Below are 47,175 nucleotides of genomic sequence, written 5' to 3' on the forward strand. Positions count from 1 at the left end.
GGAGGAGCAGTACGAGCAGGCGTCCACTGCGCAGCGCCCGCAGCTCCGTGAGCGCGCGGGGCCGGTGCTTCTCCTCGTCCTCGCGGTCTTCGGGGACGGAGCGCAGGATGGCGAGGAGGACCGGGGCCGAGACCAGCGCGACGGCCCAGAACGCCGCGCGCCAGCCCCAGAGTTCGCCGAGCAGCGCCCCGCCGGGTACGCCCGCGACGCAGGCGACGGTGGTGCCCCCGAGCAGGACGGACGTGGCCCTGCCCTTGGCCTCGGGCCCGGCCATCCGGCCCGCCGTGGCGAGGGCGACGGCCAGGAACCCGGCGTTGGCGAGGGCCGCGACGATCCGGGTGGCCAGCAGCACCGCGTAACTGGTGGTGAGCGCGCCGGCGACGTGCACCAGGAGGAACGCGGTCAGGAGGGCGAGCAGGGAGCGCCGGGGCGGCCAGCGCAGGCTGAGGATCGCCATCAGCGGGGCGCCGATGACCATCCCGACGGCGAAGGCCGAGGTGAGCGAGCCCGCTGCCGCGACGGACACGCCCAGTTCACGGGCGATGTCCGGGACGAGTCCGGACAGCATGAATTCGGAGGTCCCTTGTGCGAACACCGCGAGACCGAGCATGTAGATGGCGAATGGCATGACAACACTCCGCAACCGCAAGGCGGTTCGTCGAGGGAGCGGCAGGCGCGACGGCACACGGCGTCACCCCGCCCGAAGGGGCGCGGTGGCGCGGGAGGACGTACGGGTTCGGTGCACTGTCCGGCGGGGCGCGCGGCTGCCGCGGGGAAAGCCGGCCCGCGCGCAGGCGGGCCGTCAGCAACCCGGGTCACGGTGTCGCGGCAGCGGCGGAGAAGCGCAGCACACACCGGTTGCTCACCGCGTGCGGCGGTGGGCACCTGTGGTGTGGAGAGAGTCGCGCCTTCGCAGGCTCGCCACCGGACGACCGGTGGCTAGCGTCTCGACGCCTCGGGGCTGGACATGGAGCACACCCTAGGAAGCTCCCACCGCACCCGTCCAAGGGTTTTCGGCCCACTGTCCGCGGGGGTCAGCCGCCCGGTGTCTCGCGGACGACGTCCCGCGCGTCCTTGTCGTCGCGGAGGCCCAGGTAGCGGGGGTGGCGCAGCATGCCGTCGCGCGTCCATTCCGTGAAGCCGATCTGGGCCACCAGGCGGGGCTCCGCCCAGTGCGCTCCCTGTTCACGCACCGGGTCGGCGAACGGGGAGGAGGTGACCTCCAGTTCGTCGAGGCGGGAGCGGAGGTCGAGCAGGGTCGCCCGGTCGTAGCCGGTGCCGGCCTTTCCCGCGTAGCGCAGCCGGTCGCCCTCGTAGTAGCCGAGCAGCAGGGCGCCGAAACCGGTCCTGCTGCCCGCCGGTTCGGTGAAGCCGGCGACGACGAGTTCCTGCCCGTGGCCGCACTTGAGCTTCAGCCAGTCCGGTGAACGGCGGGGCAGATAGCGGCTGTTGGCGCGTTTGGCGATGAGGCCTTCCCAGCCGCGTGCGCAGGCGGCGTCCAGTTCCGCCTGTCCGCCGGTGTTGCGGTGGGGGGTGAAGCGCAGCGGGGCTTCGTAGTCGAGCGCGCGGCGGAGGAGGGATTTGCGGGTCCGCAGCGGGAGCCGGGTGAGGTCCGTCCCGTCGAGCCGCAGCAGGTCGAAGACGTAGTACGTGACGGCGACGTCGCTGGCCCGCGCCTTGCGGACGTCGGTGATGCCGAGGCGCTGCTGGAGGCGGGAGAAGTCGGTCCGGCCGTGGGAGAAGGCGACGATCTCGCCGTCGACGGTGAAGTCCGTGCAACTCTGCGCGGCGAGCGCGTCGGCCAGTTCGGGGTAGGTCGGGTTCAGGCCGCGCCCGCTGCGGGAGAGCAGGCGTTCCTCGCCGTTCTCCCGTACGGCGAGGGCACGTACTCCGTCGAGCTTGCGCTCGAACATCCAGCCATCGTGGAACTCGCGCCGGTCGCTGAGCTGGGCCCGCATGGGCTCCCGGGCGAGGGCCGCGCCGGGTCTGGCCTCGCGCAGCAGGGCGCGTTCGTGCTCGGGGAGCGCGTCGAGGAGCCCGTTCACCGTGCCGCCTTTCCGCCGGGCCCTGCCGCGTCCTCCTCCGCGAGGACCTGGCCGAGGGTGCGCCTGCTGCGGGCCGAGCGGGCGCGGGCGGGGTCGGGGGCGTCGTCCAGTGCGGCGCGGTCGTCCTTCTTCTTCACCAGGAGCCATGCCTCACGCCGGCCGTCGTCGTCGCCGCGGAACCGGGTGAGGGCGTAGCTGCCGCGCAGTTTGGTGCCCCGCAGCCGGAAGGAGAGGTGGCCCTTGGCCAGGGCCCGGGTGACGTCCTCGAAGCCGGGCAGCGGCTCGTAGGTCCCCTCGTCCCAGACGATCACGGGGCCGCCGCCGTACTCCCCGGCGGGGATGACGCCCTCGAAGGTGCGGTAGTCGAGCGGGTGGTCCTCGGTGGGCATGGCCAGGCGTTTCTCGTGCGGGTCGCCGGACGGGCCCTTCGGCACGGACCAGGACTTGAGCACGCCGTCGGCCTCCAGCCGGAAGTCGAAGTGGGTGGTGGTGGCGTCGTGGATCTGGACGACGAACCGGAGCCGGTCCCCGGGCTCCGGTTCGGTCCCGCTGGGCTCGGACGTCCGGTCGAAGTGCCGCTTGCCGCGGTACGCCGTGAGCGCGTCCCGCGCGGAGTCCTGTGCGGCCACGGCGCCTCCCTCCGCGTGCGGTGCGTACGTTCACACTGTCCCGCGCGGGGCCGCGCGCCGCAGCGGAGAGGGACGTTTGGCGGGCCGGGAGCGTGCTACCCGAGGGCCATGACCTCTTCCGCGCAACCGTGGCCGCACAACCGGTCCCCGTCCTCACCGCCGGCCGGGCAGGTGGCTCAGCCACCTGACCAGTCGGACCGGTCGGAGCGCCCCGAACACCTGGTGCCGCCCGAGGAGACCCCTCCCGGGGAGGGCGTGCTGTCGGGTGCCGGTCCTGACGAGCGTCACAACCCGGCCAAGGGCTGGGCGGCCGGGCCGCTGATCCTGCTCGCCGTGGTGACGGCCATGTTCGCCGTCCTGTTCCTGGCCTGGGCCTTCCACGTCTGGTGACACCGGAACGTCTGGTGACACCGGAACGACCGGTGACGCCGGGTGACGGTCGCCCCTGCCGCGGCCCGGCACACACCCGCCCCCGCGGCTCAAGTCCCCTGCCGCGCGGGGCTCTTGTGAGGCCGGACACGTCGAGGAGGCGGGCGGCGGCCGCGACGGTGCGCGGTCCGCGCCCCCAGCACGGCAGCAACCGTGCGAAAGGGAACAGAAAGCGGTCCGGAGGGCCGGAGCACGCCGCCAAACCGGGTTACCGGGGAGTTCAAGGTCACAGCGCGCACGTCTGCTGCGGCGCCTGCCCGCTGTCCTAATCTGCCTCCATGACGGTCCCGCCTGACGACGGGCTTCCCCTGACCGCCGACTTCCCGGACGCCACGTACGAACAGTGGCAGCAGCTTGTCGCCGGGGTGCTGCAGAAAACGGGGGCCCGGTCCATCGACGACAAACGGCCCGAGGCCGCCCTTGCCACTTCGCTGCCGGACGGGATCCGTGTGAACCCGCTCTACACGGCGGCAGACGGGCGGGCCGCCGAGGACAGGCCGGGCTTCGCCCCGTTCACACGGGGTGCGAAGCCGGAAGGAAACGCGGCCGGCGGATGGGACATCCGCCAGGCACACCGCCGCGCCGACGCGCAGGGCACCCGCGAGGCGGTCCTCGCCGACCTGGAGAACGGCGTCAGCTCCGTGTGGCTGACCGTCGGCTCCGGCGGCCTGCCCGTGCAGGACCTGGGCATGGCCCTGGACGGCGTGTACCTGGAGCTGGCCCCCGTCGTGCTCGACGCGGGCGCCGAGACCGGCGCAGCCGCGCGTGAACTCCTGCGCCTGTACGGCGAGTACGGAGCGACACTGCCGGAGAGCACCCCGGGCAACCTCGGCGCCGACCCGCTCGGGTACGCGGCCCGCACCGGCGAGCACGGCGCGGTCGACGGACTCCTGCGCGAGGCCGCCGAGTTGGCGGTGCTGTGCCACGACGGGCAGCCGGGCCTGCGGGCCCTCACCGTCGACGCGCTGCCGTACCACGAGGCGGGCGGCTCCCCGGCGCAGGAACTGGGCGCCTCACTGGCTGTCGGGGTCGCGTACCTGCGGCGGCTGACGGAGGCCGGCCTGTCGCCGGAAGCGGCCTGCGCACAGCTGGAGTTCCGGTACGCGGCGACCGCCGACCAGTTCACCACCATCGCCACACTGCGGGCCGCGCGCCGGCTCTGGGCGCGGGTGGCGCAGGTGTGCGGAGTGGAGGGCGGCAGCGCGGCCCAGCGGCAGCACGCCGTCACCTCCCCGGTGATGATGACGCGCCGCGACCCGTGGGTGAACATGCTGCGCACCACCGTCGCCTGCCTCGGCGCGGGCGTCGGCGGCGCGGACGCGGTGACGGTGCTGCCGTTCGACGAGGCGCTCGGCCTGCCGGACGCGTTCGCCCGGCGCATCGCCCGCAACACCTCCAGCATCCTGGTGGAGGAGTCGCACCTGGCGGGCGTCATCGACCCCGCGGGCGGCTCCTGGTACGTCGAGACGCTGACCGACGAACTGGCGCGGGCCGCCTGGGCCTGGTTCCAGGAGATCGAGCGGGCCGGAGGCATGGCACAGGCCCTGCGCGACGGCCTGGTCGGCGACCGGCTGGCCGCCGAGTGGGCCCGCCGCGGCGAGGCGCTCGCGCACCGCAGGGAGCCGGTCACGGGAGTGAGCGAGTTCCCGCTGCTGGCGGAGACCCCGCTGGAGCGCGAGAGCGCACCCGAGGCACCGCGCGGCGGCGGCCTGCCGCGCGTCCGCAGGGACGACGCCTTCGAGGCGCTGCGCTCCCGTTCGGACGCGCATCTCGCCGCCACGGGCAGCAGGCCGCGGCTGTTCCTCGCCGCGCTCGGCCCCGCCGCCGCGCACACGGCGCGGGTGTCGTTCGTGTCCAACCTGCTCCAGGCGGGCGGCATCGAGCCGGTGCACGACCCCGTCACCGTCGACGCCGAGTCCGCCGCCGGGGCCCTCGCCCGCAGCGGCGCCACCGTCGCCTGCCTCTGCTCCGACGACACCCGGTACGCCGAGGAGGCCGCCGGGGTCACGGCGGCGCTGAAGGCGGCGGGTGCCGCGTCCGTCCTGCTCGCCGGCCGCCCGAAGGGCGAGCAGCGGGAGGAGTACGAGCGGGCGGGTGTCGACGAGTTCGTCTTCGCGGGCGGCGACGCGGTCGCCGTCCTCTCGTCCCTTCTCGACCGCATGGGGGTGGCATGACACAGCACGAGGGTTCGCGGCCGCGTCCCGTGCCGGACTTCTCGGGCATCGCCCTGGAGCCCGAGGACGCCGCCGCTACCGCACAGCGGCCCGCGGACGCCGAGGCGGACGCGTTGTGGGCGAGCGCGGTGAAGGAGCGCACCGGCCGGAGCACGGACGACCTGTCCTGGCACACGCCGGAGGGCATCACCGTCAAGCCGCTGTACACGGCGGACGACGTGAACGGTCTGGACTTCCTGGGCACCTACCCGGGCATCGCCCCGTACCTGCGGGGCCCGTACCCGACCATGTACGTCAACCAGCCGTGGACCGTGCGGCAGTACGCGGGTTTCTCCACGGCCGAGGAGTCGAACGCCTTCTACCGGCGGAACCTCGCGGCGGGCCAGAAGGGCCTGTCCGTCGCCTTCGACCTGCCCACGCACCGGGGTTACGACAGCGACCATCCGCGGGTGACGGGTGACGTCGGCATGGCGGGCGTCGCCATCGACTCCATCTACGACATGCGGCAGTTGTTCGACGGCATCCCGCTGGACCGCATGACGGTGTCGATGACGATGAACGGTGCGGTGCTGCCCGTGCTGGCGCTCTACATCGTCGCCGCCGAGGAACAGGGCGTGCCGCCGGAGAAGCTTGCGGGGACCATTCAGAACGACATCCTCAAGGAGTTCATGGTCCGCAACACCTACATCTATCCGCCGCAGCCCTCGATGCGGATCATCTCCGACATCTTCGCGTACACCTCGCAGAAGATGCCGCGCTACAACTCCATCTCCATTTCCGGGTATCACATCCAGGAGGCCGGTGCGACGGCCGATCTAGAGCTGGCCTACACGCTGGCCGACGGTGTGGAGTACCTGCGCGCCGGCATGGACGCGGGCATGGACGTGGACGCTTTCGCGCCACGCCTCTCGTTCTTCTGGGCGATCGGCATGAACTTCTTCATGGAGGTCGCCAAGCTGCGCGCCGCGCGGCTGCTGTGGGCGAAGCTGGTGAAGCAGTTCGACCCGAAGAACCCCAAGTCGCTCTCGCTGCGCACCCATTCGCAGACCTCCGGCTGGTCGCTCACCGCGCAGGACGTGTTCAACAACGTGACGCGCACCTGTGTGGAGGCGATGGCGGCGACCCAGGGGCACACCCAGTCGCTGCACACCAACGCCCTCGACGAGGCGCTGGCCCTGCCGACGGACTTCTCCGCGCGGATCGCCCGCAACACGCAGCTGCTCCTCCAGCAGGAGTCGGGCACCTGCCGCGTCATCGACCCGTGGGGCGGCAGCGCCTACGTGGAGCGCCTGACGTACGACCTGGCGCGGCGGGCCTGGCAGCACATCGAGGAGGTGGAGGCCGCGGGCGGCATGGCGAAGGCCATCGACGCGGGCATCCCGAAGCTGCGCGTCGAGGAGGCGGCGGCCCGCACGCAGGCCCGGATCGACTCGGGGCGGCAGCCCGTCATCGGTGTCAACAAGTACCGGTCGGACAGCGACGAGCAGATCGAGGTCCTCAAGGTCGACAACTCCTCCGTGCGCGCCCAGCAGATCGAGAAGCTGCGGCGGCTGCGCGAGGAGCGCGACGAGGGCGCGTGCCGGGCGGCGCTGGACGCGCTCACGGCGGCCGCCGAGTCAGGCCCCGGGCCCGGCCTGGAGGGCAACCTGCTGGCGCTGGCGGTCGACGCGGCGAGAGCGAAGGCGACGGTGGGCGAGATCTCGGACGCTCTGGAGAAGACGTACGGCCGGCACGCGGGCCAGATCCGTACGATCTCGGGTGTGTACAGGAACGAGGCCGGGGAGTCGGCGGGCGTGGAGCGCACCCGCGCTCTGGTCGACGACTTCGAGCGCGACGAGGGCCGCCGGCCGCGGCTGCTGGTCGCCAAAATGGGCCAGGACGGGCACGACCGGGGCCAGAAGGTCATCGCGACGGCCTTCGCGGACCTGGGCTTCGACGTGGACGTCGGCCCGCTGTTCCAGACGCCGGCCGAGGTGGCCAGGCAGGCCGTCGAGGCGGACGTGCACATCGTCGGCGTCTCCTCGCTGGCGGCCGGACACCTCACGCTGGTCCCCGCGCTGCGGGAGCAGCTGGCGGAGGCGGGACGGGACGACATCATGATCGTCGTCGGCGGGGTGATCCCGCCGCAGGACGTCGAGGCGCTGCACGAGGCGGGCGCCACGGCCGTCTTCCCGCCCGGCACGGTCATCCCGGACGCGGCGTACGACCTGGTCACGAAGCTCGCCGCGAGCCTCGGCCACGAGTGGTGAGCGCGTGCCGCAGAAGATCGACATCGACAGTTACGCGGAGGGTGTCCTGGGCGGCAGGCGTGCCCAGGTGGCCCGCGCCATCACCCTCGTCGAGTCCACCCGCGCCGACCACCGCGAGCTGGCGCAGCAGCTGCTGACGCGGCTGCTGCCGCACGCGGGCAGGGCCGCGCGGGTCGGGATCAGCGGGGTGCCGGGCGTCGGCAAGTCGACGTTCATCGACTCGCTGGGCACGATGCTGACCGAGCAGGGGCACCGGGTCGCGGTGCTGGCCGTCGACCCGTCCTCCAGCCGGACGGGGGGCTCCATCCTGGGCGACAAGACGCGCATGGAGCGTCTGTCGGTCAACCCGGAGGCGTTCGTGCGCCCTTCGCCGACCTCGGGCACGCTCGGCGGGGTCGCGAAGGCCACCCGCGAGACCATGATCGTGATGGAGGCGGCGGGTTACGACGTCGTCCTGGTGGAGACGGTCGGTGTCGGGCAGAGCGAGACCACCGTGGCCGACATGGTGGACACCTTTCTGCTGCTCACCCTGGCCCGCACGGGCGACCAGCTGCAGGGCATCAAGAAGGGCGTCCTGGAGCTCGCCGACGTCATCACCGTCAACAAGGCCGACGGCCCGCACGAGCGCGACGCCCGCTCCGCGGCCCGCGAACTGGCGGGCGCGCTGCGGCTGATGCAGCCCGCTGACGCCGCGTGGACGCCCCCGGTGCTGCACTGCAGCGCCCGTGAGAACACCGGTCTGGACGCGGTGTGGGAGCGGGTGCAGCAGCACCGTTCGGTGCTCGACGCGAGCGGGAGGCTGACCTCCAAACGGCGCGACCAGCAGGTCGACTGGGCGTGGTCGATGGTGCGTGACCATCTCCTCAACAGCCTGGAGCGGCACCCCGAGGTGCGCCGGCTGGCCCCCGTGCTGGAGGAGCAGGTGCGGGACGGGACGCTGACGGCGACGCTCGCGGCCGAGCGTCTCATCGAGGCGTTCGGCACGGCCCGCACGGACTGAGCGGCGCGGAGCACGCGGGGCGGGGCGTACTGGCTCAGTGGCTTGCTGGCTCAGTGGCTCAGCCACTCGCCCAGGCCCGCCCCGTCCCCGCAGGTGAGCGGTGCGGTTCAGTGGTGCGGAATGGCCGGTTCACGTCGCTGTGGCGCCGGTGCACCCTGGACTTACTTGGACGTCCAACTATATGTTCGTGACCGAGCCCGCGGTGCAGGGAAGTCTGGTGCGAATCCAGCACGGTCCCGCCACTGTGACCGGGAGTGCGCCTCCCCGGGCCCAACAGGCAAGCCACTGGCGGCAGTCGGAGACGGCCCGCCGGGACGGCTCGGAGGCGCGCGCTGAACCGGGAGTCAGATACCGGCCGCGGGACGGCTCGTGTTGTCCACGCGGATGGAGCAGACACGCATGACCACGCCACAGGCATGCTCAGGCGGCCCCGCAGCACCGGGGCGTTCCGGCGATCCCGCCACCCCGCCGCCCCAGGGGCCCTGACGCCCCGGGGCGCCGCGCACCCGTACGCGCACCGCTCTCCGTACCGGAGCCCCCGTACGAGAACCGCACCGTCACCACGGTGCGGGCGCCGAGCGCGCGCGGCTGTCCGCCCTCCGTCCCGCCTCCGGGGCCCACCGGCCCCACCCGACGAGAGCAGGTCTTCCATGGTCCGTGAGCTGACGCACTTCGTCGGCGGCAAGCATGTCCCGGGAAACTCGGGCGAGTTCGCCGACGTCCACGACCCGAACACCGGACGCGTACAGGCACGCGTACCGATGGCGCACCGCGCCGACACCGAGACGGCCATCGCCGACGCGGAACGCGCCCAGGAGGAATGGGCCCGCTGGAACCCGCAGCGGCGCGCCCGCGTCCTGCTGCGCTTCCTCACACTGGCCGAACGCGAACGCGACGCGCTGGCCCGCCTGTTGTCCGCCGAGCACGGCAAGACCGTCGCCGACGCGCACGGGGACGTGCAGCGGGGACTGGAGGTGGTGGAGTTCGCCGCCGGCATCCCCCACCTGCTGAAGGGCGAGTTCACCGACAACGCCGGCACCGGCATCGACGTGCACTCGCTGCGCCAGCCCCTGGGCGTCACGGCGGGCATCACCCCGTTCAACTTCCCCGCCATGATCCCCCTGTGGAAGGCGGCACCCGCCCTGGCCTGCGGCAACGCCTTCGTCCTCAAGCCCTCCGAACGCGCCCCCTCGGTACCCCTGCGGCTCGCCGAACTGTTCCTGGAGGCGGGGCTGCCGCCCGGTGTCCTCAACGTCGTCAACGGCGGGCCCGAGGCGGCCGGCACGCTCGTGGAGGACCCGCGCGTCCAGGCCGTCGGCTTCGTCGGCTCCACTCCCACCGCGGCCCACGTGTACGCGCGGGCCGCCGCGCACGGAAAGCGCGCACAGTGCTTCGGCGGCGCCAAGAACCACCTGATCGTCATGCCCGACGCGGACCTCGGGCAGGCCGCCGACGCCCTCATCGGCGCCGCGTACGGCTCGGCCGGCGAACGGTGCATGGCCGCGTCCGTCGCCGTCCCCGTCGGCCAGGAGACCGCGCACGCGCTGGTCGCCGAACTCACCGAACGGGTACGCGCGCTCCGCATCGGACGGAGCGACGACCCCGAGGCCGATTTCGGGCCGCTCATCGGCCGGGAGGCCGTCGACCGCGTCCACGGCTACGTGGCGAGCGGAGTGCGCGAAGGCGCCGAACTCCTCGCCGACGGACGGGACTTCCGGCTCCCCGGGCACGAGGGCGGATTCTTCACCGGCCCCAGCCTCTTCGACCATGTCACCCCCGGGATGCGGATCTACCGCGAGGAGATCTTCGGCCCCGTGCTGTGCGTCGTCCGGGCCGCCGACTACGAGGAAGCGCTGCGGCTGCCGAGTGAGCACCCCTTCGGCAACGGCGTCTCCCTCTTCACCCGCGACGGCGACACCGCGCGGGACTTCACCCGCCGCGTGCGGACCGGAATGGTCGGCGTGAACGTGCCCATTCCGGTGCCCGTCGCGTACCACACCTTCGGTGGCTGGAAGCAGTCCGGATTCGGGGACTTGAACCAGCACGGGCCGGACGCCGTCCGCTTCTTCACCCGCACCAAAACGGTCACCTCCCGCTGGCCGTCCGGCGTCAAGGAGGGTGCCAGCTTCACCCTCCCCACGATGAGGTGAGCGCCGTGCACGCACTGACCGACGACCAGCGCGCACTGGTGGACACCACCCGCGACTTCGCCCGCGAACACCTCGCACCGCACGCCGTGACCTGGGACCGCGAGAAGCACTTCCCCCTCGACGTCCTCCGCAAGGCCGCCGCCCTCGGCCTCGGCGGCGTCTACGTCCCGGAGGAGGACGGCGGCTCCGGACTCGGCCGCACCGACGGCGCCCTGGTCTTCGAGGCCCTGGCGACCGGCTGCCCGTCCCTCGCCGGCTACCTGTCCATCCACAACATGGTCGGCTGGATGGTGGCCCGGTACGGAGACGCCCACCAGCGCGGGCGGCTGCTTCCCGCCCTGTGCTCCATGGACGCGCCCGCCAGCTACTGCCTCACCGAACCCGGCGCCGGCTCCGACGCCGCGGCCCTGCGCACCCGCGCGGTGCGCGACGGCGACGGCTACGTACTGGACGGGGTCAAACAGTTCATCTCCGGAGCGGGCGCCTCCGAGCTGTACCTCGTGATGGCCCGCACCGGCTCGGTGGGCCCCTCCGGCATCAGCGCCTTCCTCGTCGAACGCGACGACCCCGGCCTCTCCTTCGGGCCGAACGAACAGAAGATGGGCTGGAACGCGCAGCCCACCCGGCAGGTCGTCCTCGACGGGGTGCGGCTGCCCGCCGGACGGCGGCTCGGCGCCGAGGGCGACGGCTTCCGGATCGCCATGAACGGGCTCAACGGCGGCCGGCTCGGCATCGCCGCCTGCTCCCTCGGCGGGGCACAGTCCGCGCTGGAGCGCAGCCTCTCCCACCTGCGCGACCGGGAGGCGTTCGGCGCACCCCTGGTGCAGGCACAGGCCCTCCAGTTCCAACTGGCCGACATGGCCACGGAACTGCGCGCGGCTCGCGCCCTGGTGCACGAGGCGGCCGCCGCCCTCGACGCCGGAGCCGCCGACGCCGCCCAACTGTGCGCCATGGCCAAACGGTTCGCGACCGACACCGGCTCGTCCGTCGCCGACACCGCGCTCCAGCTGCACGGCGGATACGGCTACCTGTCCGAGTACGGCATGGAGAAGATCGTCCGGGACCTGAGGGTCCACCGGATCCTGGAAGGAACAAACGAGATCATGCGGCTGATCGTCGCCCGCGGACTGACTGGAGCAGCCTGATGCACGCGAACCCCGGAACACCCTCCGCCCCCGGCCACGGGACGGCGGAGGACCCCGTACTGGTGCGCAGGGAGGGCCGCGCCGGGCACATCGTCCTGAACCGGCCACGCGCCCTGAACTCGCTCACCCTCGACATGGTGCGCCGCATCGACGCCGCACTGACCGCGTGGGAGCACGACGAGAGGGTCACCACCGTCGTCGTGTCCGGCGCGGGCGGGCGCGGCCTGTGCGCGGGCGGCGACATCCGCGGCATCCACGACGACGCCAAGTACGGGGACGGCAGCGCCTCCCGCACCTTCTGGCGCGAGGAGTACCACCTCAACGCCCGCATCGCCCGCTACCCGAAGCCCTATGTGGCACTGATGGACGGCGTGGTGATGGGCGGCGGCGTCGGCGTCTCCGCGCACGGCAGCGTCCGCGTCGTCACCGAACGCTCGAAGGTCGCCATGCCGGAGACCGGCATCGGCTTCGTGCCCGACGTCGGCGGCACCTACCTGCTCTCCCTCGCCCCCGGCGCCCTGGGCACCTACCTCGCCCTGACCGCCGCACCCGTCGGCGCCGACGACGCCCTGCTGTGCGGCCTCGCCGACCACCGCATGGACTCCTCCCGGCTGGACGCCTTCGTCCTCTCGCTGGCCGAGATGGACGCTGCCGACGCGGTACGCCTGCACGTCACCGGCACGGACAGCGCTTCGGCGGACACGGAGGACCAGGGCCTCGCCGCGCACCGGGAGTGGATCGACTCCTGCTTCTCCGCCGACAGCGTCGAGGAGATCGTGGAACGGCTCCGGGCACACGGCAGCCCGGCGGCCAAGGAAGCCGCGGAGACGGTCTGCGCCAAATCCCCCACGGCACTGAAGGTCACCCTCGCCGCACTGCGCCGCGCACGGGAGCTGGGCCCGCTGGAGCGCGTCCTCGACCAGGAGTACCGCGTCTCCTGCGCGGCACTGTCCTCGCACGACCTGGTGGAGGGCGTACGCGCCCAGATCGTCGACAAGGACCGGAAGCCGCAGTGGTCCCCCGCCCGGCTGGAGGACGTCCAACAGGCCGATGTGGAGCGCCACTTCGCGCCGCTCGGCGCAGCGGAACTCGGCCTCGGCGCCGGGCTGGACGGCACGGAGTCCCCGTGGTGACCGCGGGCGCCGGCACCACCGTGGCGTTCCTCGGCCTCGGCGCCATGGGCGGCCCGATGGCCGCGAACCTGGCCGGCGCCGGATTCCGGGTGCGCGGCTTCGACGTCTCCGCCGAGGCCGTCGCCCGCACCGAGCGGTCCGGGGTCACGGCGGCGGGCTCCGCGGCGGAGGCCGCGGCGGGCGCGGAGGTGGTGGTCACCATGCTGCCCAGCGGCCGCCACGTCCTCGACGCCTACCGGCGCGACGGGCTGCTCGCCGCAGCGCCCGCCGGGGCCCTGTTCGTGGACTGCTCCACCATCGACGTCGCCGACGCCCGCGCGGCCCACGAGGCGGCCCGGGCGGCGGGCCACCGGGCCCTCGACGCGCCCGTCTCCGGCGGCGTCGTCGGCGCCACGGACGGGACGCTCACCTTCATGGCGGGCGGGACGGAACCGGAGTTCACCGCCGCCGGCCCCCTTCTCGACGCCATGGGACGCCGAGCCGTGCACTGCGGGCCACCGGGCGCCGGGCAGGCGGCCAAGATCTGCAACAACATGGTGCTGGCCACCTCGACACTCGCCGTGAGCGAGGCGTTCGTGCTCGGCGAGCGGCTCGGGCTGGACCACCAGGCGCTGTACGACGTGATGTCGACCGCGTCCGCGCAGTGCTGGTCCCTCACCACCAACTGCCCCGTCCCCGGGCCCGTCCCGGCCAGCCCCGCCAACCACGACTACCGTCCCGGATTCTCCGCGCCCCTCATGGCGAAGGACCTCCGGCTGGCCGTCAGCGCCGCCCGACAGGCCGGTGTAGTGGCCGACTTCGGGGCACGAGCGGCCGCACTGTACGCCGATTTCGCCGAACACGAGGGCGCGGGCCGGGACTTCAGCGCCGTCATCGACCGCGTCCGGCGCCTCGGCACCGAGGTGCCGGCGGCCCGGCGGTGAGAGGAGCGAGCATGACCGGCACCACCGAAGGGACGGACAGCACGCCCGGACCGTACGAGACCATCCGTGTGGAGCGGCACGGGCGTACCGCGGTGATCACGCTGGACCGGCCGAAGGCCCTGAACGCGCTCAGTGTCCGGCTGATGCACGAGGTCGTCGACGCCGCCGGCTCGCTGGACCGGGACCCGGAGATCGGCTGTCTCGTGCTCACCGGCTCGCGCAAGGCGTTCGCGGCCGGAGCCGACATCAAGGAGATGCGGCCGCACTCCTACATGGACGTCTATCTCGGCGACTGGTTCGGCCTGTGGGACAGGTTCGCCGAGGTCCGCACACCCACCGTGGCGGCCGTCTCCGGGCACGCCCTGGGCGGCGGCTGCGAACTGGCCATGATGTGCGACGTCCTGATCGCCTCCGACACCGCCCGGTTCGGCCAGCCGGAGATCACCCTGGGTGTCATCCCCGGCATCGGCGGCTCCCAGCGCCTGACCCGGGCCGTGGGCAAGGCGAAGGCCATGGACCTGTGCCTCACCGGCAGGACGATGGACGCCGAGGAGGCGGAACGCGCCGGGCTCGTCTCCCGCGTCGTCCCCGCCGACGACCTGCTGCCCGAGGCCCTCGCCACCGCCGGGACCATCGCGGGCATGTCGGCGCCGGTCGCCATGATGGCCAAGGAGAGCGTCAACCGCGCCTTCGAGACCACCCTCACCGAGGGCGTGCGCTTCGAACGCCGCCTGTTCCACGCCACGTTCGCCACCGACGACCAGAAGGAGGGCATGACCGCCTTCGTCGAGAAGCGCACCCCGCGCTTCACCCACCGCTGAGCCCTCCCGGGAGGGAGCCCTGGTCCCCGGGACGCAGGACCGTGGCCCGGCCCGGCCTCCGCCCCGGGGCCACAGGTCGTACGCCGAAAGACCGAATCCGTGGCGAAATACCCCACGGTGTCAGCGGAGTTGGACATGAGTGACACGCACGGAACCGCGTGCGGGACACGCGTGAGAGCGCGACGGTGCGCGTACGGGACAGCGCACCGCGTGCTCCGCCGGGCCGCGACGAACACAAGGAGACCACCATGTCCGTCCAGCTCAACCACACCATCGTCCACTCCGCCGACAAGAAGGCCTCGGCCGACTTCCTGGCCTCCCTGCTGGGCCTCGAAGTGCAGCCCCAGTTCGGCCCGTTCCTCCCCGTCGTCACCGTGAACGAGGTGGCACTCGACTTCGCGGACGCCGACGGGCCGATCACACCCCAGCACTACGCGTTCCTCGTCTCCGAGGAGGAGTTCGACGGAATCTTCGGCCGCATCCAGGACGCCGGACTGACCTACTACGCCGACCCGTACCGGACCCGCCCCGGCGAGATCAACCACAACGACGGCGGCCGCGGCGTGTACTGGCTCGACCCGGACGGCCACGTCCTGGAGATCCTCACCCGCCCCTACGGCAGCGGCAGCTGACCCCGGCCCGACGTCCGGCGGCACACGCACCGGAGCCCCGGCGCCTCCCCTCAGGGGACGAGCGCCGGGGCTCCGGTGTGCGGACAGTGACCCCGTCCGGGGCCGGCCGAGCCGGTCAGAGGATGCGCGTCAGCTTGGAGCCGAAGTCCGGCTCCGTCGCGTCCTCCTGGAGTGCGACGGGCACCTTCACCTGGCCCGGACCGTCACCCACCGTCAGTGTGCCGACCTTCGTGCCCTTCGGCGCCTCGCTGGGGATGGTCTTGCCGTTGTCCGTGAGCCCCAGCTTCACCTTCAGCCCGGACCAGCCGACAGCGGTGACGTCCTCCGTCGCGACGACGGGCGTCTTCCCGCCCATCTTGTCGTCGACGTAGCCCACCACATCGCCCTTCTTGACGACCTTCTTCGCCTCCAGCTCGTCCTGCGCGGTGTCCATGAGCTTCTTGCTCTCCTGCAGGACGGTGTCGAGGATGGAGGGACGGTACTGGCCCAGCACGGCGCCCACGATCAGCTGCTTGGTGCCGCCGATCTCCTTCTCGGCCGCGAAGAGCAGGTTGCCGCCCGCCTTCGTGGTCGTACCGGTCTTGATGCCGACCACGCCGTCCAGGGGCACCAGCCGGTTCCAGTTGCCGTGCTTGTCGCCCTTGGCGTCCGTGTAGTGCGGCATCCGCACCGTGTCGCGGAACATCGGGATGTCCATGGCCTTCTTCGCCAGCTTCACCTGGTCGGCCGCGGTGCTGACGGTGGAGGCGTTGAGTCCGCTCGGGTCGGTGTACTCGGTGTTCTTCATGCCCAGGTCGGCGGCGGCGTCGTTCATCTTCTTCGTGAACGCCTTCTCGGAACCCGCGTCCCAACGGGCAAGCAGGCGGGCGACGTTGTTCGCGGACGCGATCATGATGGCCTCCACGGCCTCACGCTGCGTCAGCTTGTCACCCTCCTTCACCTTCACCGTCGACTCGTTCTGCGCACTCAGCCCGGCCTCTTCCTCGGCCTTCTTGTCGACCGGGATCGTCTTGCCGTCCTCACCCGGCTTCACCGGGTGGTCGCGGAGTATGACGTACGCCGTCATCACCTTCGCGACACTCGCGATCGGCACCGGCTTCTCCCCGCCCGACGAACCGAACGAGCCCAGGCCCTCGACGTCCAGCACCGCCTGGCCCTCCGACGGCCACGGCACGTCGGGCTTGCCGCCCGCGAACGTGTACGTCGGCGAAGCCGTCAGCGTCAGCCCCGGCTCCGGAAGCGGACGGACGGACTGCGCGATCACGAAGACGATCGCCAGCAGCACGACCAGCGGCGTCCAGATCTTGACCCGCCGCACGGCGGTCCGCAGCGGAGTCTCCGGCGGGGGCGGCGTGTTGGTCAGCTGCGCCAGCAGGTCCAACGGGGCCTGGTCCGGGCGCGGCTGCTGACGCGTCAGCTCCGCCTCGCTCATCTCCGGCGGCAGCTCACCCCCGCCGACGGCACCCGCACCGGCCGCCTTGCCCGTCCCGGCAGCCGCGTCCTCCCGGGTACTGCCCGTACGCGGCTTGCCCTCGGCCTTGGCCGGAACGGCCGACTTCGGCTTCCCGGCACCCGGCCGCTCGTCCGTGGACTTCAGCGGGACGAACTGGCTGGTGCGCTCGGACTCGGATTCGGAGTCGGACCTGGGGCTGGCCTTGGAGGTGGAAGTGGTCGGCTTTGCCTCGGACTTGGGGGTGGCCTTGGCGTCCTTGGGCTTGGGCTCCTCGGACTTGGAGGCCGCCTTGTCGTCCGCCTTGGAGGCCGCCTTCGCGTCCTCGGCGGCCGTGGCGTCCTTCGCGGCAGGGCTCGTGGCGTCGGCCTTGTCGGCGTCCTCGGGCTCGCTTCCGCTGACCGGGTCGGCGGCGGACTTCGCCTCTGCTCCGGGCTTCTTCGCGGCGGCCGCCGGGGACTCGGAGACCACCTTCAGGACCGTGGTGCGGTCGGCCGGCCCGTCGGCGGCCCCGTCCTCGGCGTCCTTCTTCGCGGCCGGCTCGTCGGCGTCCTTCGCCGCGGCCTCGGCGGCGGCGTCGGCTTCCGGCTCCGTCTTGGCCGCTTTGTCCTCAACGTCCGCCGGAGCGGCGGGAGTTGCCGAGCTGTCGGCGTCCTTGGCGTCCCCGGTGAGCGACGGGGTCACCTTCAGCTGCGTGGTCCGGTCGGCCTCGCCGTCCGCGGCCGCGCCCTTTGCTTCCGCGTCCTTCGCAGGCGCGTCTGCGGCGGTCTTGGCCTCCGGCTCCTGGGCGTCCGCGTCCTCGGCGCTCTTGTCCGCGGACTTCGCGGCGCCGACCGTGGAGAGCACCGTCGTCGCGTCCGGAGCGGAGCTCAGGCCGTGGCCGAGGCGCGGGTCCTCGGCGGCACCCGTCGCCTGCGTGCTCCCGGACTTCGCGGCCTCCGTTTTGGCGCCCTCGCCCTTCCGGTCCGCCGGCTTCGCGTCCTTCGCCGCGGCGGTGTCGGTCGCGGGCGTCTCGTCGGACGTCGCGGCAGCGGACGCCGTCGTCTTCTTCGCGGCCGCCTTCTTGGCCGCGGGGGCCTCGGCCGCGGTCTTCTTGGCCGCTGTCTTCTTCGCCGGGGCCTTCTTCGCGGTGCTCTTCTTGGCCGTCGTCTTCTTGGCGGCGGTCTTCTTCTCCGCCGGCTCGTCCGACGCGGTCTTCTTGGCGGCCGTCTTCTTCGCCGTGGTCTTCTTCGCGGCGGTCTTCTTGGCCGTCGCCTTCTTGGCGGCGGCCTTCTTCGCGGGAGCCTTCTTGGCCGCGGCCTTCGCCGGCTGTGCCTTCTCCTCGGCGTCCCCGGCCTTTCCGGCGTCCTCGGACGTCGCCGGTTCCGCGTCCGCGCCGCCGTCCTCGCCCGGCTTCTTGGACGCGCCGAAGAAGGCCGCCGTCATGCGCTCGGCACGGCGCGCGGCCGCCTCCTCGGAGTTCTCCGAGGTGTCGGACGGAGCGCTCGACGCCGCACCGTCTTCGCCGTCGCGAACGGTACGGAACATGGCGGTCGGCTGGTCCGCCCCGGCGCTGCCGGACTCGGCGGACGCGTCCTTGCCGCCGCGCGGGCGCCTGGGAAGTCCGCTCGCGGCGGATTGGCCGGAATTCGCTTCGGACCCAGCTTCGCGTGCTGTCTCGTCGCCGCCGGAGGGGCTCTCGCCGGACGGGGCACGCTCGTCCTCCGAGCCCGCGACCCAGGCCGCCACAGCGGCCTTCAGGCGCTCGTCACGGCCCTTGCCCGCCGCCTCGGCGGAACCGGAGTCCCCGGATTCGGCATCGCGATCCGGACCGTCACCCGACGACGACTGCGTGTCACCGTCGCTCTTCGTACGAGAGGTTCCGGCGTCCTGCGCGCTCTCCTCGCCCCCACCGGGGCTCACCGCGTCGCGTTCCTCCGCCGTCTCCGTCGCCTCCCCCGACGACTTTCCACGCTCCACCTTGCCGGGGGACTCGCCCGCCACCGATGCCTCCTGATGCTGATGCTCGCCGCTCGCCCTACCAGTTAACAGTGTCCGTCCACCGCTTCCGCCCCATCGCACAGCGGCCCTGTCCACCGGTCGGCTATCAGCCTTCCCGAACAGCAGACGAGAACGACATACCTACTGGTTCCCGATCAAAGCGTCCACGCACTCTCGACAGACCATTGTGAGAGGAGTCACCCTGTCATTCATCCACGCGGGGAGGCATGGATGGGCAGGAGCCGCAGAACAATTCCGGAGGAGCTTCTGTTGCTCGCCCTGGACCCGGCAACGGGCACCACGGCGCAGCCACAGTCGCTTGACCTCGGCCTGGCCGGGGCCCAGCTAGTGGAGCTGGCTCTGGCAGGACGGATAGCCCCTGATGGGGATCGTATCGCCGTGGTGCTACCACGGCCGACTGGAGATCCAACTCTGGACTCCGCGCTCGAGTTGCTGCGAAGGCGCGGCAGTCCGGTGCGCGCCGTCCACTGGATCGGCGGGCCCCGGTTGGGGCTGCGCCAAACCTATCTCACACACCTGGAACGCTGCGGCATGGTGCATGCCGTATCCGGCCAGATGTGCGGGGTGCTGCCGACGACGCGCTACCAGGCGACGGAGACGGCCATCAGCCGGGAAATCAGGGCCCGGCTGGACTCGGCGATCCGCACCGGTGTACCGCCGGACCCGCGGACCGCGGCGCTCGCCGCGCTGGCCCACGCGGTCGGTCTCGGCAAGCACCTCTATCCCGGGAACGAGGGGCGTTCGTGCCGCTCGCGGCTCCGGGATCTGATCAGGCACGACCCGATGGGCGGTCTCGTCGCGCACGCCGTGATGGACGTGCAGAACGGTGTCGGGGCGCAGCAGCGCCGCGCACCGGGCGGCGGTGGCGGCCGGAGGGAAGGCCAGGGCAGCCACGGTGGCGGCGCGAGTGACCGCACACCGCAGGTTCCCGATCAGGCACGCCGTACAGCGGGAGGCATGGTCCGCGCCGGAGCCCGTTGAGCCGGACCGGACCACCACGCCGCGGGCGGCGCGAAGTGCCGCGCCGCCCCTGGCGACCGCCGTCCCACGAACGCCGCACCGCGCACCCCCGGCGGTGCTCCGTTCCATCGCGCACCATCACGCACAGCACGACCACGCACAGCACCACCGCACGGCAGCTCCACGGGAGCCGCACAGGCATGCGGGGTGGCGGTCCGGCAGCCGTGGACGACGGCGGGACGGCCACCCCGCACGCGCGTGCGGGGGCCGGTTCCGGTCGCCCGCCGCCGGATTCGGGTAGGTGTTCCTGCACCCTCTGTTGCCATTCGCCAGCGCTGGCGGTCACGTTGGTGGCAACCTGCTGGAAAGTAGTCGTACTTAAAGCGGAGGTGCAGTTCCCGTGGCGCCCAACGTCAATCCCACCGTCCGGCGGCGCCGGCTCGGCCAGGAGCTGCGCCGGCTGCGCGAGCTGAAGGGCATGACGGCAGAGGAGGTCGCGGACCGGCTGCTGGTCTCCCAGTCGAAGATCAGCCGTCTGGAGAACGGCCGCCGCAGCATCAGCCAGCGCGACGTCCGTGATCTGTGCGGTGTCTACGAGGTGGACGACCACCGCATCGTCGATTCGCTGATGCAGATGGCCAAGGAGTCCCGCCAGCAGGGCTGGTGGCACGCTTTCGGCGACATCCCGTACAGCGTCTACATCGGGCTGGAAACCGATGCCGCCTCGCTCCGGGTGTACGAACCGCAGGTCGTTCCCGGCCTGTTGCAGACCCGCGCGTACGCGGAGGCGGTGTGCGTCGGCGCGCTGCCGGAGGCGTCGGCGGGCGACATCGAGAAGCGGGTGCAGGTGCGGATGCGCCGCCAGGAGAGGGTGAACGACCCGCGGAATCCGCTGCGCCTGTGGGCGGTGCTGGACGAGTCCGCGCTGCGCCGGGAGATCGGCGGCCGGCAGGTGATGATCGAGCAGCTGGAGCGGCTGAACGAGGTCGCCCGGATGCCCCATGTGACCGTCCAGGTCATGCCGTTCAAGATGGGCGCGCACCCGGGCGTGAACGGGCAGTACGCGATCCTGGAGTTCCCGGACGCCTCGGACTCGTCGGTGGTCTATCTGGAGGGCGTGACGAGCGACCTCTATCTGGAGAAGGCCCACGACGTGCAGAGCTACAGCGTGATGTACGAGCATCTGCGGGCCGAGGCGCTGAACCCGGACCAGACGCGGGAGTTCATCGAGGACGTGGCGAAGGAGTATGCCCGGGGCTGAGGACGGCGGAGGTTACACCGGGCCGATCAACAGTGTGAAGAGCAGCCTGGAATATGCCATCCGGTCGAGTGAACGGCCGCTTCATGCCCGGGAATCGGGGCGTAGCGTCGATGACTCAACCCGAACAACCGGAGCAGACATGGCAATCAGGCAAGGAACCACCCATACCTGGATCAAGTCCAGCCATTCCGCCAACGGCGCCTGTGTGGAGGTGCGTTCGCCCGCGGTGTCCACCGTGGACGTGCGGGACTCGAAGGACCCGCAGGGGCCCGCGCTCAGCTTCCGCCCCGCGGCCTGGACCGGCTTCGTCGCGACGGTGACCGGAGCCCCGGAGCCGAGGGCCGCGCGACGCCGGTCCTGAGGCCCCCGCAGGCCGGAAGCTGACCCGAGCAGCCCTCTCGACTGGCCCGCCGTCCCGGCCGAGGGGGCTTCGCCCTCCTTCCCGGCTCCCGCCTGCCGCCGGCCCGCTCCGCTTCCGTCGCCGCGCGCCGTTCCGGCCCGCACAGCGTCCGGCTGGACGGCCGGCTCAGCGCAGCTGGTCCACGTAGGTGTCCGTCCCCGGGATCGTCGGGACGAACGGTGCCGCAAGTTCCAGCCTCCCCAGATCTGTTGCGGCGATCTCCTCCTCCAGGCCCGAGAACCATGCCTCCCAGCACTCCTCCGGGCCCGTTTCGAGGAAGTACAGCACCGTCAGCCGCGTGCCGACGCCCTCCACCTGCCGGACGTACGACATGCGGTCGGCGGGCAGCGGGGTGGGGCGGAAGGCCACCGCCATGGCCGCCGGGGAGCCCGCGAGCCGTCGCGGCAGGAGCGTGCCGCGCAGCTCGGCCAGCAGGCGGTCGCGCTGCTCCTCCGTGTCCGTGTCGACGACCTGGAGGACGAGTCCCGCGTAGGGATGGTCGAGGGCGTGGAAGTCCCGCGGCCCGGCTTCGCCGTCGCGGTACACCGTCGCCGCGTGGTCCTGGAAGCTGGTGAAGACGTGCGTGCGGTCGTGGTGGACGCGGTCGTCGGCGTTGAGCCGCTTGTTGATGGCGACCGTCCAGCGCATGTGGTCGTCGTAGCGTCCCTCGGTGATCCAGTACGTCGACAGGTAGCAGCCCGCCGTGACGGGCCGGGCGACGGCCGACTCCTTCGGGCGGCGCAGTGACTGGAGCGCGCGGGTGGCGACCCAGCGGCGCCCCGCGAAGATCCACGGCATGGCCATGGCTCCCGCGATGTAGTGGTCGTCCTCGTACCAGCGGTTGTAGGCGCGTTCCCGGCCCGGATGGGGTTCGACCATGGTGATCAGCGCGTGCCCCGGCCGCACCCCGTAGGGCCCGACCGCGGCCAACTCGGCGTAACCGGCGCTCTGTCCGTGCGCTTCCTCGCTCCGCAAGAGGCTGTCCCCTTCTCTTCTCGGGGGCCGCCGGTGTGCTGCTCTCCGTCCGGCGGTCTCGTCGCCGTACAGCAGTAGCCGACGCGGCCTCAGATGGGGAGAGCCGTGCCGCCTCTCTGTGCTTCTCCGTCCGGACGCCCTACCGTGACGGGCCGTCAGTCAACTGCCCCGGAGGGAGACCGTGTTGCTACTCGGAGGCAAGACAGTGGTGGTGTCCGGCGTCGGCCCGGGACTGGGTCACCAGGTGGCGGCCGCCTGCGTGCGGGACGGGGCGAACGTCGTGCTCGGGGCCCGCACCGAGAAGCGGCTCGTGTCGGCCGCGGCGAGCCTCGACCCCGGCGGGGAGGTGACCGCCCAGCTGGCGACCGACATCACGGACGAGGCACAGTGCGAGGCCCTGGCCGCGCTCGCGGTCAGCCGGTTCGGCGGCATCGACGCGGTCGTCCATGTCGCGGCGCTGGACCACTACATGGGCGGCCTGGAGGACGCCGACTTCACGCAGTGGCAGCAGGTCGTGGACGTCAACCTGCTCGGCACGCTGCGCATGACCCGCGCCTGCCTGCCCGCGCTGAAGGAGCACGGCGGATCGGTCGTCATGATCGGCACCCAGTCGTCCGTCGCCGCCCCCTCCCAGGTCCAACAGGCGGCCTACGGGGCCTCCAAGGGGGCGCTCGTCTCCGCGATGTACGCCCTGGCGCGCGAGCTCGGGCCGCACCGGATACGGGTCAACACCGTGCAGCCCGGCTGGATGTGGGGCCCGCCCGTGCAGGGGTACGTCCAGTACGCGGCACAGACGGAGGGCGTCGGCGAGGACACCGTCCTGGAACGGCTCACCTCCCGCATGGCGCTGCCCGAGATGGCCACCGACGCCGACGTCGCCGACACGGCCGCCTTCCTCGCCTCCGACCGGGCACGTGCGATCACCGGCCAGTCGCTGCTCGTCAACGCGGGCGAGATCATGCGCTGAGCCGGCGGCCCCGGTCAGACGCGCGGGTAGCGGGCCAGCCAGGCCGGCGCCGAAGCGCCGGGGGCGTGCAGTGCGGGGCCCTGCGTCATCTCCATCGCGAAGTCGTCGGCGAGTTCGAGAATGGTGGCCCGCCCCTCGACCTCCGCGACCCAGGCCGGCGGCAGCGCCGTCTCACCGTGCAGCGCGCCCAGCAGGTTGCCGCAGATGGAACCGGTGGAGTCGCTGTCCCCGCCGTGGTTCACCGACAGCAGCAGACCGTGCCGCAGATCCTCCGCGACCAGGGCGCAGTACACGCCGATGGCGAGCGCCTCCTCCGCCGTCCAGCCCTCCCCGAGGGACTCCACCCGCTCCGCCGTGGGCATGCCCTGGCGCACCGCGCCCAGGGCCCGCTTCAGCGCGTCCGTCGTCTCCTCGTGGCCGGGCCGGGTGGCGAGCTGCGCGAGCGACTTCTGCACCGCGTGGTCGAGGGAGTCGCCGCGCGTGAGGGAGTGCACGATCGCGGCGAACGCGCCCGCCGCGAGGTAGCCCGTGGGATGCCCGTGGGTCTGCGCCGCGCACTCCACGGCCAGCTGGAAGACCAACTGCGGCTCCCAGCCGACGAGAAGACCGAACGGCGCCGACCGCATGACCGTGCCGCAGCCCTTGGACTGCGGATTCTTCGGGCTGTCGACGGTGCCCATGCGGCTGTCGGCGAGACCGCTGAGGCAGGCGTTCCCGGGGGCGCGGCGGGCGTAGAGCCACTCGGTGCGGGCGAGCCAGCCGTCCTCCTCCTTGCGCTCGTCCGGGCCCCAGTCCCGCTGCGTGGCGGCCCAGCGCAGGTACGCGGAGTGCACGTCGGTGGGCGGGTGCCAGGCGCCGGTGTCACGCCGGACGTGGGCGCGTATCAGGCCGTCGACGGTGAAGAGGGTCATCTGGGTGTCGTCGGTGACGGCGCCGCGCCTGCCGTAGGCGGGGACGAAGTCCGTCACCCCGTCCTCGCCGTGCGCCTCACGGATGGCGCTGAGCGAGTCGAACTCGATGCCCGCGCCGAGTGCGTCACCGATCGCGCCGCCCAGCAGGGCGCCGCGCACGCGGCCGCGGAAGCTCTGCTGTTCGGTGCGGCCCCATATGGCGTCACTGCCCGAAGCGGCCACAGTGCCCCCTCCCGTTGCTTCTACCGGGGCTGCACTCTAATAGACGGAAGTCCGCGCGGTTGTGGTCGCTGTGCGGACTGTCCGTGGTGCCCCGATGGGCACCACGGTGGGCCGTCCGCGGCCTTCCCGCCCCCGCGTCCGCTAGCTCCCGCGACGCCCTGCCGGAGAGCGCCGCGGGACCCGCCGTACCGCCTCGGTCACTCCTGCACCAGGGGCAGCAGCTGCGGAAGATGGCCGTCCGAATCGTGCGCGGCCCGCTGCCGCTCCTCGCTCACCGGGCCGTACGTCGTCGTGCGCGCGCGGGCAGGACGGCCCGCGAGATCCGCGATGGCGACGAGGTCCTGGATGGAGCGGTACGAACCGTAGGAGGAGCCCGCCATCCGGGAGATGGTCTCCTCCATCAGCGTCCCCCCGAGATCGTTCGCACCCGAACGCAGCATCTCGGCCGCGCCCTCCGTGCCGAGCTTCACCCAACTCGTCTGGATGTTGGTGATGTACGGGTGCAGCAGCAGCCGCGCCATCGCCGTCACCGCGCGGTTGTCCCGCATGCTCGGGCCCGGGCGCGCGATCCCCGCCAGATAGACCGGCGCGTTGGTGTGGATGAACGGCAGCGTCACGAACTCCGTGAAGCCCTCGACGCCCTTCTCCAGCGCCGACTTCTGCATCCGTGCCAGCAGCCGCAAGTGGCTCAGCCAGTGCCGGGGCTGGTCGACGTGCCCGTACATCATCGTCGAACTGGACCGCACCCCCAGCTCGTGCGCCGTCTCGATGACCTCCACCCACGTCGCCGCGGGCAGCTTGCCCTTCGTCAGGATCCACCGGACCTCGTCGTCCAGGATCTCCGCCGCCGTCCCCGGAATGGTGTCCAGCCCCGCGTCCCGCGCCGCCGTCAGCCAGTCCCGCACCGACATGCCCGTACGCGTCGCACCGTTCACCACCTCCATCGGTGAGAAGGCGTGCACATGCATGCCCGGCACCCGGGACTTCACCGCGCGCGCGATGTCGAAGTAGGCACTCCCCGGCAGATCCGGATGGATACCGCCCTGCATGCACACCTCGACGGCGCCGACGTCCCACGCCTGCTGCGCACGGTCGGCGACCTGGTCCAGGGACAGCGTGTACGCGTCCGCATCCGTCCGGCGCTGCGCGAAGGCACAGAAACGGCAGCCCGTGTAACAGACGTTCGTGAAGTTGATGTTGCGCGTGACGATGTACGTCACGTCGTCGCCCGACACGTCACGGCGCAGGTCGTCCGCGATACGGCACAGCTCGTCCAGCGCCGGACCGTCCGCGTGCAGCAGCGCCAGCGCCTGCTCGTCCGTGAGCTTCGTCGGATCGTCCGCCGCCGTGGACAGCGCGGACCGGACGTCCGCGTCGGCACGCTCCGGCGCCATCCCGGGACGCGCCTGCTCACGCAGGGTGTCCCAGTCGCCGTACACGTCGTCGAAATCGTCCCTCCGGTCCGCGGACCGGCCCTCCGTGTCGATGGTGTGGTGCAGATCGGTGCGGCCCGAAGCGGCGAGGAACCCGTCCTCCGGCTCCTGCCACGGCAGCCCCCGCACCGTCGCGCCCTCGTCCGCCAGACCCGTCTGAGGATCGGCCAGCGCCCGCACGTGCGGCAGCACCCGCGGATCCAGCCACGGCTCGCCGCGCTGCAGGAACTCCGGGTACACCGGCAGGCGTTCGCGCAGCTCGAAACCGGAGGCGGCGGTGCGCTCGGCGAGTTCGTCGATCTGCGGCCAGGGACGCTCCGGATTGACGTGGTCCCGGGTGAGCGGGGAGACGCCGCCCCAGTCGTCGATGCCCGCGTCGATCAGCATCGCGTACTCGCCGTCCACCAGATTCGGCGGCGCCTGGAGACGCACCGACGGGCCCATGATGTGCCGCGCGACGGCGATCGTGGCCGCCAGCTCCTCCAGCTCCGCGTCCGGCATGCCGCGCATCGCCGTGTCCGGCTTGGCGCGGAAGTTCTGCATGATGAGTTCCTGGATGCTGTGATAAGCGCGCTGCACCCGGCGCAGCGCGAACAGGGACTCCGCACGCTCCTCGTACGTCTCCCCGATCCCGATCAACAGCCCCGTGGTGAACGGCACGTTGGACCGGCCGGCGTCCTCCAGCACCCGCAGCCGGACCGCGGGCTCCTTGTCCGGCGAGCCGTGGTGCGGGCCGCCCGGCTCGCTCCACAGCCGCTCGGCCGTGGTCTCCAGCATCATCCCCATCGAGGCCGAAACCGGCTTCAGCCGCTGGAAGTCCGTCCAGGACAGGACACCCGGATTGAGATGCGGCAGCAGCCCCGTCTCCTCCAGCACCCGGATCGCCATCGCACGGACATAACTGAGCGTGTCGTCGTACCCGTGCGCCTCCAGCCACTCCTGGGCCTCGGGCCAGCGGTCCTCCGGCTTGTCGCCCAGCGTGAACAGGGCCTCCTTGCAGCCCATTTCGGCACCGCGGCGCGCGATGTCCAGCACCTCGTCGGGCGACATGAACATCCCGTGGCCCTCGCGGCGCAGCTTGCCCGGCACGGTGACGAACGTGCAGTAGTGGCACCTGTCCCGGCAGAGCCGGGTGAGCGGGATGAAAACCCCACGTGAGTACGTCATCACCCCCGGGCGGCCCGCCGCCTCGAGACCCGCGTCGCGGACCCGGCTCGCGGACTCGGACAGCGCGGTGAGGTCGTCACCCCGCGCTTGGAGCAGAACCGCGGCTTCGGCGGTGTCGAGTGCGACTCCGTCGCGCGCCCTCTTCAGCGCGCGGCGCATGGCGTTGGCGGTGGGAACCTGCGCATCGGTGGTCATCAGACGAGGATACGAGCAAGCTCCGCACGTGTTCCGGCCGGTGAGGCACACGAGAGCGCACGCGGACCGCGCACGGAGGCAGACCGGCGGACACACCCTCCGCCCCCCTCCGCGCGACGGGTCACAGGTACTGGCTGTACTCGTCCAGCGTGCGCAGCACCGCGCCCTCGTCCCCGGACGGCAGCTGGAGCACTGCCTCCTCGATGCCCAAGTCCCGGAAGTGCGCCAGCTTTCCCTGCGAGGGCACCACGAAGCTCGGCACCACCGCGGGCCCCTCCGGGCCGCGCCCGGCACGCTCCCACTCCGCACGCAGCCGGGGCAGCGCCTCCGTCAGCCCGCTGCCGCCCACCGGGATCCAGCCGTCCGCCCATTCCGCGATGTGCGCGAACAGTTTCGGCCCGGCGGCACCGCCCAGCAGCACCCGCGGGCCACCGTCCCGCACCGGCTTCGGATACGCCCAACTCGCCCGCACCGAACCGAACTCGCCCTCGTACTCCGTCGGTTCGGACGCCCACAGGGCGCGCATCAGGGCCACCCGGTCACGCACCAGCTCCCGGCGCCGCGGCCAGTCGACACCGTGGTCCGCCGCCTCCTCCCGGTTCCAGCCGAAACCGGCCCCCAGTGTGATCCGGCCACCGGACAGCGCGTCCAGCGAGGCCAACTGCTTGGCCAGGACGATCGGATCGTGCTGCGCGACGAGCGCCACCCCCGTACCGAGAGCGATCCGCTCGGTGACCGTCGCGGCCGCCGCCAGGGCCACCATCGGGTCGAACGTCCGGCCGTACGGGCGGGGCAGCGGCTCCCCCATCGGCGCCGGCGTCTCCCGGCTGACCGGAATGTGCGTGTGCTCGGGCAGATAGAGACCGTGAAAACCGCGCTGCTCCACCTCACGGGCCAGGCGGTCGGGACGGACGGTCTCGTCGGTGAGGATGATCGTGGTCGCGATCCGCATCCGGGGCTCCTGTCACAACGGCATCGGGCAGTCGGTCGGCCCCGGCGCGAACAGCCGTTCCCACTCGACGGCAACCGCTCCGAGGGTTTTCCACAGGGGTTTCCCTCCTCGTCCCCTCCCCGTACAACGGTGTCCGGCACCGGAAAGTGCGGCCCGAGAGCCGCCCGGCCGGAAACCGACGAGGGGGGCTGACGATGGGCGGAACCAGCACGGCACAGGGCGGGCCGGGACGGCGCGGCGTCCTCAGGATGTCCGCGGTTGCGGGCGCCGCGGGCGTCCTTACGCTCGGGGACATGAGCTTCGCCCGCGCCGCGAGCGGCGAGGAACGCACCGAGACGGTGCGCGGCCATCTCCCCACCGGCGCACCCGATTTCGTGACACTCCCCGTCGACGTCCCCGAAGGCGTCCGCGAAATCGCCGTCACGTACACCTACGACACCCCGGACGTCCCCGAAGGCACCCCGGGCAACGCCCTCGACATCGGCATCTTCGACGAACGCGGCACCGGGCCCGGCGGCGAGGGCTTCCGCGGCTGGTCCGGCGGCTTCCGCGACCGGTTCACGATCAGCGCCGAAGAGGCCACACCCGGCTACCTGCCCGGCCCCGTACGCCCCGGCACCTGGCACCTCGTCCTCGGCCCGTACACCGTCGCACCGCAGGGCATGGACTACGAGATCACCGTCACCCTCCGGTTCGGCGCCCCCGGGGAGACCCCGCGCCCCGTCCACCCGCCCGAACGGGCACGCGGCCGAGGCCGCGCCTGGTACCGCGGCGACGGCCACCTGCACACCGTGCACTCCGACGGCGAACGCACCCCCGCGCAGGTCGCGGCCGCCGCCCGGGAAGCCGGACTGGACTTCATCGTCACCACGGAACACAACACCACCTCGGGACACGGCGCCTGGCAGGGCCTGTGGGGCGAGGACCTGCTCATCCTCTGCGGCGAGGAGATCACCACCCGGAACGGACACTGCCTGGCCTACGGAACCGACCCCGGCACCTTCTTCGACTGGCGCTACCGCGCCCGCGACGACGCGTTCCCCCGCGTCGCCCGCCGCATCCGCCGGGCCGGCGGCCTCGTCGTACCGGCCCACCCCGACTGCCCGTTCGTCGGCTGCCAGTGGAAGTTCGGCTACCGGCACGCCGACGCCGTCGAAGTCTGGAACGGCCCCTGGACCCCCGACGACGAACTGTCCCTCGCCGCCTGGGACAACCGCCTCGTCGAAGGTCTCACCGACGACACCGGATGGACACCGGCCGTGGGCAACAGCGACGCCCACCGCGAACCGCAGAAGGTCGGACTGCCGCAGACCGTGGTCCTCGCCGACGACCTGTCACGCCGCGCCCTCCTCGACGGCATCCGCGCCGGCCACAGCTACCTCACCGAGTCCTCCGCCCTCACACTCACGCTCACCGCGAGCGGACCACGGGGCGAGCACGCCGGAATCGGCGACACACTCCGCGTCGCGCCCGACAGCGAGGTCACCGTACGGCTCGCCGTCTCCGGAGCACCGGCCGGCGCCACGTACCGGCTGATCACCGACCAGGGCGAACTGCGCTCCGGCCCCGTCACCGACGAGCCCGTCACCTGGCACACCACGGCATCACTCGCCACCTACATACGGGCCGAGATCCGCCGCCCCCGCGCGCCCGGCACCCCGAAGGACGTGCCCGGCGCCATGGCCGCCATGACCAACCCGCTGATACTCGGGACCGGCGTGGGCCGGGGGTAGGTGCGGGCTGGGCTGAACCCGGCCTGGGGGCAGGGGAGTTGGGGGCTTGGGGGGGGGGGGGGGGGGGGGGGGGAGCCCCCAAGGAACACCCCCGACTCCCCCACCCCCACCCCCTACCCCGTGCTCACCGTGTACGTGTCCCGCCCCGACCGTAGGACGGTCCCCGGGACCGCGCCGGTGATCTTGTCGTCACGGAGGGTTTCGACGCCGTTGACCCAGACGCCGACGATGCCCTGGGCCTCGGAGTCGAGCCGGGGGCTGTCGCCCGGCAGGTCGTGGACGAGGCGGGCCTGGCCGGCGTCGATGCGTTCGGGGTCGAAGAGGACGAGGTCGGCGTGCCAGCCTTCGGTGACGCGTCCGCGTTCGCGGAGTCCGAAGAGCTGGGCGGGGTCGTCGGTGAGCATCTTGACGGCTTGTTCGAGTCCGACGAGTTTCCGTCCGCGCAGGCAGTCGCCGAGGAACCGGGTGGTGTAGGGGGCGCCGCACATGCGGTCGAGGTGTGCTCCGGCGTCGGAGCCGCCGAGCATGACGTCCTCGTGTTCCCAGGTCTGCCGGCGCAGTTCCCAGCTGTCGGGGTCGTTGTCGGTGGGCATGGGCCACAGCACGGTGCGCAGGTCGTCGTTGACGCAGATGTCGACGAGGGTGGCGAAGGCGTCCTGGCCTCGTTCCTCGGCGATGTCGCGGACGACGCGGCCGCTGAGTCCTTCGTTGGCCCGGGAGTAGGTGTCGCCGATGACGTACCGGTCGAAGTGGGCGAGCCTGCGGAAGATTCCGGCTTCCTTGCTGTCGGCCCGCCGGAGCATGTCGGCGCGTACGTCGGGGTCCTGGAGTCTGGCGATGCGTTCGGGGAGGGGCAGTCCGAGGATGTCGCCCCAGCCGGGTATGAGGTTGAGGGCGCAGAAGGTGCCGAGGGACATGTTCATGGGGGTGAGGATCGGCATCGTCAGGGCGACGATGCGTCCTCCGGCGGCGCGTGCGCGTTCGCTGGGGACGAGTTGGCGGGGTACGCGTTCGGGGACGGCGGCGTCGATGGTGAGGACGTTCCAGTTGAGGGGCCGTCCGGCTGCGGCGGTCATGTCGACGAGGAGGTCGATCTCCTCGTCGGAGAACTGGTCGAGGCAGCCGGAGACGATGGCTTCGAGCTGGGTGCCTTCGTGTTCGGCGACGGCGCGGGAGAGCGCGAGGAGTTCGGCGGGCCGCGCGTGCCGGGAGGCGACGGGTTCGCCGTCGCCGTCGGAGTGGGTGCCGGACTGGGTGGTGGACAGTCCCCAGGCGCCGGCGTCCATGGCGTCGTGGAAGAGCTGGACCATGGCGGCGAGTTGGGCTTCGGTGGGCTGTCCGCCGACGGCGTCGGGGCCCATGACGTGGCGCCGCAGTGCGCAGTGGCCGACCATGAATCCGGCGTTGACGGCGGTGCGGCCTTCGAGGGCGTCGAGGTATTCGCCGAAGCTGTGCCAGTTCCAGGGTGCGCCTTCTTCGAGGGCGACGAGGGACATGCCCTCGACCTTGGACATCATGCGGCGGGTGTAGTCGGCGTCGTCGGGCTGTGCGGGGTTGAGGGGGGCGAGGGTGAATCCGCAGTTCCCTCCGGCGACGGTGGTGACGCCGTGGTTGAGGGACGGTGTGGCGTAGGGGTCCCAGAAGAGCTGTGCGTCGTAGTGGGTGTGCGGGTCGACGAAGCCGGGGGCGAGGACGAGTCCGGTGGCGTCTTCGGTGGTGCGGGCCTCTTCGGTGATGTGCCCGGGGTCGGCGATGGCGGCGATGCGTCCGTCGCGGATGCCGACGTCGGCCCGGTAGGACGGTCCGCCTGTGCCGTCCACCACGGTCGCGCCGGTGATCAGGTGGTCCAGCATGTGCGTGGTTCCTCCTCTCGGCCCGCGCGTGGCGTGTGTGCCGCGCGCGGCGGGTTCAGCTGCGGGCGGCGTCGCGGAAGCGGGTGGTCCGGTGCACCGGGTCGGTGTCGATGGTGGGGATGACGTGTTCGCCGAGGAGTTTGATGGTGTTCATGGTGTCCTCGTACGGGATTCCGACGGGGAGGCCGAGGGAGAGCTGGTCGGCTCCGGCCTGTTCCCAGCGCTTGCACTGCTGGAGGACGTCGTCGGGGGTGCCGCAGATCATGAGTTCTTCGGCGATGAGGAGTTCGACGATTTCTTCGGTGTAGTCCGGGAGCAGTTCGGGCCATTCCGGTATGCCCTCGGGGCGGGGGAAGGTGTCGTGGTACCGGAAGAGGAGGGACTGGAGGTAGTTGAGTCCTCCGTTGACGGCGATCTGCTTGGCCTTTTCCCGGGTTTCGGCGCAGATGGCGGTCGAGGTGACCATGACGTTGTCGTTGACGAAGTCGCCGATGGGTTCGGCGTCCTTGACGGCGCCCTTGTAGGACTCGACGACCCATTCCATGTCGGAGACCTTCTGGACGCTGAAGCCGAGGACGCCGAGGCCCTTCTTGGCGGCCATGGCGTAGCTGGAGGGTGATCCGGCGGCGTACCACATGGCGGGGTGGGAGCCGCCGTAGGGCTTGGGCAGGATCTTGCGCGGCGGGAGCGACCAGTGTGTGCCGTGGAAGCCGGGGTACTCGTCCTGGAGCCACATCTTGGGGAATTCCGCGATGGTTTCTTCCCAGATTTCCTTGGTGTGGTTCATGTCGGTGATGCCGGGGAGGAAGCCGAGGATTTCGTGGCTTCCCGCGCCGCGTCCGGAGCCGAATTCGAAGCGGCCGCCGGAGAGGTGGTCGAGCATGGCGACTTTTTCGGCGACCTTGACCGGGTGGTTGACCTGGGGCAGCGGGTTGAAGATTCCGGAGCCGAGGTGGATGCGGTCGGTGGCGTGGGCGAGGTAGCCGAGGAAGACGTCGTTGGCGGAGAGGTGGGAGTACTCCTCCAGGAAGTGGTGTTCGGAGGCCCAGGCGTATTTGAAGCCGGATTTGTCGGCCTGGATGATGTACTCGGTTTCCTCCAGCAGTGCCTTGTGTTCGGCCTGCGGGTCCGCCTTGGCGCGAGCCGCTGGCACATACCCCTGTACAAAGAGCCCGAATTCCACGGCGGTTCACTCCTCTTGTTTTTCTGACGCTCCGTCAGATCCTGTCTCATGACTCTCGCACCGGCGTCCGGCACCGTCAATACCTGACGGAGCATCAGCACAGGCCCGGCGGGACGCCTCCACCGGCCCGCCCGCGGCGGGAAATGCGCAGGTCAGAAGAGCGATACGCCCGCGAGCCAGCCCCCGTCGACGACGAACGGCTGGCCCGTCACGTACGAGGAGTCGTCCGAGGTGAGGAACAGCGCCAGCCGCGCGACCTCCTCGGGCCGGCCGATCCGCCCCTGCGGCACGACCTTCGCGTACAGCGCGTCGAGCTCGGCCTGCGAACCCTGGTCCACCGCCAGCCCGTTCTCGGCCACCTGCGACGGGTTGGTCATCGGGGTGTCGATCGCCCCGGGGCACATCGCGTTCACGCGGACGCCCCGGCCCGCGAGTTCCATGGCCGCCACTCGCGTCATGCCGACGATGGCCGCCTTCGTCGCCGCGTACGAGGCCACGAAGGCCATTCCGGCGAGCGCCGTGTACGAGGCGGTGTTGACGATCGTGCCGCCGCCCGCGGCCTCGATGTGCGGTGCGACGGTCTTCATGCCGAGGAAGCAGCCCACCTGGTTGACGTCCACGACCTGCCGGTACTCCGCGAGGGAGGTGTCCGTCAGCCCGCTGAACCGCAGGATGCCGGCGTTGTTGAGGAGCCCGTCGACCTTCCCGAAGCGTTCCACGGCGAGCTCGGACATCCGCTCCCAGTCCGCCTCCTCGCGGACGTCGAGGTGCGTGTAGACGGCCCGCTCGGGGCCCAACTCCTCGGCGAGCCGCTTTCCTTCGTCGTCGAGAAGGTCGCCCAGGACGACGCGTGCACCCTCGGCCGTGAAGAGCCGGGCGGCCTGCTCGCCCTGTCCGCGCGCCCCGCCGCTGATGATCACGACGCGGCCGTCGAGCCTGCCCGTTCCGCTTCCGCTTCCCATTCCGTTTCCCCTGCCTCTCGTCCGTGCCGTCCGTTCCGTGCCGTGTGCCGTTCCGTGCGGTCCGGAAGCTGTTCAATCGCGCAGCAGTGGGCCGACCCGGTCGCCGAAAGCGGCCATCTGGTCGGTCAGTTCGTGCCTGCTGCGGCTGCGGAAGCGGACCTGTATCTGGTCGACGCCCATGTCCGCGTACTCGCGCAGGGACGCGGCGATCCGTTCGGGGGTGCCGGTGAGGGTGCGGCGTCCCACGTCCCACTGCGGCGTTCCGACGTACAGCGGTTCGGCGATGGTGCCGATGGTGAACGGGCCGTCGTTTCCGGCCTCTTGGCGCAGCCGTCGCAGGGTGCCGATCTTGGCGGGGAGCTCGGTGCGCTTGTCGCCCTGCGGGAGCCAGCCGTCGCCGCGCCGTGCCGCGCGGCGGACGGCCGCGGGCGAGGAGCCGCCGACCCACAGGGGCGGGCGGGGGCGCTGTGCGGGGCGGGGGCGCTGTCCGAGGTCCCGGAAGGAGAAGCGCTTGCCCTCGAACTCGGGGTACTCCTCCTCGCCCAGCGCGGCCTTCAGGGCGTCCACCGTCTCGTCGAGCACGGCGCCGCGTGCGGCGAAGTCGGCGCCCAGTGCCTCGAATTCCTCCCGTACGTGGCCGGCGCCGACGCCGAGGACGAGCCTGCCGCCGGAGAGCTGGTCGAGGGTGGCGTACTGCTTGGCGGTGGCCAGGGGGTGCCGCAGTGCCACGACGGCGACGTGGCTGAGCAGTCGCACGTGGTCGGTGGCGGCGGCGAGGTAGGCGAGGGTGGCCACGGGGTCGTACCAGACGGTGCTCATGGCGTCGGCGAGCCTGCGCGGGATGGCGACGTGTTCGCAGCAGGCGATGTAGTCGAAGCCGTGGCGGTCGGCGGTGCGGGCGACGGCGAGGAGGTCTTCCGGCCCGGCTTCCGTTTCCCAGGGTTCGGCGTACAGGGCGCTCTGGGACTGTACGGGGAGCTGCATCCCGTACACCGGTCCGCCCTGCGGTTCGGTGCCGGGTTCCGGGTGACGGGGGTGCTGCTGGTGTTCCACGTGCCCCTCCTCCGCTCGGGCGGGCCGTGCGTCCCGGACGGGCCGCATCCGGGGCGTCCGCGCCCCGGAACCCCGCTGCGAGCGCCCATGCTCGTATCTGACGGTCCATCAGACAAGGCCCGTGCCGCCATCCCCCGCGCACGTGTCGATCGCCACTCCCGGCGCGGGCGCGGATAGTGCGCGGCGGGCCCGGGCATGCCCAACCGTCAGGAGCACATGGGGAGTTGACGGCGTCCGCAGCACCGTTCGGGTCCCCCGCTCCGGCTTCCCGTTCACCGCCGCGGCCCGCCGCGGCGCCGACCAGTCGGGACGCCCCATGGGAGATCAGCCGCACCCGCAGCCCCGCATTCCGCAGCCCCGGAAGGGAGGGACGCCCGCCGCGCACGGGCGGACGCCACAGCCACCCCTGGTGATCGACGCGGAGGGCCGGCGGAAGTACGCGGAGGCGGAGGAGCTCAGGGCGCGGGGCCCGGCCACGCTCGTCGAGCTGCCCGCCGGCATCCGGGCGTGGGCGGTGAGCAGCCTCGACCTGCTCAAGGAACTGCTGCGCGACCCCCGCGTCTCCAAGGACCCGAGGGCGCACTGGCCCGCCTGGCAGCGCGGCGAGTTCCGGGACACCTGGATACGTTCCTGGGTGGACGTCACCAACATGTTCAGCTCGTACGGCCCCGAGCACCGGCGCCTGCGCAAGCTCGTCGCCCCGGCCTTCACGCTGCGCCGCACGGAGGCGCTGCGGCCGCGCGTGGAGGAGATCACCGCCGGGCTGCTGGACGCGATGGCCGCCGAGCCGGCCGGGGCTCCGGTCGATCTGCGGAGCGCGTACGCGCACCCGCTGCCGATGCTCGTCATATGCGAGCTGTTCGGGATACCGGAGGAGGCGCGGGGCGAGGTGGCGCGCCTGATCGAGCGCATCATGGACACCACGGCGACGCCGGAGGAGGCGGCGCGGACGGCGGCCGACGTGCAGGCCGCGTTCGGGGCGCTGGTCGCCGCGAAGCGGGAGCAGCCGGGGGACGACCTGACGAGTCTGCTCGTCTCGGCCCGCGACGAGGACGGCTCCAGCCTGAGCGAGGCCGAGCTGATGGACACCCTGCTGCTCGTGGTCGGCGCCGGGCACGAGACGACGGTCAACCTGATCGGGAACGCCGTGCACGCGCTGCTCACCCACCCCGAGCAGCTGCGCGCGGTGCTGGCCGGCGAGGTGACCTGGGACGACGTGATCGAGGAGACGCTGCGCTGGGCGCCGAGCATCGCCTCGCTGCCGCTGCGGTACGCGGTGGAGGACATCCCGCTGCCGGACGGGACGGTGATCGGGCAGGGTGACCCGATCCTGGCCACGTACGCGGCGGCCGGGCGGGACCCGGGCAGGCACGGTGCGGACGCGGGGGAGTTCGACGTGCGCCGTGAGGACACCGAGCACCTGGCCTTCGGCCACGGCGTGCACTTCTGCCTGGGCGCTTCGCTGGCCCGCCTGGAGGCGCGGACGGCGCTGCCCGCGCTCTTCTCGCGTTTCCCGGGGCTGCGGTTCGCGGTGCCGCCGGAGGAGATCGAGCAGGTGTCCTCGTTCATCGCGCACGGTTACGCGTCGCTGCCCGTCCAGCTGCGGACGGCGGACGCGCCGGCTCCGGCCTGACCGCTCTCAACTACGGCCGGGACACGGCCCGTTCGGCAGGGCGGCGGCGCAGGAGCCGCCGCCGCCCGTCCAGGCCCGCGCGCGCTAGGCGTTCCGCGCCCCCGCCCAGGTGCCGTCGGGGTTGAGGCCGAGGAGGTCGATGGCGTTGCCGCGGACGATGCGTTCGACGAGGTGCGGGTCGAGGTGGCCCATCTGGGCCTCGCCGACCTCCTTCGACTTGGGCCAGGTGCTGTCGGAGTGCGGGTAGTCCGTCTCGTAGAGCACGTTGGCGGCGCCGATGGAGTCGATGTTCCGCAGCCCGAAGGCGTCGTCGAAGAAGCAGCCGAAGACGTGCCCGGCGAAGAGTTCGGACGGGGGCCGCAGCACCTTGTCGGCGACGCCGCCCCAGCCGCGGTTCTCCTCCCACACCACGTCGGCGCGCTCCAGGATGTAGGGAATCCAGCCGACCTGGCCCTCCGCGTACATGATGCGCAGGTTGGGGAAGCGGTCGAACTTGCCGCTCATGAGCCAGTCGACCATCGAGAAGCAGCAGTTGGCGAAGGTGATGGTGGAGCCGACGGCCGGGGGCGCGTCGGCGCTGGTGGAGGGCATGCGGCTGCTGGAGCCGATGTGCATGGCGATGACGGTGCCGGTCTCGTCGCAGGCCCGCAGGAAGGGGTCCCACTCGTCGCCGTGGATGGAGGGCAGCCCCAGGTGCGGGGGTATCTCGCTGAAGCAGACGGCGCGGACGCCGCGTTCGGCGTTGCGGCGTACTTCGGCGGCGGCGAGTTCGGCGTCCCACAGGGGGACGAGGGTGAGCGGGATGAGGCGGCCCCGCGCTTCGGGTCCGCACCATTCCTCGACCATCCAGTCGTTGTAGGCGCGGACGCCGAGGAGTCCCAGTTCGCGGTCCTTGGCCTCGGTGAAGGTCTGGCCGCAGAAGCGGGGGAAGGTGGGGAAGCACAGTGCGGACTGGACGTGGTTGACGTCCATGTCGGCCAGCCGGTCCGGGACGCTCCAGGAGCCGGGCCGCATCTGTTCGTAGGTGATCGCTTCGAGCTTCACTTCGTCGCGGTCGTATCCGACGGCGGTGTCGAGGCGGGTGAGCGGGCGGTGCAGGTCCTCGTACACCCACCAGTCGGCCTCGGGTCCCTCGTCGCCGGGGGCGCCCATGGTGGGGGCGAACTTGCCGCCCACGAAGGACATGTCCTTCAGCGGTGCGCGCACGATGCGCGGTCCGACGTCGTGGTACTTGGACGGGAGCCGGTCCCGCCAGACGTGCGGAGGTTCCACCGTGTGGTCGTCCACCGAGATGATCTTCGGGAAGGTCTCCATGTTCCCCACGGTAGCGCTGATCTGACGGTTCGTCAGCTCCTCGCGTGCGCCGCATCCGCGCCCCTGAGCCCCCACCGGGCTCCCGCACCACACCCGTCACGCGGCGCCACACGCCTGTCCCGGACGCCCTTTCCCTCCCGCTCTCCCCGCGCCCGGGACGCGGCCGAAGCCGGTCGGAACTTCGAAGGAGTCGTAGAGAGGCGGGCGCGGAGCTGACGTAGTGCATGTCAACAAGGCAGACTGACCCTGCGGGAGTGGAGCGCGGAACGCAGGGGGCACCATGAGCGCCGAGGGGCACACCGGGCAACGTGCCGAGCGGGAGCACCGGTTGCGGTTCGCCGTGCTCGGACCGGTCCGGGCCTGGAGGGGCGAGGAATCACTGCACACCGGTTCGCCGCAGCAGCGTGCCCTGCTCGCCGCGCTGCTGCTGCGCGGCGGCCGGACGGCCACCGCCGAGGAACTCATCGACGCGATGTGGGGCGAGGAGCCGCCGGACCGCGCCAAGGCCGCGCTGCGCACCTACGCGTCCCGCTTCCGCAAGAGCCTCGGTGACGACGCGGACATCCTTGTCAGCGAGTCCGGCGGCTACGCGATCCGTACCGGACGCGCCGGTTCCGGCCTCGGGGCGCCGGGCGCCGCCGCCCTCGGCACGGGCCCCGCCGTCGTGCTCGACCTGGACACGGCCACGGCGCTGGCCCAGGACGCCGAGAAGGCCGCAGCGAGCGGCGCCAGGAACCGCGCCCGCGAGCTGTACGACGCGGCGCTCGCCGAATGGGACGGCGAACCGCTCGCGCACGTGCCCGGGCCCTTCGCGGAGAGCCAGCGCGCCAGGCTGGAGGAGTGGCGGCTGTCCCTCCTGGAGCACCGTCTCGACCTGGACCTCCAGGCCGGCAGCCACGCCGAGGCCATCGGCGAACTGACGGCGCTGACCGCCGCGCACCCGCTGCGCGAGCGCCTCCGCGAGCTGCTGATGCTCGCGCTGTACCGGGGCGGCCGCCAGGCGGAGGCGCTCGCCGTGTACGCCGACACCCGGCGGCTGCTCGCCGACGAGCTGGGCGTCGACCCGTGCCCCGAGCTGGCCGAGCTCCAGCAGCGCATCCTCGGCGCCGACGAGTCGCTCTCGCACTCCCCCGAGGAGACCGCGGACCCGGCCTTCCCCTCCGTCAACCGCCCCGCCCAACTCCCGGCCACGGTCTCGGACTTCACCGGGCGCACCGCCTTCGTCGCCGAGCTCGGAGAGCAGCTGGCCCGCACCGACGGCGGCGTGATGGCCGTCTCCGCCGTGGCCGGAATCGGCGGCGTCGGGAAGACGACACTGGCCGTGCATGTGGCGCACGCGGTGGCCGAGCACTTCCCGGACGGCCAGCTGTACGTCGACCTCCAGGGCGCGGGCAGCTCCCCGGCCGATCCGGAGGCCGTGCTCGGGGTGTTCCTCCGCTCGCTCGGCACGTCCGACTCCGCCATTCCGGAGGGAGTCGAGGAACGGGCCGGCCTGTTCCGCTCCCTGCTCGCCGAACGCCGCGTCCTCACGCTGCTGGACAACGCCCGCGACGCCGCCCAGGTCCGCCCCCTGCTGCCCGGGACGGGCGGCTGCGCGGCCCTGGTGACGAGCCGGGCCCGCATGGTGGACCTGGCGGGCGCGCATCTCGTCGACCTGGACGTCATGAGCCCGGAGGAGGCCATGACGCTGTTCACCCGCATCGTGGGCGAGGAGCGGGTCTCCGCCGAGCGGAAGGCCGCCATGGACGTGGTGGGCGCCTGCGGTTTCCTCCCGCTGGCGATCCGCATAGCCGCGGCCCGGCTGGCCGCCCGCCGTACGTGGACGGTCTCCGTCCTCGCCTCCAAACTGGCCGACGAGCGGCGCAGACTGGACGAACTCCAGGCCGGCGACCAGGCCGTGAAGGCCACCTTCGAGCTCGGGTACGGGCAGCTCGATCCCGAACAGGGCCGCGCCTTCCGGCTGTTGGGCCTGGCCGACGGTCCCGACATGTCCGTGCCAGCCGCCGCGGCCGCGCTGGACCGCTCCCCCGAGGACACCGAAGACCTGCTGGAGTCCCTCGTCGACACCTCGCTGCTGGAGTCCGCCGCCCCCGGCCGCTACCGCTTCCACGACCTGGTGCGCCTGTTCGCGCGCGCCTGCGCGGAACGGGACGAGCAGCCGCCGTCCGAGCGGGAGGCGGCGCTGTCCCGGCTGCTCGACTTCTACCTCGCCACGGCCGCCAAGATCTTCGCCCTGGACCGGCGGGGCGACCGCACCGTCGAGCACTTCGAGCGCACCGAGGAGCCGGGCCGGGACTTCCCGGACCGCTCCGCCGCGCTGGACTGGCTGTTCGCCGAGGCCGACTGCCTGCTCGCCTGCGTACAGCAGTCGGCGGCCGGCGGCGAACCCGGCCGCGCCGCCCCGGGCAGCCCGCTCCGCCGCGCCGCCGACCTGCTGATCGCCGCGAAGGACCTGGCCGACTCCGGGGTGCACTCCCTGCGGTACGAGCGGGCCGCGAGCGCCGTACGGGACGCGGCGCAGGCCGCGGGCGACCAGCACGCCGAGGGCCGGGCCCTGATCATGCTGACGCACGCGCACACCATCGGCGGCCGCTTCGACCAGGCGGACGCGGAGGCCCAGCGCGCCATGCTGCTGGCGCTCACCACGGAGGACCCGGTCCCCGCCTGCTTCGCCCCCAACGACCGCGGCATCCTCGCGCTCTACCAGGCCCGTTACGAGGACGGCGAGGGCTACCTCGACACCGCGATCCGGGCCTTCCGGGACGACGGGAACCGCACCGGCGAGGCCAGCGCCCTGTGCAACCTCTCGCGGGTCCATCTGGCGCTGGGCCGTACGGAGAGCGCCATCTCGCTGGCGCAGCAGGGCGTGGACATCTACCACGACCTCGGTCTGACGCTGCGGCTCGGCAACAGCCGCTACGCGCTGGGCCTGGCCCTCACCCAGGCCGGCCGCACGACGGAGTCGATCTCCCAACTGACGCAGGCGCTCCAGCTGTTCCACACCAGCCGCCAGCCGCTGTGGGAGGGCGTCACGCACTTCCGGCTGGCGGAGGCGCACCTGGCGGCGCACCGGGCGCCGCAGGCCGCGAGCCACGCGGAGCAGGCCCTGGCGCTGCGGGGCATCGGCGGGGAGTGGCGGCGCGGCACCGTGCTGGCGGTGCTGGGCAGGTCGCTGGACGCGCTGGGGCAGACGGACCGTGCGCGGGCCTGCTGGCGCGAGGCGCTGAGCATCTTCGACGAGCTCGGGACGGCGGAGGCCGAGGAGGTCAGGTCCCTGCTGGCGGCACCGCCCGTCGCGGCCTGACCGCAGAGGTTCGAGCCGGGGAACCAGAGGGCAGTACAGGGGAGCCGGGCAGGGACAGTGCCTCCCCCGGCTCTCCGCGCGGCGGCCGCCGAGGATTGCTCCGGGCCCTCTGAGCAGGGCCGCAACGTCGCCGCAGCAGACGTTCATCGATCGTTTATCGCTCCCCTGCATGCTTTTTCTTGTCGATCCGTCGCGTCGGGGGGCAGGCGGATCGTACGGGGGAAGACCGTGTGTCCTGGTGCGGCACGCGGCACCGGAGCGCCCGCCCGGCGGTCCACGGGGGAGTCGCTGGGCGGGCCCCACCGGTGTGATCCAGCCACCACAACAGGGGAGCTGAGTTACATGAGTGAGGCGAAGCGCAAGAAGAAAAAGGACGATCTCGAGGTTCGTGACAACCACGCCTCGGGTGGCAATCTCGGCACCGAGGACAACCACGCCTCCGGCGGGGACATCGGTACCGAGGACAACCACGCGTCCAGCGAGCCCGTGAAGTAACTCCCCTGCTCAACGGGGGAAAGTACGGGGGAAGTACGGGGGACCGGGGGCCGGTGCGGCGACACCAGGGGGGAGTCGCCGCCCTCGGCCCCCTCTCTCGTGTCCTGTTCCGCCGGGGCGCGCGCGGCGCACGCGCCGGGCGGGTTCAGGACATGGCGCCCCGGGCACCCTCATTCCGTACCCCAGTTCATTTGCCCGTTCGCACACGTCGTGTCGGGAGACGTCCTGTCTGCCGGCCCCGCCTACGAGGAGCCGCCGTGAACCGCACGAGGAAGTCCTTCGCCGTCTGGACGGTCACCGTTGTCGCCCTGCCGGTGGTGTTCGGCCTGACAGCGCTCGTCTCCGGGACGGCCTCCGCAGTCGCGGGCACCGTGGGCCCGCTCGACAACCACGTCTCCAGTCAGGAGGCGTGACGGCCCGCACCACGGGGGACGCCGCCGGGCCCGCGGTTCACTGCGGGCCCAGGTCGGCGCTGAGCCAGTGCTCGGGGCGCATGTGGATGAGCACGTACTCGCCGTGCTCCCGGTCCGCGAACTCCAGGTAGTCCGCGACCCGTTCGGGCGCGAGGTAGCGGGCCGTCATCCGCCGCAGGTCGTCCCGCGTGCCGGTGCGCGTCTCGGTGACGGGGCCCTCGACGGAGACATAGCGGACGGTGGGGTCGACGCGTTCGGCCAGCAGCGAGAACCGTCCGGCCTTGGCGATGAGCTGCGCCTTGCGGCTGTCGCGTTCCGTGAGCACGAGGAGGTCCTGGCCCCTCTCGTACGCGTACCAGACCGGCACCGTCAGCGGGCCGCGTGCGCCGCCCTCGCCGGCGTCCACGGAGAGGGCACCGATGTGCGGTTCGGACAGGAACTGCATTCGCTCTTCACGGGTCAGTGGCACGGTGGCTCCTCCGCGTCTCGGCGTCGGCGCGGCCGCTGGGCGGCCCGCGGAACTCTGCGTCGCGCACAGTCTGCCCCGCGCCGCCCCCGTGATCACCGTCCGGCGACGCGTGGTACACGCCAACGAGCCACGTCCGGCGGCCTCTTGGGGGCGGCCGCCGCCCGGTCAGCGTCGGGCCCGCAGCTGCGTCTTCAGCACCTTCCCTCCCGCGTTGCGCGGCAGTTCGGGCAGGAACTCGACCTCGCGGGGCACCTTGTAGTTGGCCATTTCCCGACGGGACCAGGCGATCAGGTCGTCGTCGGTGACCGTCGCGCCCTCGTGCCGGACGGCGAACGCCTTGCCGACCTCGCCGAGCCGCCCGTCCGGCACGCCGACGACGGCGACGTCGGCGATCCCCGGGTGCCGGAGCAGCAGTTGCTCTATCTCGGCGGGGTAGGCGTTGAAGCCGCCGACGATGAACATGTCCTTGATCCGGTCGGTGATGCGGAGGTTGCCGTCCGCGTCCATGACGCCGACGTCGCCCGTGCGCAGCCAGCCGTCCGGGGTGATGACGCGGGCGGTCTCCTCCGGTTCCTCGAAGTAGCCGGACATCACGTGGTAGCCGCGCACCAGCACCTCGCCCGGTTCACCGGCGGGCGCCTCCGTCCCGTCGGGGGTGACGACGCGGACCTGGGTGCCGGGGATGGCGCGTCCCGAGGTGGCGGCGATCACCTCGGCCGGGTCGCCGCGGCGGCACATGGTGACCGTGCCGGACGCCTCGGTGAGCCCGTAGGCGGTGAGGACGGTGCCGACCTTGAGTTCGCTCCGCAGCCGCTCCACCAGTTCCAGCGGGACGACGGCGGCGCCGGTGACGACGACGCGGAGTGCGGAGAGGTCGTGCTGTGCCCGGCCCGGGTGGTCGAGGATCGAGCGGTGCAGGGTCGGCGGGCCCGGGAGGACGCTGACCCGTTCCGCGGCGATGTTGGCGAGCGCGGTGTCCACGTTGAACACGGGCTGCGGGATCATCGTCGCGCCGCGCAGCAGGCAGGCGATCACGCCGGCCTTGTAGCCGAAGGTGTGGAAGAACGGGTTGACGATCAGGTAGCGGTCGCCTTCGCGCAGTCCGGTGACCTCGCTCCACACGCCGTAGACGCGGACGGTCTGCTGGTGGGTGATGACCGCGCCCTTGGGGTGCCCGGTGGTGCCCGAGGTGAAGGTGATGTCGGAGGGGACCTCGGGCCGTACGGCGTCCGCCCGGCGGCGCACCTCCTCCCGTCCCACCCCGTCACCGGCGGCGAGGAAGCCGCTCCAGGTGTGGAAGCCGTCCGGTGCGTCGCCGGACAGGACGACGACGTCGCGGAGGTGTGGCAGTCCGGGGAGGGGCCCGTCGCCGTCGCCCTCGGCGGTGGCTCTCCGGAGCGAGGCCACGTAACTGGTGCCGAGGAAGGTGCCGGTGATGAACAGCAGTCTGGCGCGGGTGCGTTGGAGGACGTAGGCGGCCTCGGCGCCCTTGAAGCGGGTGTTGACGGGGACGAGGACGCCACCCGCGGTGACGGCGCCGAGGGCGGCGACGATCCAGTCGAGCGTGTTGGGCGCCCAGACGGCCACCCGGTCGCCGGGGCGCAGTCCGGTGGCGAGGCAGGCGGCCGCGGCGCGTTCGACGCGTTCGCCGAGTTCGGCGTAGGTGACGCGGGTGCGGCCGTCCACGACGGCTTCCCGTGCGGCGAAGCGTTCGGCGGCGGCGCGGACGATGCCGGGGACGGTGAGCGCTTCGTCCAACCCGCCGTAGTGCGCCGCCATTTCACCGCCCGCGGTGTCCGCGGCCGCTCCGGACCGCGCCCCCTCTTCCGCCTGCCGTTCCCGCTGCCGCTGCCCGTTGCCCTGTCCGGTGCCGTGCATGGGTGCCTCCCGCCGAGTGTCTTCCGCCCCGTGGCCCCAGTGGCCTGCCGCGTCCCGCCGGTCGGGTCGTTCGCGGTCGCGGCACTCCCGTAGCTGACTATCCGTCAGATTAGCTGTAGCCTCCTCCGCTGTCAGCACACAGATGTGGCAGACCCGGCACGGAGGTGGCAATGGGGGCGACGCCCACCGCGCGCAAGGAACGCAAGGAGATCAAGGACACGACGGCGATAGCGGGCATAGGACAGACGCCGTTCGCCAAGAACCTGCCGGAATCCGAGAAGACCCTCGCCTGCCGCGCCATCCTCGCGGCCCTCGACGACGCCGGGATCGCGCCGTCCGAGGTCGACGGGTTCGCCTCGTACACGATGGAGGAGACGGATGAGGTCGAGATAGCCAAGTCGATCGGCGCGGGAGACGTCACCTTCTTCTCCAAGACGGGCTTCGGCGGCGGCGGTTCCTGCGCCACCGTCGCCCACCTCGTCTCCGCCGTCGCCACCGGACAGGCCACCGTCGGCGTCGCCTGGCGCTCCCGCAAACGCGGCTCCGGGCCGCGCCCGTGGAAGAACACCCAGGTGCAGCTGCCGACTCCCGCCCAGTGGACCAGGCCCTTCGGGCTGCTGCGCCCGGCCGACGAGATCGGCATGCTCACCCGCCGCTACATGCACGAGTACGGCGCGACCCGCGACCACCTGTTCAACGTCGCCCTCGCCTGCCGCAACCGCGCCAACCAGAACCCCGCGGCGATGATGTACGAACGGCCCCTGACGCGCGAGATGTACATGACCGCGCGCTGGATCAGCGAACCCCTCTGCCTGTTCGACAACTGCCTGGAGACGGACGGCGCGCTCGCCTGCGTCATCGTCTCCGCCGACCGCGCACGCGACTGCCGCCGACGCCCGGTCTACGTCCATTCCGCCGCCCAGGCGCTCCCCGCCCAGCACCACGGAATGGTGAACTACTGGAACGACGACCCGCTCACCGGGCCCGCCTGGACAGCGGCCGAACACCTGTGGAAGAGCGCGGACTTCGGGCCCGACGACGTGGACGTGGCCCAGATCTACGACGCCTTCACCCCGCTCATCCCGCTCTCCCTGGAGGGCTACGGCTTCTGCGGACGCGGCGAGGGCGCGGCCTTCACCGAGGGCGGCGCCCTGGAGATCGGCGGCAGGCTCCCGCTCAACACCGCCGGAGGCGGGCTCAGCGAGGCGTACGTGCACGGGTTCAACCTGATCACCGAGGGCGTCAAGCAGCTGCGCGGCACCTCGACCGCGCAGGTCCCCGGAGCCGCCACCTGCCTCGTCACCGCCGGCGAGGGCGTACCCACCTCCGCACTGCTGCTGCGCACCTGACCACGACGAGGCACGACGAGGAGAGGACCCGCAGATGACCGGAACGGAAGCACCCGCACTGCTGTCACCCGTGCCCGACGAGGACGGCGCCCCCTTCTGGGAGTACGCCGCACAGGGCGAACTGCGCGTCCAGGCGTGCGCGGAATGCGGCGAACTGCGCTTCCCGCCCCGCCCGTGCTGCCCGCACTGCCAGTCCTTCGACAGCGAATGGCGGCGGATGAGCGGCCGTGGCCGGATCTGGTCGTACGTCCTGCCGCACCCGCCGCTGCTGCCCGCCTACGCGGAACAGGCGCCCTACAACGCGGTCGTCGTCGAACTGTCCGAGGCGCCGCACATCCGCCTCGTCGGCAACGTCGTCAGCGCGCCGGACGCCCGGCTGGACTCCGTCGACCCCGCGAAGCTCCGCATCGGCGCCCCCGTCAAGGTCGCCTTCACCCGCGGCCCCGACGGGACGCACCTCCCGCGCTGGCTCCTGGAGCGCCCGTGAGCGGGGCGCCGGGGGACGGTGCGGCCGGGCTGCGGACCGAGGTGGCCGACGGAGTCGCCACCGTCACCCTCGACCGGCCGCACCGGCACAACGCCGTCGATCTCGCCACGGCACGCGAACTGGCCGCCACCTGGCGCCGGTTGCGGGCCGACGGCACCGTACGGGCCGCCGTCGTCACCGGCGCGGGCGGCAGGGCGTTCTGCACCGGCATCGACCGGGACGCCGCCGCCGGCGTCCCCCAGCCCCCCACGCCCTACGCGCTCGACGACCCGCTGCTGACCATCGGCCCCAAGGCCAACGACCTGTGGATACCGGTGATCGCCGCCGTCGACGGGATGGCCTGCGGGGGCGCTTTCTACCTGCTGAGCGAGGCGGAGTTCATCATCGCCTCCGACACCTCGACGTTCTTCGACCCGCACACCACCTACGGAATGGTCAGCGCCTACGAGGCGATGGGCATGGCGCAGCGCATGCCCATGGGCGAGGCGGCCCGGATGGCGCTGATGGGCACCGCGGAACGCATCTCGGCGCGGCGCGCCCACCAGGTGGGCCTGGTGTCGGAGCTGACCGCGCCGGGCGACGGCCCGGACGGCGCCCTGGCCGTGGCGCGGCACTGCGCCTCGGTGCTCGCCTCGTACCCGCCCGAGGCGGTGCAGGGCACCGTGCGGGCGCTGTGGGCCGCGAAGGAGGCGGCCAGGAGCCAGGCCACCGCACAGGCGCCGGCGCTGATCGCCCTGGGAAACCTGCCACCGGAGCGGCAGGCCGAACTGTTCACCGCCCGCCCGCGCTCCTCCCGGGAGTACCGGCTGCGGTGAACGACCGGGC

The 47,175-nt window shown here is 72.2% G+C and carries 37 protein-coding genes and 1 riboswitch (1 of these 38 cut by a window edge); of the genes, 22 read left to right on the forward strand and 15 right to left on the reverse strand.

What is annotated here, in order from left to right:
• From HCC30_RS22835 to HCC30_RS22845, 3 genes are all read right to left on the reverse strand, one after another.
• Positions 1-628: the 5' portion of a Cmx/CmrA family chloramphenicol efflux MFS transporter gene (locus HCC30_RS22835; RefSeq protein WP_169444616.1), read on the reverse strand. 599 nt of this gene lie to the left of the window's left edge; the window shows 628 of its 1,227 coding nt (coding positions 1-628); the start codon lies at positions 626-628; its stop codon lies off the left edge, out of view.
• A gap of 406 nt (positions 629-1,034) precedes the next feature.
• A complete protein-coding gene (gene ligD, locus HCC30_RS22840) occupies positions 1,035-2,045 on the reverse strand; it encodes a non-homologous end-joining DNA ligase (RefSeq protein ID WP_169444617.1) in 1,011 nt (336 codons plus the stop codon).
• On the reverse strand, positions 2,042-2,674 hold the full coding sequence (locus tag HCC30_RS22845) for a DNA polymerase ligase N-terminal domain-containing protein (RefSeq protein ID WP_169444618.1): 633 nt from the start codon (positions 2,672-2,674) through the stop codon (positions 2,042-2,044). Before HCC30_RS22845 ends, ligD begins: the two co-directional genes overlap by 4 nt.
• Before the next feature lie 171 nt (positions 2,675-2,845).
• Between HCC30_RS22845 and HCC30_RS22850 the strand changes: the two genes are divergently transcribed.
• From HCC30_RS22850 to HCC30_RS22895, 10 genes are all read left to right on the forward strand, one after another.
• Positions 2,846-3,064, forward strand: a complete 219-nt coding sequence (locus HCC30_RS22850) for a DUF6480 family protein (protein WP_169444619.1) — start codon at positions 2,846-2,848, stop codon at positions 3,062-3,064.
• Positions 3,065-3,381: 317 nt separating this feature from the next.
• On the forward strand, positions 3,382-5,277 hold the full coding sequence (locus HCC30_RS22855; RefSeq protein ID WP_169444620.1) for a methylmalonyl-CoA mutase family protein: 1,896 nt from the start codon (positions 3,382-3,384) through the stop codon (positions 5,275-5,277).
• Positions 5,274-7,526 carry a methylmalonyl-CoA mutase gene (gene scpA / locus HCC30_RS22860; protein WP_169444621.1) on the forward strand — a complete coding sequence of 751 codons (2,253 nt, stop codon included), beginning with the start codon at positions 5,274-5,276 and terminating at the stop codon, positions 7,524-7,526. Before HCC30_RS22855 ends, scpA begins: the two co-directional genes overlap by 4 nt.
• Positions 7,527-7,530: 4 nt before the next feature.
• Positions 7,531-8,526: a methylmalonyl Co-A mutase-associated GTPase MeaB gene (gene meaB, locus HCC30_RS22865; RefSeq protein WP_169444622.1), complete on the forward strand. Its 996-nt coding sequence runs from the start codon at positions 7,531-7,533 to the stop codon at positions 8,524-8,526.
• A 207-nt stretch (positions 8,527-8,733) separates the two neighbouring features.
• A riboswitch (cobalamin riboswitch) is annotated at positions 8,734-8,879 on the forward strand.
• 297 nt (positions 8,880-9,176) lie between these two features.
• Entirely contained in the window at positions 9,177-10,676 is a 1,500-nt protein-coding gene (locus HCC30_RS22870) for a CoA-acylating methylmalonate-semialdehyde dehydrogenase (protein ID WP_169444623.1), read from the forward strand.
• A complete protein-coding gene (locus HCC30_RS22875; RefSeq protein ID WP_169444624.1) occupies positions 10,673-11,821 on the forward strand; it encodes an acyl-CoA dehydrogenase family protein in 1,149 nt (382 codons plus the stop codon). Before HCC30_RS22870 ends, HCC30_RS22875 begins: the two co-directional genes overlap by 4 nt.
• Positions 11,821-12,954 (forward strand): enoyl-CoA hydratase/isomerase family protein, encoded by a 1,134-nt coding sequence (locus HCC30_RS22880; RefSeq protein WP_169444625.1) that lies wholly within the window; start codon positions 11,821-11,823, stop codon positions 12,952-12,954. The genes HCC30_RS22875 and HCC30_RS22880 overlap by 1 nt, the downstream gene beginning before the upstream one ends.
• Before the next feature lie 44 nt (positions 12,955-12,998).
• Positions 12,999-13,877 carry a 3-hydroxyisobutyrate dehydrogenase gene (gene mmsB / locus HCC30_RS22885; RefSeq protein WP_169444658.1) on the forward strand — a complete coding sequence of 293 codons (879 nt, stop codon included), beginning with the start codon at positions 12,999-13,001 and terminating at the stop codon, positions 13,875-13,877.
• Positions 13,878-13,888: 11 nt separating this feature from the next.
• Positions 13,889-14,698, forward strand: a complete 810-nt coding sequence (locus HCC30_RS22890) for an enoyl-CoA hydratase (RefSeq protein WP_169444626.1) — start codon at positions 13,889-13,891, stop codon at positions 14,696-14,698.
• Positions 14,699-14,946: 248 nt separating this feature from the next.
• Positions 14,947-15,330 (forward strand): VOC family protein, encoded by a 384-nt coding sequence (locus HCC30_RS22895; protein ID WP_169444627.1) that lies wholly within the window; start codon positions 14,947-14,949, stop codon positions 15,328-15,330.
• Positions 15,331-15,445: 115 nt separating this feature from the next.
• Here the strand turns inward: HCC30_RS22895 and HCC30_RS22900 are convergent, their stop codons facing one another.
• The gene (locus HCC30_RS22900; protein ID WP_346776762.1) at positions 15,446-18,763 is read right to left on the reverse strand and encodes a D-alanyl-D-alanine carboxypeptidase; all 3,318 of its coding nucleotides are present in this window, start codon (positions 18,761-18,763) and stop codon (positions 15,446-15,448) included.
• Positions 18,764-18,991: 228 nt separating this feature from the next.
• On the opposite strand from HCC30_RS22900, the gene HCC30_RS22910 reads away from it, so the two are divergent.
• From HCC30_RS22910 to HCC30_RS22920, 3 genes are all read left to right on the forward strand, one after another.
• Complete coding sequence (locus tag HCC30_RS22910; protein ID WP_169444628.1) at positions 18,992-19,762, forward strand: GPP34 family phosphoprotein; 771 nt, start codon at positions 18,992-18,994, stop codon at positions 19,760-19,762.
• Between the two features lie 379 nt (positions 19,763-20,141).
• The gene (locus HCC30_RS22915) at positions 20,142-21,002 is read left to right on the forward strand and encodes a Scr1 family TA system antitoxin-like transcriptional regulator (protein ID WP_169444629.1); all 861 of its coding nucleotides are present in this window, start codon (positions 20,142-20,144) and stop codon (positions 21,000-21,002) included.
• A 139-nt stretch (positions 21,003-21,141) separates the two neighbouring features.
• A complete protein-coding gene (locus HCC30_RS22920) occupies positions 21,142-21,363 on the forward strand; it encodes a DUF397 domain-containing protein (RefSeq protein WP_169444630.1) in 222 nt (73 codons plus the stop codon).
• 165 nt (positions 21,364-21,528) lie between these two features.
• Here HCC30_RS22920 and HCC30_RS22925 read toward each other — a convergent pair whose 3' ends face one another.
• Complete coding sequence (locus HCC30_RS22925; protein WP_169444631.1) at positions 21,529-22,377, reverse strand: hypothetical protein; 849 nt, start codon at positions 22,375-22,377, stop codon at positions 21,529-21,531.
• Positions 22,378-22,561: 184 nt separating this feature from the next.
• On the opposite strand from HCC30_RS22925, the gene HCC30_RS22930 reads away from it, so the two are divergent.
• The gene (locus tag HCC30_RS22930) at positions 22,562-23,344 is read left to right on the forward strand and encodes an SDR family oxidoreductase (RefSeq protein ID WP_206324216.1); all 783 of its coding nucleotides are present in this window, start codon (positions 22,562-22,564) and stop codon (positions 23,342-23,344) included.
• Between the two features lie 14 nt (positions 23,345-23,358).
• On the opposite strand, the gene HCC30_RS22935 is transcribed toward HCC30_RS22930, so the two are convergent.
• The 3 genes from HCC30_RS22935 to HCC30_RS22945 form a co-directional block, all read right to left on the reverse strand.
• The gene (locus HCC30_RS22935; RefSeq protein WP_169444633.1) at positions 23,359-24,477 is read right to left on the reverse strand and encodes an ADP-ribosylglycohydrolase family protein; all 1,119 of its coding nucleotides are present in this window, start codon (positions 24,475-24,477) and stop codon (positions 23,359-23,361) included.
• 197 nt (positions 24,478-24,674) lie between these two features.
• The gene (locus HCC30_RS22940; RefSeq protein WP_169444634.1) at positions 24,675-27,272 is read right to left on the reverse strand and encodes a bifunctional FO biosynthesis protein CofGH; all 2,598 of its coding nucleotides are present in this window, start codon (positions 27,270-27,272) and stop codon (positions 24,675-24,677) included.
• 121 nt (positions 27,273-27,393) lie between these two features.
• Positions 27,394-28,224, reverse strand: a complete 831-nt coding sequence (locus tag HCC30_RS22945) for a TIGR03619 family F420-dependent LLM class oxidoreductase (protein WP_169444635.1) — start codon at positions 28,222-28,224, stop codon at positions 27,394-27,396.
• A 248-nt stretch (positions 28,225-28,472) separates the two neighbouring features.
• Between HCC30_RS22945 and HCC30_RS22950 the strand changes: the two genes are divergently transcribed.
• A complete protein-coding gene (locus tag HCC30_RS22950; protein WP_169444660.1) occupies positions 28,473-29,957 on the forward strand; it encodes a CehA/McbA family metallohydrolase in 1,485 nt (494 codons plus the stop codon).
• Positions 29,958-30,070: 113 nt separating this feature from the next.
• Here the strand turns inward: HCC30_RS22950 and HCC30_RS22955 are convergent, their stop codons facing one another.
• The 4 genes from HCC30_RS22955 to HCC30_RS22970 all read right to left on the reverse strand — a co-directional run bounded on the left by HCC30_RS22955 (position 30,071) and on the right by HCC30_RS22970 (position 34,939).
• A complete protein-coding gene (locus HCC30_RS22955; RefSeq protein WP_169444636.1) occupies positions 30,071-31,810 on the reverse strand; it encodes a D-aminoacylase in 1,740 nt (579 codons plus the stop codon).
• 55 nt (positions 31,811-31,865) lie between these two features.
• On the reverse strand, positions 31,866-32,993 hold the full coding sequence (locus HCC30_RS22960; protein WP_169444637.1) for an LLM class flavin-dependent oxidoreductase: 1,128 nt from the start codon (positions 32,991-32,993) through the stop codon (positions 31,866-31,868).
• Positions 32,994-33,145: 152 nt separating this feature from the next.
• Positions 33,146-33,955, reverse strand: coding sequence for a glucose 1-dehydrogenase (locus HCC30_RS22965; protein ID WP_169444638.1), 810 nt, complete (start codon positions 33,953-33,955; stop codon positions 33,146-33,148).
• Between the two features lie 72 nt (positions 33,956-34,027).
• Complete coding sequence (locus HCC30_RS22970; protein WP_240979829.1) at positions 34,028-34,939, reverse strand: TIGR03619 family F420-dependent LLM class oxidoreductase; 912 nt, start codon at positions 34,937-34,939, stop codon at positions 34,028-34,030.
• 478 nt (positions 34,940-35,417) lie between these two features.
• Between HCC30_RS22970 and HCC30_RS22975 the strand changes: the two genes are divergently transcribed.
• Complete coding sequence (locus HCC30_RS22975) at positions 35,418-36,641, forward strand: cytochrome P450 (RefSeq protein ID WP_346776763.1); 1,224 nt, start codon at positions 35,418-35,420, stop codon at positions 36,639-36,641.
• An 84-nt stretch (positions 36,642-36,725) separates the two neighbouring features.
• On the opposite strand, the gene HCC30_RS22980 is transcribed toward HCC30_RS22975, so the two are convergent.
• The gene (locus HCC30_RS22980; protein ID WP_169444641.1) at positions 36,726-37,955 is read right to left on the reverse strand and encodes an amidohydrolase family protein; all 1,230 of its coding nucleotides are present in this window, start codon (positions 37,953-37,955) and stop codon (positions 36,726-36,728) included.
• 280 nt (positions 37,956-38,235) lie between these two features.
• Here HCC30_RS22980 and HCC30_RS22985 point away from each other — a divergent pair, with 280 nt between their 5' ends.
• The 3 genes from HCC30_RS22985 (at position 38,236) to HCC30_RS22995 (ending at position 42,167) form a co-directional block, all read left to right on the forward strand.
• Positions 38,236-41,259: a BTAD domain-containing putative transcriptional regulator gene (locus HCC30_RS22985; RefSeq protein ID WP_169444642.1), complete on the forward strand. Its 3,024-nt coding sequence runs from the start codon at positions 38,236-38,238 to the stop codon at positions 41,257-41,259.
• Positions 41,260-41,601: 342 nt separating this feature from the next.
• Positions 41,602-41,754 (forward strand): sigma-like protein, encoded by a 153-nt coding sequence (locus HCC30_RS22990; protein WP_169444643.1) that lies wholly within the window; start codon positions 41,602-41,604, stop codon positions 41,752-41,754.
• 257 nt (positions 41,755-42,011) lie between these two features.
• On the forward strand, positions 42,012-42,167 hold the full coding sequence (locus HCC30_RS22995) for a hypothetical protein (protein WP_169444644.1): 156 nt from the start codon (positions 42,012-42,014) through the stop codon (positions 42,165-42,167).
• Positions 42,168-42,204: 37 nt separating this feature from the next.
• Here HCC30_RS22995 and HCC30_RS23000 read toward each other — a convergent pair whose 3' ends face one another.
• On the reverse strand, positions 42,205-42,636 hold the full coding sequence (locus HCC30_RS23000; RefSeq protein ID WP_169444645.1) for a pyridoxamine 5'-phosphate oxidase family protein: 432 nt from the start codon (positions 42,634-42,636) through the stop codon (positions 42,205-42,207).
• Between the two features lie 165 nt (positions 42,637-42,801).
• Entirely contained in the window at positions 42,802-44,415 is a 1,614-nt protein-coding gene (locus tag HCC30_RS23005) for a FadD3 family acyl-CoA ligase (RefSeq protein ID WP_169444661.1), read from the reverse strand.
• 269 nt (positions 44,416-44,684) lie between these two features.
• Between HCC30_RS23005 and HCC30_RS23010 the strand changes: the two genes are divergently transcribed.
• The 3 genes from HCC30_RS23010 to HCC30_RS23020 are packed head-to-tail and all read left to right on the forward strand — an operon-like array spanning position 44,685 to position 47,165.
• Positions 44,685-45,863: a lipid-transfer protein gene (locus HCC30_RS23010; RefSeq protein ID WP_169444646.1), complete on the forward strand. Its 1,179-nt coding sequence runs from the start codon at positions 44,685-44,687 to the stop codon at positions 45,861-45,863.
• 34 nt (positions 45,864-45,897) lie between these two features.
• Positions 45,898-46,350 carry an OB-fold domain-containing protein gene (locus HCC30_RS23015; RefSeq protein ID WP_169444647.1) on the forward strand — a complete coding sequence of 151 codons (453 nt, stop codon included), beginning with the start codon at positions 45,898-45,900 and terminating at the stop codon, positions 46,348-46,350.
• A complete protein-coding gene (locus HCC30_RS23020; protein ID WP_346776764.1) occupies positions 46,347-47,165 on the forward strand; it encodes an enoyl-CoA hydratase/isomerase family protein in 819 nt (272 codons plus the stop codon). The genes HCC30_RS23015 and HCC30_RS23020 overlap by 4 nt, the downstream gene beginning before the upstream one ends.
• The last annotated feature ends 10 nt before the right edge of the window (positions 47,166-47,175 follow it).

Origin of the sequence: Streptomyces sp. HNM0574, from assembly GCF_012726235.1 — a bacterium.
GTDB lineage: Bacteria > Actinomycetota > Actinomycetes > Streptomycetales > Streptomycetaceae > Streptomyces.

What these genes read in the sequence shown, in the direction of transcription:
- HCC30_RS22870 (WP_169444623.1), top strand. Translation starts at nt 9,177, where the DNA reads ATGGTCCGTGAGCTGACGCACTTCGTCGGCGGCAAGCATGTCCCGGGA.
- HCC30_RS23010 (WP_169444646.1), top strand. Translation starts at nt 44,685, where the DNA reads ATGGGGGCGACGCCCACCGCGCGCAAGGAACGCAAGGAGATCAAGGAC.
- HCC30_RS22895 (WP_169444627.1), top strand. Translation starts at nt 14,947, where the DNA reads ATGTCCGTCCAGCTCAACCACACCATCGTCCACTCCGCCGACAAGAAG.
- HCC30_RS22990 (WP_169444643.1), top strand. Translation starts at nt 41,602, where the DNA reads ATGAGTGAGGCGAAGCGCAAGAAGAAAAAGGACGATCTCGAGGTTCGT.
- HCC30_RS22970 (WP_240979829.1), bottom strand. Translation starts at nt 34,939, where the DNA reads ATGCAGCTCCCCGTACAGTCCCAGAGCGCCCTGTACGCCGAACCCTGG.
- HCC30_RS22955 (WP_169444636.1), bottom strand. Translation starts at nt 31,810, where the DNA reads ATGCTGGACCACCTGATCACCGGCGCGACCGTGGTGGACGGCACAGGC.
- HCC30_RS22980 (WP_169444641.1), bottom strand. Translation starts at nt 37,955, where the DNA reads ATGGAGACCTTCCCGAAGATCATCTCGGTGGACGACCACACGGTGGAA.
- HCC30_RS22940 (WP_169444634.1), bottom strand. Translation starts at nt 27,272, where the DNA reads ATGACCACCGATGCGCAGGTTCCCACCGCCAACGCCATGCGCCGCGCG.
- HCC30_RS23015 (WP_169444647.1), top strand. Translation starts at nt 45,898, where the DNA reads ATGACCGGAACGGAAGCACCCGCACTGCTGTCACCCGTGCCCGACGAG.
- HCC30_RS22965 (WP_169444638.1), bottom strand. Translation starts at nt 33,955, where the DNA reads ATGGGAAGCGGAAGCGGAACGGGCAGGCTCGACGGCCGCGTCGTGATC.
- scpA (WP_169444621.1), top strand. Translation starts at nt 5,274, where the DNA reads ATGACACAGCACGAGGGTTCGCGGCCGCGTCCCGTGCCGGACTTCTCG.
- HCC30_RS22985 (WP_169444642.1), top strand. Translation starts at nt 38,236, where the DNA reads ATGAGCGCCGAGGGGCACACCGGGCAACGTGCCGAGCGGGAGCACCGG.
- mmsB (WP_169444658.1), top strand. Translation starts at nt 12,999, where the DNA reads ATGGGCGGCCCGATGGCCGCGAACCTGGCCGGCGCCGGATTCCGGGTG.
- HCC30_RS23005 (WP_169444661.1), bottom strand. Translation starts at nt 44,415, where the DNA reads ATGGCGGCGCACTACGGCGGGTTGGACGAAGCGCTCACCGTCCCCGGC.
- HCC30_RS22880 (WP_169444625.1), top strand. Translation starts at nt 11,821, where the DNA reads ATGCACGCGAACCCCGGAACACCCTCCGCCCCCGGCCACGGGACGGCG.
- HCC30_RS22945 (WP_169444635.1), bottom strand. Translation starts at nt 28,224, where the DNA reads ATGCGGATCGCGACCACGATCATCCTCACCGACGAGACCGTCCGTCCC.
- HCC30_RS22910 (WP_169444628.1), top strand. Translation starts at nt 18,992, where the DNA reads ATGGGCAGGAGCCGCAGAACAATTCCGGAGGAGCTTCTGTTGCTCGCC.
- HCC30_RS22890 (WP_169444626.1), top strand. Translation starts at nt 13,889, where the DNA reads ATGACCGGCACCACCGAAGGGACGGACAGCACGCCCGGACCGTACGAG.
- HCC30_RS22855 (WP_169444620.1), top strand. Translation starts at nt 3,382, where the DNA reads ATGACGGTCCCGCCTGACGACGGGCTTCCCCTGACCGCCGACTTCCCG.
- HCC30_RS22920 (WP_169444630.1), top strand. Translation starts at nt 21,142, where the DNA reads ATGGCAATCAGGCAAGGAACCACCCATACCTGGATCAAGTCCAGCCAT.
- HCC30_RS22950 (WP_169444660.1), top strand. Translation starts at nt 28,473, where the DNA reads ATGTCCGCGGTTGCGGGCGCCGCGGGCGTCCTTACGCTCGGGGACATG.